This window comes from Roseateles sp. P5_D6 (genome assembly GCF_054049415.1).
The window spans coordinates 171,378-227,642 of record NZ_JBFUMK010000011.1; the positions used below are offsets into that span (position 1 = coordinate 171,378).

Genomic DNA, 56,265 nt, shown 5'->3' on the forward strand with positions numbered 1-56,265 from the left:
GCAACGGCACGTAGTCGATAAGCGCATCGTCGAACTCCCGGCCCAGCCAGGCGCGTGACCAGATCGAACGCACGCTCTGCGCGACCAGGTCAACGAGGCCGCCACTCACCTGCACGGCGAAGTCCAGCCGCGGCAGCTCGGTGACGCCATGGTGCATGTCCAGGCGATCATCGATGACGTTGATGCCGCCGACGAAGGCCTGCTCGCCATCGACAACGCAAAGCTTCTGGTGCAGGCGGCGCAACTGGCCCGGCTGGAACCAGCGCCACCAGCGATCCATGGGCCGGAACACCGCCAGGGCCACGCCGCTGCCGGCAAAGCGCTCGCGCAGCGTCCTGATGCTGGCGTTGCTGCCGAAGCCATCGACGACGAGGCGCACGCGCACGCCACGCTGATCCGCCGCAATCAAGGCATCGGCCAGGGCCAGCGAGGTGGCGTCGTGATGAAAGATATAGGTCGCCAGCCAGACCTCGCGGCTCGCGCCGTGGATGGCTGCATGCATGCGCGGGAAAAGCTGCTCGCCGCCGCGCAGCAGTTCGACCTCATTGCCGCCAACGAAGCCGGGGTCGGCGGCCTGGTGGCGTCGGCGCCGCCTCGACCCCAGGCGCCTCATTCGAGGGCCAGCTCCACGATCAGCGGCAGGTGGTCTGACATGCGCGACCAGCTCGGGCCGCGCGGCACCTGAACGCCGGTGCAGCGCAGGCCACGCATGTAGACGCGGTCCAGCGCGAACACGGGCAGGCGCGATGGAAAGGTGGGGGCCCGAGTCCGCCCGTGCGGTGCCGTCGCGCGACGCAGGCCGTGGGCACGCATGGGCGTGTCCAGACGCTCACCCCAGTCGTTGTAGTCGCCGGCAACAAGGAACGGCGCGCCCTCGGGCACGTTGTCGCGCACAAAGCTGGCGAGGCGGTCAACCTGGCGCATGCGGCTGGAATGAATCAACCCGAAATGCGCGACGACGACGTGCACGACCGTGCCATGCCAGTGCACCGGCACATGCAGCAGGCCGCGTTGCTCCAGGGAGTGGTCCGACACGTCGTGGTGGCCGATGTCGCCCATGGGCCAGCGCGACAGCAGCGCGTTGCCATGCTCGCCGAACTTGGTCGTTGCATTGGTACGGTAGGCCACCTCATAGCCTTCGGGGGCGAGGAACTCGGCCTGGCCCTTCTCGGGCCAGCCGAACCAGGTGCGGTCGAAGTAGGCGGCTTCGCGGTGATGGAAGAGACGCACCTCCTGCAGGCAGACGAGGTCGGCGTCCATGGCCTCCACACCCATCTGCAGGTTGTGGATCTCCAGGCGCTTTGCCGGCCCGAGGCCGCGCACGCCCTTGTGGATGTTGTAGGTGGCCACACGCAGCACTTCGCCGGGCGGATGGGGGGTGGGGCGGGCGACGGATCTCATGGCATCTCAGCGGCGTGCGGCCGCCCGAAGCCGCTGAGCGCCCCCTCGGGGGGCAGCGAACGGAGTGAGCGTGGGGGCTTCATAAGATTGCGGCGCTGAAGCGGGGCAGTTGCAGCACGGCTTCGGCGTTGGATGGTGAGAAGCAGCGGTCGGCAGCCTCATGCCAGGGTAGCCAGAGCCACGATAGATGCTCGCGCGGAGCCAGTACCGGCGTCAACGCCTCAGGCAGTTGTAGGCCGAAGACGTGTTCGGTATTGCGCGTGACGCCCGGGGCGTAGCGATGGCGCCAGTGAGGGTAAATCTCGTAAACATTGGCGAGATGCCAGTCGCGCAGCTCACCGCCCAATGCGGCGATGTCGAAGCCCGTTTCCTCCAGCACCTCTCGGCGTGCGGTCTCCGCGGGCGCCTCGTCGGGAGTGTCCTTGGAGCCCGTGACGCTCTGCCAGTAGCCGGGATGGTCAGCGCGCTCGATGAGCAGAACCTGCAGGTCCGGCGTGTGGATGACGACGAGGACGGACTCGGGGATCTTGAAGGGCTTGGCCGGGGGCATGCGGCCAGCATAGCGCCGGCCAAGCCCATGAAGAATCAGGTCTTCTTGCGCCGCGCCACCTCGGGCGGCAGCTCCTTGGCCTGCAGCTCGCGCACCTGGGCGACGAGCTGGTTGTGGGCGTCCAGGAAGGCCGCAGCGATGACCTTGCCTTCGTTGGAATTGCTCCAGCCCGCGCCGGCCGCGCCACCGAGCTTGCCCAGCACGGCGCCGCCGACGCCCAGGTCGGCCACCTCGACCGAACCGGTGGACGCAGCGACCTGCTCGGTCGTCTCGTTATCGGTCAGCAGCAGGGCTGCCTGGGCCTGCTTGAGCTTGACCTGCTCGGCCGCGCCGACGAGCTTGTTCAGATAGGGAATGGCCTGCAGGATGCCGCCGATCTGGCGGCCCGCGTCCTGCTCGCTGAAGGTGAGGCTGGGTGTCAGGCTGTACTGGGCCTCGTAGCCCTTGCCCTTGCTCACCGTGTTGCCCTGCTGGCGCAGGATGCCGGCTTCCTTGAGTTCCTGCTCGCGCACCGTCGCCTTGAGGCCGGCGGCGCGGTCGACAACCCGGAAGCAGCCGCTCTGCTGGGCCAGCAGGCGAACCAGGGGCACGGGACTGGACGGCAGCTGGTAGCTGCTGGAGTAGGCATAGCCGTTGGGGTTCTCGACCAGGGCCAGCGTCGCCACCGGTGCATCGCACTTGACCAGCTCGCGGCTGGCCTTGTGCGCACCGGCCGGCCCGGCCGAGCCGCTGATGACGGAGCCGCCATCGCCCAGCGTGGTGGACGATTTGCCGCAGCCGACGAGCAGCAGCGCGACAACGGGAAGAGCGAGCAAGGGACGGATGTTCATCGGCGGGAGTCTGCCTTGCCCCTCACGCCGACCCGTCCCAGGAAAGCGGGACGGCCGGACGCCCTCTCCCCCGGGCCTGCGGGGGCGCCATCAAGAAAAAAAGCCTCGCGACCGCGAGGCTTTTGGTGCCGGAGCCGTGCGGGCTTACTGCGCCGCAGCCGCCGAATTGCGCAGGCGGATGTGCAGCTCGCGCAGCTGCTTTTCGTCCACCAGCGACGGCGCGCCGGTCAGCAGGCACTGGGCGCGCTGGGTCTTGGGGAAGGCGATGACGTCGCGGATGGACTCGGCCTTGGTCATCATCGTGACGATGCGGTCCAGGCCGAAAGCCAGGCCGCCGTGCGGGGGCGCACCGTACTGCAGCGCGTCCAGCAGGAAACCGAACTTGATGCGCTGGTCTTCCGCGCTGATGTTGAGCGCCTCGAAGACCTTGGCCTGCACCTCGGCACGGTGGATACGCACCGAGCCGCCGCCCAGCTCCCAGCCGTTGAGCACCATGTCGTAGGCCTTGGCGATGCACTTGCCCGGGTCCGACGTCATCAGGTCCTCGTGGCCGTCCTTGGGTGCCGTGAACGGGTGGTGAACGGCCGCCCAGCGGTTGTTCTCCTCATCGTGCTCGAACATCGGGAAGTCGACGACCCACAGCGGCGCCCAGACGTCGTTGAACAGGCCATTGGCCTTGCCGAACTCGCTGTGGCCGACCTTCAGGCGCAGCGCGCCGATGGCGTCGTTGACGACCTTGGCCTTGTCCGCACCGAAGAACAGCAGGTCGCCGTCCTGGGCGCCGGTGCGCTTCAGGATCTCGGCGACGGCTTCGTCGTGCAGGTTCTTGACGATGGGCGACTGCAGGCCTTCGCGGCCCTTGGCCACTTCGTTGACCTTGACCCAGGCCAGGCCCTTGGCGCCGTAGATCTTGACGAACTCGGTGTAGGCGTCGATCTCGCCGCGGCTCATGGACGCGCCCTTGGGCACGCGCAGCGCGACGACGCGGCCGCCCGGCGTGGTGGCCGGGCCGCTGAACACCTTGAAGTCCACCGTCGTCATGGCGTCGGTCAGCTCGGTGAACTCGAGCTTGACGCGCAGGTCGGGCTTGTCGGAGCCGAAGCGGTGCATGGCTTCCGCGTACTTCATGACCGGGTAGTCACCCAGCTCGACGTTGAGGTTCTTGCGGAAGACGTGGCGGATCATGCCCTCGAACATCGAGCGGATCTCTTCCTCGGTCAGGAAGGAGGTCTCGATATCGATCTGCGTGAACTCGGGCTGGCGGTCGGCGCGCAGGTCCTCGTCACGGAAGCACTTGGTGATCTGGTAGTAGCGGTCGAACCCCGACACCATCAGCAGCTGCTTGAACAGCTGCGGCGACTGCGGCAGCGCGAAGAAGTGGCCGTCATGCACGCGGCTGGGCACGAGGTAATCGCGCGCACCTTCCGGGGTGCTCTTGGTCAGCATCGGCGTCTCGATGTCGACGAAGCCGTGCTCGTCCAGGAACTTGCGGACTTCCATCGCGACGCGGTAGCGCAGCATCAGGTTGTTCTGCATGTAGGGGCGGCGCAGGTCCAGCACGCGGTGCGTGAGGCGGGTCGTCTCGCTGAGGTTGTCCTCGTCGATCTGGAAGGGGATGGGCACCGACGGGTTCAGCACCTCGATCTCGTGGCAGAGCACTTCGATCTTGCCGCTGACGAGGTTGGCGTTCTCGGTGCCGGCCGGGCGGGCGCGCACCTTGCCGACGATCTTGAGGCAGAACTCGCTGCGGACGTCCTCGGCAATCTTGAAGCTGTCGGCGCGGTCGGGGTCGCAGACGATCTGGACCAGCCCTTCGCGGTCGCGCAGGTCGATGAAGATGACGCCGCCATGGTCACGGCGGCGATGGGCCCAGCCCATCAGGGTCACGGTCTGGTCGAGCAGCTTTTCGCTGACTTGGCCGGCATAGCAGGTACGCATGGGATTTCTCCGAATTCTTTTCAGGGAGTGTTCTTGGGGCGCTGGCGAGCTCGCTCGGCTCTCAGGATTGAACGCCTGCCGGGGCGTTCAACCCGGCTGGTTTCGCGCCGCCTCGTCGGCGATGGCGCCGAGGTCCACGGGATGGGGCAGCGGCGCCACGGTGCCCATGGAGATGATGTATTTCAGCGCCTCGTCCACCGTCATGTGCAGGGGCTTCACGTCCGACCTGGGCACGATGAGGAAGAAGCCCGAGGTCGGGTTGGGCGTGGTTGGCACGTAGATGCTGACGTGCTCGTCCTCCAGATGGCAGGCCACCTCGCCGCTGGGCGTGCCGGTCACGAAGGCGATGGTCCAGCTACCGGCACGCGGGTACTGCACGAGGACGGCTTCGCGAAAGGCGTTGCCGCTGCTGGAGAACAGCGTGTCCGACACCTGCTTGACCGAGCTGTAGATGCTCTTGACGATGGGGATGTGGGACATCAGCCGGTCCCATTGCGTCAGCAGCCATTGGCCGAAGATGTTGGCAACGAGGACGCCGGTGGCCAGCAGGCCACCGACCAGGATCACCAGCCCCAGGCCGGGCACATGGCGCAGCTCCAGGATGGCCTCGCGCAGCGAGGCCGGCATGATCAGGGCCAGCGCGGCCAGCATGGACCCGAAGACGCCGTTGACGACGTCCAGCACCTGGGCCAGCACCCAGATGGTGATGGCCAGCGGCAGCCAGACCAGCAGGCCGGCAACGAGGTATTTGCGTAAGGAAGCGCCCACGAAGCTTTTCGGTCAGTGGCAGGCGCAGGAGCCGCCGCAGGAGGTGGAGGAAGACGGCGATGCGGATGCTTCAGCCTTGGCGGCTTCGGGCTTGGCAGCATCGCTGGCGGCCGGGGCCGCGGGGGCGGCGGTCGAGCCACCCTTGAAGTCGGTTGCATACCAACCCGAGCCCTTCAGCTGGAAACCAGCTGCGGTGACCTGCTTGGAAAAGCTCTGCGCCGCGCAGGCGGGGCAGGTGGTCAGCGGCGCGTCGGACAGCTTTTGCAGCACATCCTTGGCGTGACCACAGGCGCTGCAGCGATAGGCGTAGATTGGCATGGTCGGGCTCGAAGAGACGCAAAGCCCGACATTTTAAGGGACACGCTCAGGGATGAGGCTGGAGATGGTGGCTGACGTGCTCGCGACGGTCGGTCAGCACCTGGGGCATCAGCGAGCCGACCACCATGCCCGCCAGCGCCGCCAGCAGGCCGGCCAGTTGCCCCGGGAAGAGCTCGCCCCAGGTCGTCACCTGCGGGAAAAAGGCCACCCAGACGGCGATGCCGGCAAAGATCGAGAACACGGCGCCCTGGGTGGTCGAGCGGCTCCAGTACAGACCAAAGACCAGCGGCACGAAGGCGGCGACCAGGGTGACCTGGTAGGCGGCGCTGACGAGGTCGTAGATGGATGTGCCTTGCAGCGCGATGGCGTAGGCCAGCACGGCGAAGGCGAAGATGACGAGCGTGACGCGCATCGCCACGAGAGACTGCTTGTCGCTCATGCCGGGGCGGATCTGCTTGAGGATGTTCTCGACAAAGCTGGTCGTCGGCGCCAGCAGCGTGGCTGACGAGGTGCTCTTGATGGCCGACAACAGCGCACCGAAGAACAGGATCTGCATGAACAGCGGCATGTGGCCCATGACGAAGCTGGGCAGCACGCGCTGGTAGTCGTTCTGGGCCAGCTCCAGCGCCTTGTCGCCCATGACGGCCACGGCGGCCAGCACGATGAACATGGGCACGAAGGCAAAGGCGATGTAGCTGAAGCCGCCGATCATGGCGCCGCGCTGTGCCGTCTTGGCGTCCTTGGCGGACATGACGCGCTGGAACACGTCCTGCTGCGGGATGGAGCCCAGCATCATGGTCAGGCCCGAGCCGAGGAACATGGCCATCTCGGTGAAGGTCGGGTTGGGCAGGAAGCGGCCCAGGTCGCGGCTCTTGGCCAGGGCCAGCACCTTGTCTGCGCCGCCGGCCAGGTCCGAGGCAAACACCGCGATGACACTCAGGCCAATGACCAGCACGATCATCTGGATGAAGTCCGTCCAGGCCACGGCCAGGAAGCCGCCGATGACGACGTAGACCAGCACCGCCAGCAGGCCGACGACCATGCCGGTCTGCGGGCTCATGGCGCCGTCGGTCAGGATGTTGAACACCAGCCCCAGGGCCGTGACCTGGGCCGCCACCCAGCCGAGGTAGCTGAGGATGATGGCCAGCGAGCAGAACACCTCGACGCCCTTGCCGAAGCGCTGGCGGTAGAAGTCGCCGATGGTCAGCAGGTTCATCCGGTACAGCCGCGCGGCGAAGAAGGCACCCACCAGCACCAGGCAGAAACCGGCGCCGAAGGGGTCCTCAACAACAGCGCCCAGGCCGCCCTGCACGAACTTGGCCGGCAGGCCCATGACGGTTTCGGCGCCGAACCAGGTTGCGAAGGTCGTCGTGACGACCATGATCAGCGGCAGGCTGCGCCCGGCGACGGCGAAGTCGCTGGTGTTCTTGATCCGCGTGCCGGCCCAGACACCGATGCCCAGCGTGCCGAGCAGGTAGAGCACGACGAAAACGATGAGCGTGGTGTTCATGAGCGCAATAAGGGCCGAAAAATTTGGCGCGGATTATGAGGGCGCGGCTGGCGAGCCTTGCTAGGGGCTGATGTCCAGAAAGCGCACGGTCAGCCAGGCCACGGCGACGCCGATGGCAAAGCCCGCGGCGCCCCAGAGCAAACCGGAAAGCAGCCGGTTGGTGCGCCGCAGCTCGCGCACGAGAGCGCGGGTCTCGGCGTCGTCGGCACGCCGGGCCTGGCTCTTGAGGGCGTCGTGCAGCAGGCGCGGCAGCTCGGGGATGAGCTGTGCGAAGCGCGGCGCCTCCTTCATCAACTGCTTGTTGAACGCCGGCCAGCCGACCTGCTCGTTCATCCAGCGCTCCAGGAAGGGCTTGGCCGTGGCCCAGAGGTCGAGTTCGGGATCGAGCTGGCGGCCCAGGCCCTCAACGTTCAACAGCGTCTTCTGCAGCAACACCAGCTGGGGCTGGATCTCGACGTTGAAGCGGCGCGAGGTCTGGAACAGCCGCATCAGCACCTGGCCCAACGAAATGTCCTTCAGCGGCCGGTCGAAATGAGGCTCGCAAACCGCCCGGACCGCGCTTTCGAGCGCATCGACGCGGGTCTCGGGCGGCACCCAACCCGAGGCGATGTGCAGCTCGGCCACGCGCTTGTAGTCGCGCTGGAAGAAGGCGATGAAGTTCTGGGCGAGGTAGTCCTTGTCCACCTCGGTCAACGTGCCCATGATGCCGAAGTCCAGCGCGACGTAGCGGCCGAAGGTCTCGGGCGCCAGGCTCACCTGGATGTTGCCCGGGTGCATGTCGGCGTGAAAGAAGCCGTCGCGGAACACCTGGGTGAAGAAGATGGTCACGCCGTCGCGGGCCAGCTTGGGGATGTCGATGCCGGCCGCCTCCAGCGCCGGGCGGTGCGAGATCGGCACGCCCTTCATGCGCTCCATGACGATGACCTCGGAGCTGCACAGGTCCCAGTGCATCTCGGGCACCATGATCAGATCCAGCTCGGCCATGTTGCGGCGCAGCTGGGCGGCATTGGCGGCCTCGCGCACCAAGTCCAGCTCGTCGTGCAGATAGGTGTCGAACTCGGCAACCACCTCGCGCGGTTTCAGGCGCCGGCCATCGGCGGAGAAGCGCTCGATCCAGACGGCCAGCTGGCGCATCAGCGACAGGTCGTCGTCGATGATGTCCAGCATGCCGGGGCGCAGCACCTTGACGGCGACCTCGCGGCCGTCCTTCAGCGTCGCGAAATGCACTTGGGCGATGCTGGCGCTGGCCACTGGCTCGGCGTCGAAGGTGGCGAACAGTTCCTCCAGCGGCCGGCCGAAGGCGCGCTCGACGATTTCACGCGACAGCGCCGCCGGGAAGGGCGGCACGCGGTCCTGCAGCTTGGCCAGCTCCAGCGCGACATCGAGCGGCAGCAGGTCGCGCCGCGTCGACAGCACCTGGCCGAACTTGACGAAGATGGGGCCGAGGTGCTCCAGCGCCAGCCGCAGGCGCACGCCTCGCGGCTGCTGCCAGCGCCGGCCCAGCCGGGTCAGGCGACGCAGCAGCCTGAAGCGCTTGCGACGCAGGCCCGACAAGGCCAGATCATCGAGACCGAAGCGCCAGACCGTCCACAGAATGACCAGCAGCCGCGAGACAAACCTCATGCGCCGCTACCGGACGTCGTCGTCGCAAAACGCGCGGCCATGCCCGACAACGTGCGCCGCAAGGTGCGGCCGAACTGGGCGAGCTGGCGGGCGGGCAGCGGCCCGACGATGCCGGCCAGATCGTCCTCGATGTCCCAGCGCAGGTTGTCCATCAACCAGTGCATCTCGCCAGCGAAAGCGGCATCGCCCTGCACGCTGACGGTGGGCGCCTCTCCCGTGAATGCACCCAGAGCCAGCTTGGCGGGGTTGGATGCATCGATCTCGATGCGCAGGCCGCCGGCGCCTGCCGGGGCGGCGTCCAGGCGTTCAAAAAGACCCGCTGGTGTGACACCGAGTATCAAATCAGGCGCCGCCGGCAGCAGGCTAGGCCAGCCTGCCAGGTGGACGACGAGCCCACGCCCAGCCAGCGGCCGCAGGCGTTGCGCCGCGATGGGCTCCCGCGACACGACATGGTTGATCAGCAAAACAAGGCGATCCTGCAGGGCCGGCATCAGCAAGGGCGTGATGGACGGCAGCGGAGGCAGGGGCGGCAGGGGCCAGGAAGCAGACATATACAAGATTGTAGGCAGCGGACCATGAACAGGGGACGCCGACGGTTCGGCCGTCAAATTTGTTGGTAGAGAATCCCTGATCCTTTTTCAGCCTCGGGTACACCCTGACTCGAGGACTACCAAACCCACCAAGATGTTTGAGGACCGCAGCTACAAGAGGACGTTCTACAGCGCACCGCAGTCGGTCGAATCCCTGATCGCCGCTTTCCTGGAGCCCGGCATCATCGTTCTGACCTTTCTTGTCGTGAACGGTCACTTCGACGAGCCGGTGCTGCGCCCCACCCTGACGCTGTGCCTGCTCGTCTTCGCCCTCACCTTCCCGGGTCGCAACCGCTTCAGCGACCACCCGGCCAGCGCCCTTGTGGACGTGCTGTCCTCCTGGCTGGTGCTGCTGGGCATCCTGCTGCTGTGCGGCTACGCCACCAACAGCCTGCACTATTTCGAGGACGAGGTGCTGCTGTGGTGGGCCGTCATCACACCTGCCGTCCAGATCGCCGCCATCGAGACGGGCCGGCGCATCCAGCAATGGCGGGCACGCGACCCAGGCGCGCGCCGTACGGCGGTCGTCGTCGGCGCGGGCGTGCTGGGCCACAAGGTGGCGCGAGCGCTGCGCGACTCTCAGGGCGTCGTCTGCCTGGGCTATTTCGACGACCGTGCGCCTGAGCGCCTGCACCCGGAAGCCGGCGCCTCCATCCTGGGCACCCTGCCCCAGCTCAGCGAGTTCGTGCGCGACAAGGGCGTGCGCGAGGTCTACATCACCCTGCCCCTGGGGTCGCAGCCTCGCATCGTCGAGTTGCTGGAACAGGTGCAGGGCACGACGGCCTCGCTGTTCTTCGTGCCCGACGTGTTCGGCATCAGCATCATCCAGGGCCGCCTGCAGGACATCTCGGGCGTGCCGGTGGTCGGCATCTGCGAGACGCCCTTCACCGGCACCAACCAGCTGATCAAGCGCGTCAGCGACGTCGTGCTGGCCACATTGATCCTGATCCTCATCTCGCCCATCCTGCTTGCCCTGGCCATTGGCGTGAAGCTCAGCTCACCGGGCCCTGTCATCTTCAGGCAGAAGCGCAACGGCCTGGATGGCGAGGAGATCATCGTCTACAAGTTCCGCTCCATGCGGACACAGGACAACGGCCCTGTAGTCAAACAGGCAACGAAGGGCGACGCGCGCATCACGCCCTTTGGCGCCTTCATCCGTCGCACTTCACTGGACGAACTGCCTCAATTCATCAACGTGTTGCAGGGCCGCATGAGCATCGTCGGGCCGCGCCCGCACGCCGTGGCCCACAACGAGGAATACCGCAAGATCATCAAGGCCTACATGGTGCGCCACAAGGTCAAGCCGGGCATCACCGGCTGGGCCCAGGTGAATGGCTTGCGTGGCGAGACCGACACCATCGACAAGATGGTGGCACGCGTCGAATACGATTTGGAATACCTGCGCAACTGGTCACTGGCCCTGGATCTGCAGATCATCTTGCGGACCGTGAGGCTGGTGGTGTTTGATCGCCATGCCTATTAAGCCTGCTCGCCATTGCCACCGTTGGACCCGGCTTGCGCTGCTGATCGCCGCGCTTTCAGCGGTCCAGTCCGCGCACGCTCAGACCGATGACACGACGCCCTTTTATGTCGGTGCGTCGTTAGGTGTTGCTCATGTCTCCAATGTGTACCGACAGTCAAGCGCCGCCAACGATGACACAGTGACCAGCGCCGGGGTTCTGGGCGGCATCGACACGAAGCTCGGTCGTCAGCATCTGACGGTGGACGGCTCGCTGCAGAGCAACCGCTATTCAACGATTAGCGAGCTCAACAATCGCTCCTACACCTTGCGCAGTGCGCTCAATTGGCAGACGGTGGGTAATCTGTCGGGAGTGCTGAGCGCCAAATCGGACCGATCCCTCGCTGACTTCAACATCGGTAGCGGCGTCGATCCCATCCTCAAGAAGAACATCGAACGCGAGGACGAATACCAGGCCTTGGTCCGCCTTGGCGTACTGACGCGGTATACGCTGGAAAGTAGTTGGACGCACCGCCGCCGGGACTTCAGCGCCTCGGAGTACGACCGTTTCGACTTCGAGCAGAACACGGGTTCCCTCGGCATCTATGCCACGCCCGGCGGCAATGTCAGGCTGGGCCTGGTGGGGCGACGCACCAAGGGCAAAAACCCGCACTATCCCATTGGCCTTGCCGTTGACCCGCAGACGGCGCAGGTTGTCGTCGTCTCGGTACCTAATGACTACACCCGGGACGACTTCGACTTCACCACCAAGTGGAGCACCGGCGGCCGCAGCACGCTAAACACGCGCATCAGCCGCAGCAAGTCAAAAAACAGCCTCGATGACCGGTTACGCGATTTCAGCGGCACCACCGGTGCCATCGGCTGGAACTGGCAGCCCACAGCCAAGTTGCAATTGAACCTGCAATATGCGCGGGACACCGGGCAGGAAAGTGTCGTCCAGACGGCTGACCTGAACCGGGTCTACACCACCTATCAGCTGGGCGGCACCTACGCCGTGACAGGCAAGGTCAGTCTCAGCGCCAAGGCGAGCCGGAACCGCGCCACACGCACCAGCACGGCAGGTGCCGCCGTTGCCGATGCGCTGGACGACTTCAAGACGTACAACCTGAGCATGCGCTGGGCGTTCACACGCGGCCTCAGCCTGGGCTGCCAGTACGACCGTGCCAGCCGCAGCAGCAGCATTGCCCAGTACGTGTACACCGCCAGCAGCTACGGCTGCACGGGTCAAGCCATCTTCTTCTGATGACCACCATCCTGCTCACGGGTGCGACAGGCTACATCGCGTCGCACACTTGGCTGGCTCTCCAGCAGGCGGGCTATCGCGTCGTCGGCGTGGACAACTTTTCCAACAGCTCGCCCGTCGTGCTGGAAAGGCTGGCGGAACTGGCCAGCACCCCCATCGAGTTCGAACGTGCCGACGTCTGCGACGCCGCGGCAATGGACGAAGTCTTCGGCAGCTACAAGCCGGCCGCCGTCGTTCACTTCGCCGCCTACAAGGCCGTGGGTGAATCGGTCGGCCAGCCTCTGGCCTACTACCGCAACAACGTCGGTGGGCTGGTCAACACCTGCGAGGCCATGAAGCGCCACGGTTGCACGCGCATGGTGTTCAGCTCCAGCGCCACCGTCTACGGCGCTCCGGACAAACTGCCCCTGCGCGAGGACGCACCGACCTCCTCGACCAACCCCTACGGCGCGACCAAGCTGATGGGCGAGCAGATCCTGCACGACCTCGGCATCGCCGATCCAGCCTGGCAGACCGCCTGCCTGCGCTACTTCAACCCAGTCGGCGCCCACGAGAGCGGCCGCATCGGTGAAGACCCGCGCGGCACGCCCAACAACCTGATGCCCTATGTCGCCCAGGTGGCGGTGGGCCGGCGCACCAAGCTGGCCGTCTTCGGCAATGACTACGCAACGCCCGACGGCACTGGCGTGCGCGACTACATCCATGTCAGCGACCTGGCCGAAGGGCACGTCGCTGCACTGCGCTGGCTGCTGGCCAATACCGGCTCGTTGACCGTCAATCTCGGCACCGGCCAGGGCTACAGCGTGCTCGACCTGGTGCGCGCCTACGAAGCCGCCAGCGGCCGCAGCGTGCCCTACGAAATCGTCCCGCGCCGCCCTGGCGACATCGCAGCCTGCTGGGCCGACCCGGCCCTGGCGCGCGAGTTGCTTGGCTGGGAGGCCAAGCTCGATCTCGCCCGCATGTGCCAAGACAGTTGGCGCTGGCAACGACTCAACCCTCACGGTTTCAATCCCGCATGACCCACGTTCAACCCGTCATCATGGCCGGCGGCTCCGGCACCCGGCTCTGGCCCCTGTCGCGCAGCGGCTACCCCAAGCAATTCCTCGTGCTGTCCGGCAACGAGAGCCTGTTCCAGCTCGCCGCGCGCCGCCTGGCCGCGCTGGCCTCGCCCGAGTTCGAGCTCGCCGGTCCCTGCATCGTCGGCAATGAGGAGCACCGCTTCCTCGTACTGGATCAATTGCGCGAGACCCGGCAGGAGCCCAGCAGCGTGCTGCTGGAACCGCTGGGCCGCAACACTGCCCCGGCGCTGACGCTGGCCGCATTGGCCGCACTCGAGGGCGGCAAAGACCCCGTTCTCGTCGTCACGCCGGCCGACCAGACCGTTACCAACCCGGCAGCCTTCACCGCGGCATTGCAGGACGCGGTCCGCATCGCGGCCGAAGGTGCCATCGCCATCCTGGGCATCACGCCAGACCGGCCCGAAACAGGGTATGGCTATATCCGCACCTCGGGCGACGCCGCGGGCCTGGTGGTCGCACAGTTCGTCGAGAAGCCCAACCTGGAGACCGCCCAGCGCTATCTGGCCGAAGGCGACTACTACTGGAACAGCGGCATGTTCGTGCTGCGTGCCAGCGTCTGGATGAAGGCGCTGGAACGATTCCGCCCCGACATCGCCGCTGCCACGCGCGCTGCCTGGGATGCGCGCAAGACCGACGCCAAGTTTGTGCGCCCCGGCAAGGCCGAGTTTGCCGCCGTGCCCAGCGAATCGGTCGACTACGCCGTCATGGAGCGCTGCCCCGGGACGGACATCCCCTTGCGCATGGTCGCGCTGGATGCCGGCTGGAACGACCTCGGCGCCTGGGAAGCGGTCTGGCAGGTCTCCGAGAAGGATGCCGACGGCAACGCCTTCGTCGGCGACGCCTTGATCGCCGACAGCAAGAACACCTTGGTGCACGCCACCAGCCGCTTGGTCGGCGTCGTCGGCCTGACGGACATCATCGTCGTCGAGACGGCCGATGCCGTGCTGGTCAGCGACCGGTCGCGCAGCCAGGAGGTCAAGCAGATCGTCAACCGCCTGGGCGCCGAGCAACGCGGCGAGCATGCCCTGCACCGCAAGGTGCACCGCCCCTGGGGCTGGTATGACAGCATCGACTCGGGCGAGCGCTTCCAGGTCAAGCGCATCATGGTCAAGCCGGGTGCCTCCCTGAGCCTGCAGATGCACCACCATCGCGCGGAGCACTGGATCGTCGTGAGCGGCACGGCCGAGATCGTCAACGGCGACAAGACCATCCTGCTGACCGAGAACCAGTCCACCTACATCCCGCTGGGTCAGACGCATCGCCTGGCCAACCCGGGCAAGGTGCCGCTGGAGATCATCGAAGTGCAGTCTGGCTCCTATCTCGGCGAGGACGACATCGTCCGCTTCGAAGACACCTACGGCAGAACATGACCATCCTCGTCACCGGCGGCGCCGGCTTCATCGGCAGCAACTTCGTGCTGGACTGGCTGCGTGAGAGCGACGAGCCCGTCGTCAATCTCGATGCGTTGACCTACGCTGGCAACCTCGAGAACCTGGCCTCGCTGGACGGTGACGCGCGTCACGTCTTCGTCAAGGGCGACATCTGCGACCGCGGCCTGATCGACAGCTTGCTGGCCAAGCACCGCCCCCGCGCCATCGTCCACTTCGCGGCTGAGAGCCATGTAGACCGCTCCATCCACGGCCCCGGCGCATTCATGAAGACGAATGTCGAGGGCACGTTCACGCTGCTGGAAGCGGCACGCACTTATTGGGGCGGCCTTGAAGGCGAAGCCAAACAAGGCTTTCGCTTCCACCACGTGTCGACCGACGAAGTCTATGGCTCGCTGAAAGCCTCGGATCCGCCCTTCGCCGAAACCAACGCCTACGAGCCCAACAGCCCGTATTCGGCCAGCAAGGCGGCCAGCGACCACCTCGTGCGCGCCTGGCACCACACCTACGGCCTGCCGGTCGTCACCACCAACTGCTCGAACAACTATGGGCCCTATCACTTCCCGGAGAAGCTGATTCCGCTGCTGATCGTCAATGCGCTGGCAGGCAAACCCCTGCCCGTCTATGGCGACGGCCAACAGATCCGCGACTGGCTTTACGTCACCGATCACTGCAGCGGCATCCGTGCCGTGCTGGCCGGCGGCAAGCTGGGTGAGACCTACAACATCGGCGGCTGGAACGAGAAGGCCAACATCGACATCGTCAAGACGGTGTGCGCCTTGCTCGACGAACTCAAACCCTCGGCGGACGGCCCCTACGAGCGCCTCATCACCTATGTGAAGGACCGCCCCGGCCACGACCGCCGCTACGCCATCGACGCACGCAAGATCGAGCGCGAGCTGGGCTGGCGCCCGGCAGAAACCTTCGAGACCGGCATCCGCAAGACGGTGCAGTGGTATCTGGACCATCCAGACTGGGCCGCCCGCGTGCAAAGCGGCGCCTACCGGGACTGGGTTGCCAAGCAATACAGCTGAAGCCATGAAGATTCTTCTTCTCGGCAAGGGTGGCCAGGTCGGCTGGGAACTGCAACGCTCACTGGCTGTGGCAGGCGAAGTCATCGCAATGGACCATGACGACGGCGCGGACTTCACCCAGCCCGAAACGCTGCTTGCCCGCGTCAGAGACATTGCCCCCCACGTCATCGTCAATGCCGCTGCGCATACCGCCGTCGACAAGGCCGAGAGCGAGCCCGAGCTCGCACGCAAGATCAACGCCACCGCCCCTGCCCTGCTGGCCATCGAGGCCAAGCGTACCGGCGCTTTGCTGGTGCACTACTCGACGGACTATGTCTTCGATGGCAGCGGCAGCCATGCTCGCGATGAGGAAGCCCCCGTCGGGGCGCTCAGCGTCTACGGAGCAACCAAGGCCGAAGGCGAGGACGCCATCCGCGCCAGCGGCTGCCAGCATCTGATCCTGCGCACCAGCTGGGTTTATGGCGCCCGCGGCGGCAACTTCGCAAAGACCATGCTGCGCCTCGCCGCCGAACGCGAGCAGCTCAAGGTCATCGCCGACCAGATCGGCGCGCCAACAGGCGCCGACCTGCTGGCCGACCTGACCGTCCACATGCTGCGCGCCGCGCGCGTGAACCCTGCGCTGACCGGCACCTATCACGCGGTCGCTGGCGGCGAGACGAGCTGGCACGAGTACGCCCGCTTTGTCATCGAGTTCGCACGTGCACAGGGCAAGGTCATCAAGGTCGCGCCGGACCAGATCCTCGCCATCCCGACAAGCGACTACCCCACACCCGCGAAGCGCCCGCTGAACTCGCGCCTGGCCACGGCCAAGCTGCAGCAGTGCTTCGGCCTCGTCCTGCCGCCTTGGCAGCAAGGCGTGGAACGCATGCTGAACGAAATTCTTTAAGGGCTCCGATGAATAACCGCAAGGGCATCATCCTCGCTGGCGGCTCCGGCACGCGGCTGCACCCGGCCACGCTGGCCATGAGCAAGCAACTGCTGCCGGTCTACGACAAGCCCATGGTCTATTACCCGCTGAGCACGCTGATGCTCGCGGGCATCCGCGACATCCTGCTCATCAGCACGCCACAGGACACGCCTCGCTTCGAAGCCCTGCTTGGTGACGGTTCGCGCTGGGGCCTGAACATCAGCTACTGCGTGCAGCCTAGCCCTGACGGCCTGGCACAGGCCTTCATCCTCGGCCGCGAATTCGTCAATGGCTCGCCGAGCGCCCTCGTGCTGGGGGACAACATCTTCTATGGCCATGACTTCGCCGGCCTGCTGGGCAGCGCCACGGGTCGCGACGGCGGCGCCAGCGTCTTCGCCTATCACGTGACCGACCCCGAACGCTACGGCGTGGTCGACTTTGATGCCCAGCAACGTGCGCTGTCCATCGAAGAGAAGCCGAAGAGCCCGAAGAGCAACTACGCGGTGACGGGCCTGTATTTCTACGACGAGCAGGTCTGCGACATCGCGGCAGCCATCAAGCCCAGCGCCCGCGGTGAACTCGAGATCACCGACGTCAATGCCCAATACCTGCGCCAGGGCCAGCTCAATGTCGAGATCATGGGCCGTGGCTATGCATGGCTGGACACCGGCACCCACGACAGCCTGCTCGAAGCGGGCCAGTTCATTGCCACGCTGGAAAAGCGCCAGGGGCTGAAGGTGGCCTGCCCGGAAGAGATCGCCTACCGTGCAGGCTGGATCGATGCTGCACAGCTTGAAACCCTCGCCAAGCCCCTTGCCAAGAATGGCTACGGCCAATACCTGCTCAAGCTGCTGACCGACAAGGCCTTCTGAACACGATGCAAGTCACGCCAACCGCCCTTCCCGAAGTCCTGCTCATCCAGCCCAAGGTCTTCGGCGACGCCCGCGGCTTTTTCATGGAGAGCTGGAACGAGGAGCGCTTCAACCAGGCCCTGGGCTACGACGTGCACTTCGTGCAGGACAACCACTCGCGCTCCGCGCGCGGCGTGCTGCGCGGCCTGCACTACCAGCTCGACCCACATGCTCAGGGCAAGCTCGTGCGCTGTGTCTCCGGTGCAGTGTTCGACGTGGCCGTCGACATGCGCCGGTCCAGCCCCAATTTCGGGCGCTGGGTCGGCTTCGAACTGTCGGCCGAGAACCAGCGGCAAGTCTGGATCCCGCCTGGCTTCGCCCATGGCTTCGTCGTCGTCAGCGAAACCGCGGACTTCCTCTACAAGACCAGTGGCCGCTACGCACCCGAGTGCGAGGGCGCAGTGCGCTGGGATGACCCGACCATTGGCATCGAATGGCCGCTGGACGGACTCATACCGCAACTGTCGGCAAAGGACGTCAGCGCACCACTGCTGGTTGAGGCCAAGACCTTCACCTGAGTCGATTGGCCCGCAGCTCAGGCGCGCGCGTCACCCCAACGCAGCGGCGTCACCTCGTCGCCGACATAGCTGGTGTGCCCGGTGCGATCCACGCAGTACTGCGGCGAGATGATCATCTCGCGCACCGTCATGCCTTCACCGATGCGCGTGTGCTCAATGAGCACGGCCCGCTCAACGACCGAACCGGCGCGCAGGTGAGATCCGTGACCGATCCAGGTAGGTCCGATCACCCGAGCACCTGACTCGATACGCACGTTGGAGCCGATATACACCGGGCCCTCGATGTGGACCTTGTCCCAGTCCACTGAAGTGTTCAGCCCCACCCACACCTGCGGCCGCACCTCGCGCCCAGGGATGTCCATTTGCGCGACGCCGCCGGCCATGACCTGCTGGGTGACGGCCCAATAATCGGTCACGCGGCCGATGTCGATCCAGTTGAACGGCCGTTTCTGCGCAAAGAAGGGCAGGCCCTTCTCCACCAGCAGCGGAAACAGCTGGCTGCCGATGTCGAACTCGACGCCCGACGGGATCAGGTCGAGCACTTCGGGCTCGAAGATGTAGATGCCGGTCGACGCCAGGTTGCTCCTCGCCTCCTCGGGCTTGGGCTTTTCCTGGAAGGAAGTCACCCGGCCCTCGGCGTCAGCGACAACAATGCCGTAGTTTTTGGTCTGGTCGCGAGGCACTTCGAGAGTAACGACGCTTGCGATGGCTCCCTTGGACTTGTGCTCGGCAAGCGCCGCGGCGATGTCCAGATCGATGACGGCATCGCCGCACAGCACGAGGAAGGTTTCATCGAAGAAACCGCCGAAGTCCTGGATCTTGCGCATGCCTCCTGCCGAGCCGACCGGCTTGCAGATCACCTCGCCTTGCTCGCGAACGCCTTCGTAGGAGTAACCGAGCTCAACGCCCCACCGATGACCCGAGCCGAAGTAGTTCTCTATCTTCCAGTGCATGAAGGCCACGTTGACCATGACCTGCTTGACGCCATGGCGCGCCAGATGCTCGACCAGATACTCCATGACCGGCTTGCCCAGGATGGGCACCATCGGCTTGGGCGTGTGCTTCGTCAACGGGCGCACCCGCGTTCCCTGGCCCGCGGCCAGGATCATTGCTTTGGCCATGCCGGCCTCCTAACGTAGTGACGGTTGCACCAAAGCAAGCAAGCGGCGGGCCTGCCGCACACAGCTAGGGGGTCAGCCCCGGCCGATACCTCGATAGTCGATGCCCAGTGCCTTCATCAGCTTGGGGTCGTAGAGGTTGCGGCCGTCGAAGACAACAGGTGCCTTGAGCTTCGACTTGATGGCGTCGAAATCCGGCGTGCGGAATTCCTTCCACTCCGTCACGATCAGCAGTGCGTCCGCGCCCTGCAGCGCCGCCTCGGCGCGCTCGACCAGCGTCACGTCGTCACGCGGGCCAATCACGCGAGCCGTTTCCGGCATCGACACCGGGTCGTAGGCTGCGACCGTTGCACCGCGCCGGGTCAGCTCATCGATGATGACCAACGATGGTGCCTCGCGCATGTCGTCGGTGTTCGGCTTGAATGCCAAGCCCCAGATGGCGAAGCGGCGGCCCTTGAGGTCGTCGCCGAAACGCGCCACGACCTTGTCGACCAGCACGCGCTTCTGGCGTTCATTGGCTTCTTCCACGGCGGTCAGCACCTTCAGCGGAATACCGTTGTCGGCGGCGGTCTTCACCAGCGCCTTGACATCCTTCGGGAAGCAGGAACCGCCATAACCGGCGCCAGCGTAAAGGAACTGATAGCCAATGCGCGGATCAGAGCCGATGCCGCGCCGAACCAGCTCGATGTCGGCGCCCACGCGCTCCGCCAGCAGCGCCAGCTCGTTCATGAAACTGATGCGTGTGGCCAGCATCGCATTGGCGGCGTACTTGGTGAACTCGGCGCTCTTCACGTCCATGACCAGCATGCGGTCCTGCGTGCGGTTGAACGGCGCATACAGGGCGCGCATCAACAGCGTGGCCTGCTCGTCGTCGGAGCCAATGACGACGCGATCAGGCTTCATGAAGTCGTCGACCGCCGCACCTTCCTTCAGGAACTCAGGATTGGAGACGACGGCATATGCCATGTCTCCGAGGCCACGCTTTTCGAGCTCTTCCTTGACCGCAGCGCGGACCTTGTCGGCCGTGCCGACCGGCACCGTGCTCTTGTCGACGATGACCTTGTAGTCCGTCATGCGCTGGCCGATGGAGCGGGCCGCGGCCACCACGTACTGAAGGTCGGCCGAGCCGTCTTCGTCAGGCGGCGTGCCCACGCCGATGAAGAGCAGCGTGCCGTGCTGTACGGCCATGTCCACATCGGTGGTGAACTGCAGGCGGCCGGCCGCCACATTGCGGCGCACCACTTCGAGCAGGCCGGGTTCGTGAATAGGGATCTCGCCGTCGTTGAGGACGCGGATCTTTTCGGGATTCACGTCCAGACAAACCACGTGGTTGCCCATTTCGGCCAAGCAGGCTCCGGTGACCAGGCCCACGTAGCCGGTGCCGATGGCGGTGACTTTCATTCTCAATCCTCGTGCAAAAAACGGTTAACCCGTTTGTAACGCAGTCACGTGACGGTCCAGTGCCATTCAGACCTTGTAGTAGTCCCGATACCAGGCGACAAACCGCTGGATTCCTTCAGGTACAGGCATCGCCGGACGGAAACCCGTCCACTCGGCCAGCTCCTCGACATCAGCATGCGTAGCCGGCACATCACCATCCTGCATGGGCATGAAGTTCTTGACAGCCTCGCGGCCCGCGGCCTGCTCGATGGCCTCGATGAAGCTCATCAGCTGGATGGGTGCGTGGTTGCCGATGTTGAAGACGCGGTAGGGGGCGCTGGAGCGCGCCGGATCGGCCTTGTTGGGGTTGTAGTTGGGGTCGGCGGTAGCCGTGCGGTCCAGGACGCGCACGACGCCCTCGGCGATGTCATCGATGTAGGTGAAGTCGCGGACCATCTTGCCGTGATTGAACACGTTGATGGGCCGCCCTTCGATGATGGCCTTGGTGAACAGGAAGAGCGCCATGTCCGGCCGGCCCCACGGGCCATACACCGTAAAGAAGCGCAGGCCCGTCGTTGGCAGCCCAAAGAGGTGTGAATAGGTGTGGGCCATCAGCTCATTGGCCTTTTTCGTCGCGGCATAGAGGCTGATGGGGTGGTCGACGCTGTGGTGCTCCGAGAACGGCATCAGCGTGTTGCCACCGTAGACGCTGGAGCTGGACGCATAGGCCAGGTGCTGCACACCACCGTGGCGACAGCCTTCCAGGATGTTGGTGAAGCCAACGATGTTGCTGTCGATGTAGGCGTGGGGGTTTTCGATTGAGTAGCGCACGCCGGCCTGCGCCGCCAGGTGCACCACGCGTTCGAAGCGCTCATCGGCAAACAGCTTGGCCATGCCGGCGCGGTCGGCCACATCCATTTGCACGAAGCTGAAGCCCGGGTTGGGCGTCAGGCGGGCCAGGCGATCGTGCTTGAGCTGCGGGCTGTAGTAGTCGTTGAGGTTGTCCAAGCCCACGACCTGGTCACCACGTGCCAGAAGGATCTGGCAGACATGCATGCCGATGAAGCCGGCAGCGCCGGTGACGAGAACTTTCAAGACCAATCCTCCAAAAAAGCCAACGCCGATTGTCGTGCAGCGCACAGCAGGGCGCGATCATTGCCCCACCCCCGAGACAAGGTCGCTCGAGTTGGCCCGGGCCTTGCCAGCGAGCGCCCGCGCGACCGAAGAGGGACGCTCCCGGTTCAGTGGCGCCGGAACAGACCGGCGACTCCCGGCTTGGTGAGCAGCGGCACGCGATAGTTGCTCATGAATGTCTTCAGGCTCTTCAGGTGCATACGCGCCGAGCGGCTGAAGACGTCTACGCTGGCTCGCTGATGATCGTGCACCAGCACCGCGCCGGCGCAGCAAACCACCTGATGACCCGACTTCCAGACGCGGGCACACAGATCCACGTCCTCCATGTACAGGAAGTAGCTTTCGTCCATGCCACCGATGGAACGGAAAAGATCTGTACGAATGACGAAGCCCGTACCCATCACCCAGTCGGCGTGAAAGGGCGCGCCGCTGGCCCAGGCGTCCATCATCATGTGCGAGGCGACCGACTTGCGAATGAAGGGCAGGTTCCCCAGACGGGATCGCCGGCCGATGATGTCCATCAGGCTGTAGAAGCGCCGCGCGGAAAACTGCCTCGACCGATCGGGGTTCACCAGGTCCAAGCCGATCAGCCCGACCTTGGGCTGCGTGTCCAGGAGCTCCAGCGCCTTCTGGATCGACTGGTCGACGAAATAGGTGTCGGGGTTCAGCACCAGCAGGTATTCAGAATCAACCTCGGCCAATCCGGTGTTGATGCCCGCCGAGAACCCGCCATTGCGGTCGGAAGCGATGAAGCGGACACCAGGCGGCAGCTGGGCGCGGAGCACCGACACGGAATCGTCCGGGGACGCGTTGTCCACCACGATCACGTCGGCATCCCGCTCGATGACACCGTATTGCTGCATCGAGGCGACGCACTTCAGCACCAGGCGGGGCGTCGCGTAATTGACGATCAAGGCAGACAACTTCGACAAGGCATCTTCTCCAACTCAGGTTCTGAACTCAACGACGCTGCTTGAGCTGCAGCGTGGCATCGACGTACAGCAAGGCCGACTGCAACGCCTCGGCCGAGCGTTCCCACGTGAACGTCTCGAGGATGGCTGCTGCCGCGCGCTTGCGTGCTGCACCAGCACATGCATCTTTTAGACCCGCAAAGGCCGCCTGCCACGATGCCGAAGATCCCAGCTGCACGAACTGGGCCGCATCGCCCAGCACCTCGCGAAGCACCGGGATGTCAGCCGCGATGACGTGGGTGCCGCTGGCAAGGGCCTCCAGGGGCGGGATGCCAAATCCCTCCCAAAAGGACGGATAGAGCAAAGCGGCAGCACCTTGATACAGCTGGCGCAGCCGGGCGTCATCCACGTAGTCCAGGAACTCGATGCGGTCCCGCAGGCCGAGGCTTTCGGCCTGAGATTCGAGCGCCTTGCGGTAGTCGCCACCGCAGGACGCCACCACCAGCCTGTACTCGTCGGACCACGCGGCGCACTCGGAGAGCACCTCCTGCACGTTCTTGTGCGGATACCGTGCACCAACCATCAGCAAATACGGCGGGGCAGCAGCTGGCAAGACGTCAGACGATGCTGGCGCGAACCGCGCCGCATCGACTCCGTTGGGCACCACATGGATGCGTTCCAGTGGGAACTTGTAGTGCTCGGCAATGTCGCGGCGGGTGGTCTCGGACACCGTGAACACCGCCGCGCACTGCTTCAAGACCCGCGGCAGCAGGTGCCGGAAGTACCAATACTGCATCCGATGCTGCTGGGGAAAGCGCAGGCAGATGAGGTCGTGAATCGTGATCACTTGGCGCGCCGCCCGAGGCAGTGCGTGGTGCGTCGGCGAGTACAACAGCCGGGCGCCGGGCAACTCCACCGAGCGCGCCCACAGTGCGCGCTTGATGGCCGCCCCGCGGCTTGCGCCGATCGCCACGCTGGCGGGAGCCGAAACCAGCCGCGGCGCATCCGGGACAAAACCATGCCCCGCCACCACCGAGATCTCAAACCGCTCCGACAGCGCCTTCGCACAGCGTTCGGCATAGACACCGAGCCCCGTCGGGCGCGCGCCCAGCATCGACAGATTCACAACCAGCATCTACTCCATCCTTTATAGGGCTCGCATCTCCGAAATCACGAACGCCGTCTTGTCGGTCGCCGTCCCGCCTCCGCCAGCAAAGCCGATCGACATCTGCGCCACCGAACCAGCGGCCAACGCGCTCTTCTTGACTGTCGACCAGTCCGCCAACCGCGCCGTCGCGAACAGCGCCGTGTGCTGGACTACGCCGCTCGCCAGTTTCTCGGTTGCCAGTGGCAGCAACCAGATTGCACCGTCCTTGTCCACGGCCTGCATCATCAGCGGCTTGAGCGGATAGGCCACGCCGGCAAGCGGGGCTGCCTTGAACGAAACCCCGTTCAAGGTGGATGCGACGGTCGCCGGCACATCGGCAATCGGGAACACCCAGCCGTCACCCGCGATGTTCAACGTCGAACGCGAGATGAAACCATCCATGCAGGAGTTGCCGGTCGAGGACTTCGCCTCCAGCGTCATCGAGACAATGGGCGCGGACCGGGTACGCCAGGTCAGGCAAACCGGCGCCGATAACTTCGCGCCCAAGGCCGCTGCGCTGGTGTCGGGCACCGACACCGTGCGCACGACCAGCGCGTCCGTGACGCCGCCGCTGGACACCGAGGCGCGCATGAAGCCGCGCACGCCTGCCGTCGAGCCGGCCTTGAATTCACAGGCAAACGGCGTCGACGTATTGGGCCGTACGCCAACCGCCACCTGCCTCTGCACCGGCACCATGTCGCTGCTGCCCGAGCAATCCACGTTCAGCGTCTGTGCCACTATGGAAGAGTTCGCCAGCACGGCACCGCTGACGCGAACGGTGCTACCTGCCACCGTGGCCGCTTCGAGCGCATGAGCACCCACGACCTCCTTGCCAACGGTCCCCGGCGCCTCGATGTCGCCGACGATACGCAGCGTCGCACGCGCCGCGACTGACGCGGCCGCCGCGGGCAGCTTGGTGATGCCGACCAGGCTGGTTGAAGTCGTGGCGACGAGCACGGGCTCACTGCCGCCCAACTCGCTGCGGTTCAGCGGGCGGCCGAACATGTCCCAGAACTTCGCATCGGCGGGCCACTTGGCCGAGGCCGCCTCGTCACCCCAGGCCACCGCGACGACACCGGAAGTACCGTCACCGAAGAACACGGCGGACGAAGCGGAATTCGCCACGTGGCGATAGCCCGCCAACGGCTTGCCGTTCACGTGCCGCACCAATGCCGCCAGAGCCGCATAGGACGGGCGCGGTGAAAAGTCGGCATTCAACACGCCCCAGTTGGCGCGGCCCTGCTCGACGAGTTCCCGGAAAAAGAAGAAGAAGACGCGCTCGTAGCCCGCAGCGAACCCGGATGCATAGGTCTTCACGAGGAAAGCCGCTTGCGCCCGTTCGGTCGCGGCCGTGATGGGACCCGCGGTGCCCGTCGGACCCTGCACGCCCAGGCCGGTCTCGGTGATCCAGCCCGGCTGACCCGTGGCGCCGCCGGCGGCGTCGATTGGAGCGACGCTGGCCGCAACGAACTCCAGCGTCTGGTCGGGATTGGCGTAGTAATGCTGGTTGCGCAGATCCAGCGACGCCACGCCGCTGTTCTCGTAGGTCGCCTTGAAAAACTCGTCGAGCCCGCGGGACGGCGCTCCACCCAGCACCTTCAATTGCGGCCGAGCCGACTTCACACCTGCATAGAACGCCTTCAACTGCGAGGCATATTGCCAGGGCGTACCGAGGTAGAAATCGGTGTTCTGCTCATTCCAATATTCGACCCCGTCAAAGTACGGACCCATGTCGCGCGCAAACGCCGCGCMGAAAGCCTGCAGCGCCGCAAGGTCGCGTGGCGGCTTGCGGTCGCCCGACGTCACCGTGTCGCTGCTGTAGCGAGTAAAGGCCGGTGAATCGTGGAACGACGTCACTTGCGAGAAACCTGCAAGGGACAGCCTGCGGGCCACGTTGAGGAATCGCCCCCACAACGGCGGGTTCACCGCGGCGGTGAGCTGCACCTGGGACCAGCGCAGTCGGTCACGCACGGAGCCGACACCGGCCGCCGACAAGGCATCGATGGCCTTGCCTATCGACTGATCATCGCCGCCGTACCAGCTCAGACCCGCGTCCATGCCGAAACGCTTGTCCAGCTTTGGGCGAGTGGCCGGGATGACCACAAAGGAGACCGGCTTGACCGCAACCTCTTCGGGCACCTGGACGGTGAGCCTGTAGAAGCCCGGCGTGAGTGCAGGCAGCGTCAGCAGGTTGCTCGACGCATTGAGCACGAAATTGTCGGCGCGGTAGGCGAATTGGCCGTCGACATCGCGGACGGTGACCGATGCGGTGCCTTTTGTCCCCCGCACGATGAGCCATTGGCTTGGCAGCGTATCGACGATGAAACTGCCATTCACGGGCGTCGGATCCGCGGTCGCCGCGGACACGATGACGGAAAAGGCAACTCCGCTGGCGAAGATACCCAAGCGACGCATAAACTTGATGCTAAACATATATTCCCCTTTCAGGGTTTAATTTGCCCCTATTTATGTGGTCTTCTTGGGGTAAAAAATCCATTCCAAAACAGCATATTTTCGAATTGCGAAATCAAGAGCAAGCGGCACTATCAACCCACATGAAAATCCAACCATCGCACCACCGAACCCATCTATGCGAGTGCTAATCCTGCTTTGCACATAGTAGTGAAACAGGAAAATCACCAGCGATCGTTGCCCTATGTACTCCAATGCCGAACCCGCCTTGCCGCGGATCAGAACGCATAGTCCTGACACGACCAAGACGCAAACAACAGCGAAGGGCAATGTGCCAACGCCCTCAATGAGCCGATGATTCAAATCGAGAACCATTAAGCCTAGACCTGAAGCGTACCAACCGATGGCAGCCACCAAGGCGGCCAACACTAAGATCCATACGGGGTGATGAGCTGAACTTCCTACGAGATGTAAATAACGTCGCCTAACTGTAATTCCGAACGCAAAAAACGCTAAACCTACGGGCACAAGATCTAAGGACCAAGGGAGTGCCCGATAGGTGACGGTATCACGGTCGATTTCAATACCCGGCATGGCATAACGGGACGTCTGTGCGAAAATTAGCAGAACAAGCAAAATAACAAGTAAACGCGGCGTGCGCATTTCACTTGTGTTGCGAAGCGTCACAAGTTGAGCGATGCCGACCAGGAAGAGACATGGAAGAAACCAAATGTGTGGCTGCGGCATGAGGTCGCCTACGCCGGCAATCACGCCGATCAAGTTCGCAACAAGCGCTCGCCAATCCAATTTCGCAGCTATTAAAGAAAATAATACACCACAAACCAAATATGGGACCAACAATGCCCGAAGACGGCTGCGAAGATACCTTGTGAGCGGAACCTCTTTGTGCACTAGGCCAGCCGCATAAAAGAACAACGGCATGTGGAACAAATAAATCGCAGCGTGGAGCTGATGATTCTTCAGCCACGGATTGTGCCCAAGAACAACCAGGACGATACCGATCCCTCTCAGCCTGTCAATCCAATCAAGACGCTCAGCGGGCATATCTGGGCAAAAGGAATTTGCCGGTTTCTTGAGCAGGCAATGTAGCGACGAGCAATACAGCGACCATAAAGGGCTCATAATAAAGCCCAAACACGCTCATCATCAGCCACGCGCAATAGAACGATGCCAGCGGCACAGCCAAAGCACCTCCACCCGCGCCGGCCATTCGATTAATTACCACCCAAATACGCCACGAAAGGTACAGCCAAAAGGACATTCCCGCCAGACCACAACTGACCACTATTCCAAGAAACCCATTGTCAATTGGCACGCCCGCTTTGATGTTCGAGTTGAACACCCAACCCAAACCGAAGAGCCATGCCAATGGGCCCTCGACATTCAAGTAGTGGAGGTAATAGTTGACACCATAGAGTCGAGCGTCGAGCGACTTGGCCGACACCAAATACCTAAAATCCCTGAGTGCATCGACGTTCATGATGAACGCTTCGATCACATACCGCAGGAAGAACACGCCAACTCCAGCCACCATTAAAACAATGGGCAGCCACACCGGAAACAACGATGCACGGTTGACCTTTGACCGCAAGTATCCCCATATTGTGAGAAGCGAAACCGCTACCGCGGTCAGATAGACCGCTCTGGTTAGCGTGGCGATGCAGCCAGCGAGAAGAACGAGCCCGACAAGTCGCCAAGCAAGCCGTTTGGAGAATGCCGGCGCGAGAAGTGATCTGTAAAGACAGATCACCAGGGGAATACACAAAAATATACCCAGGTCGTCTGCATGCGAGAAAAATGCGGAGCCCCTGACGCGCCCTCCCGTCGTCGCATTAATGGAATTGACGGAAGCAGTGATGTAATAGCCGAACGAGAAAAGATTTTTAGTAACTGCCTGCGCCACCCCAATTGCTGCCATAACGACACCAAAAGCGACCAAATACATCGTCAGTGGTCCCGATTTCACCGAGCCCGAAACTATGGGCGAGACCGCGAAAAACATCAGATAGAAGAAATACACGTGAAAGGACAGGAGTATCCCCACCACGGGCAATGACTGCGTGTTTGCGTTCACCATTGCTGCCAGCAATAGAAAAGCGGCGAACAGCCACGTGGCCGCAATAATGTCTGGCGCGCCGATCGCCATCTCGCGACCGCGATTCAGCAGGCGCAGCGAGAACATCGCCAGCACCAGCAGCGTGAGCAGCGTGACGGAGGGCGTCGGTGCATGCAGCCGCTTGAAGAGATAGTCCCAGGCGCCGCCCATCAGTGTCACGGTCCAGATGCCAACGAAGAGGATCCCTCCGACGCTCAGGAAGAGGTTGCCGGTGGACGCTGGCTGACGCGTGGAAGCGCCCGGCGTTTTCAGCGAAGCTGCAATGAAACCCATAGGTCCTTACCCCCGGTGCTGCACGGTTTCGTACAGGTCGATGTACTCGCTGACCACGCGCTCTGGCCTGAAGGTGGCCGCCAGCGCCAGAGCCGTCCTGCTGATCGCCTCGTAGCGGTCAGCGTCGTCGTAGGCGGCCTGGAGCTGAACAGCCAGGCCATCCGCTGCATGGATGTCGAACAACCAGCCCGTTTCTCCGGGCTTGACGAGCTCACCGCTGCCGCCGGTTGCGGAGGCGATGACGGGTACGCCGTGGGCGAAAGCCTCGAACAGAACCCGCGACAAGGGCTCGGCCCACAACGATGGCACCACACAAACATCGACCTGCTTGAAGAACTCAGGCTGCGGCACGACACCCAGGAACTTGACCGGCAAGCCCTCAGCCAAGGCCCTTAGATGAGCGGTGTAGCTCGGTTCTCCTTCTCCGGCAATCACCAGTTCGACGGCATGGCCCTGCCAAGGGCCGCGAACGAGGCCGGCAAAGGTCTTGAGCAGCATCTCGACGCCTTTGTGCGCCGTCAAGGTGCCAATGAAGCCCACCACGAAGGGGCGCCCGTCGCGCCTGGGATGGCGCCGCGCATCGATGGGCTGATCGGTGCGGTAGCCGTTGTAGATGACGGAGTGCCGCGCCTGCGGGAACGCGCCTTCCTCGAGGTGACGGTCCAGCGTGTAGCGGCTGTTGCCCACGACGGCCGTCACCTGCCGGGTCGCGGCAATCTTGTTGGCCGAAAGCAGCTTGCACTGGAAGCAGCGATCAGTGCCGCAGGGTTGGCCGCCGCGAAAGAAGCCGTAGTTGGCGCAAAGGAGGGCGTAGTCCCTCAGCGTGTGCACGATGGGAATGCGCCTGCGTGACGCGGCGCCCCAGACCGATACCGACAGCCAGGCGAGGTTGTTGGTGTGGACGACGTCGGGGCGGAATGCGTCAAGTGCCTCGTCGGCATGGCGCAAGCTGCCCGCGGTGTAGGTGTTGTGGAGGTGGAAGGCGGCTTTGCGCAAGCCCGATGGCAGGCTGGCGGGCAGCCGCCGCGCAATGTTGGCCGAGGGGCGGCGGAAAACGCGCACCTGCCCCACGCGTTCGGTCTCGGCCGCCGGTTCGCCCGTGGCCAGCACGGCCACTTCATGCCCGTCGGCGGTCAAGGCATCCGCCAGGATCTTCAGCGACCGCTCGGCGCCGCCGACCTGGTCAGGGAAGTAAAAGGAATTCACCATCAACACACGCACGTCAGCCCCTCCTACAAATCGGCATAAGTGAGGTCAGCGCACCGTTGCCAGCTGAACTCGCGGGCGCGCGCCACGCAGGCGCCGGCAAGCTGGCCGGCGGCGTTGGCGTCGAGCATGGCGAGCAGCTGTGCTGCGATGTCGGCGGTGTCGCCGGGTTTCGCGAGGAAACCGGTGACGCGGTCCTGAACGACTTCGGGCACCGCATGGGCGGCGGTGCTGACGGTGGGCAGGCCCTGGAACGCCGCCTCCAGAAACACGAGGCCGAAGCCTTCGACGCGCTCTTGATCCGGCTCTGCGGCCAACAGGAAGGCGCGGCTCTCGGCATACGCGGCCCGCACGATGGCGTCGGGCTGCGCGCCCGCGAAGGTCGCGCGAACGCCCAGGCGCTTGGCCTCGGACTGCAGATGCGTCGCGTAAACGGGGTCGACGGGCCGTCCGATGGCCAGGTAGCAGATTGTCTGGCGCTGGCCTGGCGGCAGTTGGGCGATAGCCTGCAGCGCCCGGAGATGGCCCTTGCGCGGGTCGAGCCGCGCCACGGTCAGGACGATGCGGTCTCCCTCGGTCGCCCCGCACAGCCGCCTGACTTGCGCGCGCTCTTCGGCGCTGGCCGGCTCAGCCCAGTACTCCGCCACGCCGAGGGGCGTAACCCGGCGCTCGACGGATGCGGGCGGCGCGAGTTCCCGCTCGACGAGCGAGAGCGTGAACGCACTGTTGGCGCACACGCGGTCCAGGCGATGGACGGCCTGGCGAGCCCTCAACCATCTCGCCGAACGAGACCGCCCGAGGACGATGGCGTCCGTGCCGTGGAAGGTCATGACGGTCTTCACCGCACGGGGCACGCCGCTCCACGGCAACGCCAGCAGCAGGGGCCAGTCGGCGACGTGGACGACGTCATAAGTCCGCTGCCTCAGTTGCCGCCGCAATGCACGAATGACGGTGAGCAGCGTCCGGTTCGAATACACGTCGCCAGGAAATCTGAACACCCCAGCGTCGTCCTGCGACGGCGCTGTAGCACTTCTCGCAAAATCAGGCGCCAGTACATCGACGCGGTGCCCGCGGGCCAATGCGGCGCTTCGCACCTCGGCACAATACCGACCAATACCTCCGGGGTACGGCGGATATTCATGCGTGGCGATCAGGATATTCAACGCGACTCCTTCTGGCGACGGTAAAGGGTGATAACGAGGGCGGCGATGATGACCGCGAGCAACAGTTCGCTCGCCAGGCATGTGAGGGCGGCACCCGGCGCCCTGAATTGCGGTATCACGACCAATGCCGTCGCAAGATAGAAAACGACGACGACAAACTGGGCCACCATCCGGTAGCGCTGGTACCCCGCGCCGGACAAGGCGTCAGACAAGGTGTAGTGAACAGCCTGGATCACAGGCAGCACCGCCAGCCATTTGATCAAGGGGATGGCCTTTGCATAGCCCGCGCCAAAAACAAGAGGCAAATAATCAGCGCCCAGGACCAACACGGCGGCGACTCCCAACGAGTAAGGCAAAGCGAACGTGAGCACCCGCCGCGACAAGGCCAGCGCCTGTGCAATTCCGCCTTGCCCTTGCCGGAAGAACCTGCCCGCCGCCGCGTCGAGCATGGCGCGCACCGGCATGAACGACATCGCCGCGACCCGGTAGGCCGCCGCATAGGTTCCCACGTCGGCGGCGGTGCCGAAACGCGCCAGAACGAGTTTGTCCGCATCGGTGTAGATGGCCTTGGCCAGCGTGCCGAGCGAGAAATCGGTGCCATGCCCGAGGTCTTTGCCGATCGCCTTCCACTCGACGGACAGGCCGCCCGCCGCGCGGGCCATGAACCAGATCAGCGCCGCGGCGAACATGATCGAGAACGCCAGGAACAACGAGGCCCACACCAGTGCCGTGACGCGGTCGGAAACGATGATCGCGACGAGAACGCTGGCCACGCGCGCACAGGATGTCGCCACGTTGATCACGGAGGCGCGCCCCTGCTGCTCCAGGGCACTGAACAATTGAGCCGCTGTGACAGCGGTTCGCATGAAAACCAGTTCGCCCAGCAGGACGATCAGGGCAACGCCGAAGGCGACCGGCGTGGACGAGATCATCACCACCGCAGCAGCCCCAATGGCCGCGCCTGCAGACCCGGTGACCAGTTGGACGCTCAACGCATTGCCGAGCGCAACCGGTGCGTGTTGCGCTTCCCGCGCGACGCGCATCAGCATCACGGAGCCATAACCCAACCCCGCCAGCGGCAACAACAGCGAGGCGGCGGAATTGATGGTGGCCAATGTGCCGTACTCAGCAGCACCCAGGCTGCGCGCCAGCAGCGCGAAGTTGATCGCCTGCAGCACGACCACAGCCAGGCTGCCGCCCAGCATCTTGCTGGCGGCACGTTGGAGGCTGGTTTTGGTGTCGCTCGACATGAGTGGTGATCAAAAGTTTGGCGCAGGGCTACATCAACACCGCCCGAAGCCGGCGAGCAAGATTCAGACCTGTGATTGCCGTTCGACGCCGCTACGCGTTGAACGCGACACTGCCGAGCAACACCGATCGGTGCTGTTTCGGAATGCCTCTCAAGAGGGCGTTGACGAAAATGTCCTGCAGCTGGTACGCCGCGCTCGTGTCGCCTGAAATCATGGACACCCTGAACAGCAGACCGTCGGGGATCTTCCCGTTCAACCCGTAGGCCAGGCGGGCCCGGTTCTGCTCGAACCAGCCCCTGACCACGTCATCCCCGATGCGCATCCAGTAGGTGATCGGTTCGACGCGGCTGCCGAGCTGGCCAATCAGTCGCATCACGGGCAGCGACGAATCCCCCACATGCATGACGTCGGGATGCAATTGGCTGACCCTGAATCCCTGGGCCGCATAACAAACCTCTGGCTTGTGGAGCTGCAATGCGCGCGACTGGTTGGCTCCATAGGCCAGCGACAACATGATCCGTTCGCCAGCACGGTTGACGTAGGTGCGCGAGAGGATCTTGTCGTAGATCGCATTGAGCGTGTTGGCGACGTCCGCCGCCACCTCCAGCGGCACGATGCTTCGATCCAGCGTCCAGCCCTCAAAAGCTTGCGGGATGATCCGGTCAAGATCCGGCATCTGATCGGGCCGCGTGATCGTCGGCTTGGGCTGGAGCAGCTCGCCCGCCACGGCGGCGCCGGTCATGAGCCCCGCCGCCAGCACTGCCCGGCGGCGCAAAGGGAGAGGGGATCGCTGGTTCATGAGCTCAACCCAATTCAGTGTGCGCCCGGGTGGCCGGCACGAATTTCCCGATCAGCTTGTCGACGACCAGCATCAGGAAGAGTGCCACCATGAAGAGGACCATCCCCGCGAAACCGTGGACAAACCCCTGGCCCGCTTCATCCCCGAAATGGTAGGTGATCAACACCAGGATGATGACCCGAACGATATTCGCGCAGAACGACACCGGAATGAGGACCGACGCGAGCAAGACGTTCCGAAGCGGTGACGTGTAGCCCATCAGATTCATGTACAGCAGCCCCAGCGCTTCGAGCGTGAACATGGAATTCAAACCGGCACAGGCATCGGCCACCAGCAGTTGATAAGGGCCGACCGACAAGATCACGCCACTGCGCGCGATCGGGTAGCCGGCCATGTGCATGATGGATTCCGCGACATAGGAAACTGCCGCCTTGAGAGGCGTGGTGACCACCTGCACGAGCACGCTGGGCAAGGGCACCATGAACAGCATGAACAACAGCGGAAACGCCAATACTCGCAGGCCTGCCGACCCTTTCATCAAGTGACAGACCGCGGCGAGCACGAAGATCTGAGACAACACTTCGAAGCTATCGAGCTGCTGCGTGCGGCCGAGCAGGTAGAGCGGCATGCCGACGGCGAACAGCAGGCCGGCGACGAGGAAGCTGCCCTTGTTGTCGGGCAGCGCAGCAACCTGCTCACGCCGCCGCCAAGCCAACCAGAACGATATGGCCAGGATGATCGGGCCGTGGCCTTGTTCCGCCGATGCCCAAACGGTCTGCGAGAGGCCGACATAGGTCGGCACGTACATGAGCGCAAAGGCAACGAGCAGGGGCAACCACACCGTCCAATAGTTGCTCCACGGGACGCTTCGAGCCGTCGGACTAGATACCGAAACCTTCAACATGTCCCGTGGAACCAATTCTCAAACGTTAGACGGATTGCCCAGCACGCTGGCCGGAGTTGCTCAAAATTCGTTGACCACCACACCTGCCACGACGGCCGGCGTTTCCGCCAAGTTGCCGACGAGATCCTGTAGCGCCGAGATACGCCCGTGATCCTTGCGGGCAAGAACCAGCGCCGCGCCACATCGCGCAGCGATCACCACGCTGTCGCTGCCATAGCAAGCGGCCGGGCTGTCCACCACGACATGATCGAACTTCGTGGCCAGCTCGCGCATGAGCAGGCCAAATGCGGGCCGTTCAACCAGTTCCAGCGGGTTCGGGGGCGTGGTGCCCACGGGCAGGACGAACAGGCTTTGCACGTTAGGCACCTGCTGGATGACCTTGGCCTCCGCGCGGCCGCTCAAGATGCCGGAAAGGCCGGCATCGTTACTCACGCCAAACACTTCGTGCTGACGCGGATGCCTCATGTCGGCATCGACCAACAAGGTACGCCCGCCAAGCTGGGCCAGAACCACGGCGAGGTTCGCCGCAAAGTAGGTCTTTCCGTCGCCACTGTCGGGGCTCACCACGGCAATCGCTCTGCGCTGCTGACCCTCGTTGTAGAGCCGCATCATGATCTGGCTGCGCACCGCGCGGAAGCTTTCGGCCTGCACACCGAACGGCTGGTTCAGGGCGACGAGCTCGGGATTGGCCTTGCGCCGCTCATCGTCCGCTGCCAGCGGATAGTGGAACTGTTGGGCCAGGGCGAACATGACGTCGTCATTGCTCGCGAACCCGAGTGCGACCGCTGCCTCGCCAAAGCGCAGGCCCTCACTTCGCTGCTGTTGGACGATTTTTTCGACTTGATCGGCAGACAGCAGCCGCAGGTCCTTGAGGATGCTCCCTATGGAGCGGTCAGCCACGTTTTCGTAAGACGTCATCAAATGCTCCGGCCGGAGTCAGGGGCGCTGAGCGCCGGTGCGCCAGGCGAATGGAGCATCGGACGTGCGGGGTTGAACCGTTTTGCCGTTGGCTTGGGAAGCGTGCCCAGCACCGGAAGACCCAATGCCGTCACCACATCCTCCAGCGCGCGAATGCGGCGGTCGTTCAATTCGAGGATGAGCGCGACGCCCACCGCCAGCAAACCGCCCAGCAAGATACCGACTGCCGTATTCAGCAAGAGTTTCGGGCTGCTGTGTTCCGCGGGCGGCAGCGCGACGGTCAGCATGCTGGCATAGCTCTGCGTGTTCTGCGCCTCGAGTCCGGTCTGGCTCAGGCGGGCGGCCAAACCATCGTAGATGCGCTGCGCATTCTCGACCTCCCGCTGCAGGACGGTGACCTCGTCCCGCGAAGACTTCAGTTCAAGAACCTTCATGCGCTGAGCATCCAGCGAGGCCCGGACCTGCCCCTCACGAGATTTGTTGATCGTGTTGCTGACCGAGACGCCGCCCGAAATCCGCGTCGTTTCGCTGTCGATCTTGCGCTTCAGTTCGGCAATATTGGCCTTCGTTTCGCCCACCTGCGGATTCGCGTCTCCCAGGCGCTGCGACAGTTCCTGCAGCCGTGCTTCCGCGCGGCTCAAGTCGAGCTTCAGGCCCCCAATCACCGGGTTGTTGATCACCTCTTGGAGCCGATCAGTCTGGTTGCCCTGGGCCTGGGTCTGGCGGCTCGAGCTTTCCGCGGAGATGGCCTGCAGCTGCGTCAGCTGACTGCTGAGTTCGTTCAATCTCGCGTTCTCGACGTCGAGCCGTTCGTCCGTGGCGATGATTCCCTTTTCACGCTGAAAGGCCGACAGCTTGGCCTGGGCTCTTTCAAGCGCTTCGCGGGCGTCATGGGTTTGCGTATCGAAGAACTTCCTGAAATTCTGCGCAGGGTCCGCGCGCAGTTCCAACGTGGTGGCGATATAAGCCTTTGCGTATGCATTCGCCAGCGCGGCGGCGAAGGTGGGATCCTGGCTCTTGAACGAAATATTGATGACGTTGCTTTCCCGACTCGGCTTGACGTCAAGATAGTTTTGCAGAAAGAGAATCACGTACTGCTCGATGGTTCCCTTCCCTTCACCATCGTCCTGCCACTGCTCCCGAATACCCGGAACTTCCGTCAATTTGAGATCGCGAATGACGCGCAGCGCAACGCGATCGCTCATCAGGATATCCAGCTGCGTCGCCATGAAGCTGGGCATGATCGCCGAAGGATTGACGAACGCGGTGATCGGGTCGGGCTTGACGTCGATCACCACGCTGGCTTCGCCCTTGTACTTCTTGGGCAGCACCAGGCTGATCACGACGATCGCCGTGACAACAAACGCGAAAACACCAAGCGCCGCCCACTTTCTGGCGCGCAAGACAGCGATGAATTGAGCAAAAGTCATTGTTCCCGTCCTGGCTCAGAGCTCTTAGAAGAGGCTTTCACGCACGTAAACGACGTCCCCGTCCTGGACCTTCTCGTCCATCGCGGGCGTGACGACCTGGACGCGCCCATCGGCAGACTTTCGGTGCACACGGACGCCCCGCTCGGTACCGCGCTGGGTCAGGCCACCCCCAACCGCGAGCACCTGCATCAGGGTCATGCCGCGCTCCAGGCGCATCGGCCCGGGGCGCTGCACCTCGCCATAGATATAGACCAGCGGAGCACGGTCCACCCAGAGCACGTCGCCGTTCTGGATCAGCACATCGTTGACTCGGCCCTGCTCCGCGGCGGGACCGAAGACGGTGGGCAGGTCGATTTCCGTGCGGAAGGGCTTGCCGTTGCGCATGCCGGTCAGCACGAGTTGGTCACCGCCCGTCGTCGCAACGCCACCCGCATTGGCCAGCAGGTCGGTCATGCGCATGTCAGCGGTTTCGATCGGGAAGCGGCCGGGGCGGTTGACCTGGCCCAGCACGCTGGCCTGGTTGCCCTTGATCTGCATCAGGACAAGCGTGACCTGTGGCGACTTGACGAAGTTGCCGCTCTTCAAGCCTTCGGCGATGAGCTTTTCGGCGGCGCTGACGCCCAAGCCGCCAATGCGGATGTTGCCGAGCAACGGGTAGCTGATGACGCCTGTTTCTGACACCCGAGTTTCGAGTGTCAGGTCCGGGTTCTGATACACGACCACACGGACGACGTCGCCAGCGCCCAGATGATATTCAGCCATGGCGGGAGCAGCCGCCTTGGCAGGGGCAGGAGCCTGAGCCTGCACGCACGCGGCCGCCAAACCGAAAGTGGCGGCAAGAAGCAGTTGGTGAAAACGAATCTTCATCATTTCAGACCCATACCCTTGGAGATCGAAGCCGAATCAAGACCGCTGGCCGCCGGGGCAGCAGCGGGAGCAGGAGCAGGCGCCTCAGAGGTGACCGGCGCCACGGGCGCAGGCGCAACAGGCGTCACACCGCCAGCCGCCGAAGCCGCCTGCGCGAACTTGCCGACGTATTCGATCTTGGAACTGTCACGCAGCGCCTTGATGTCCCTCTGCACGACTTCGGCCTTGCGCTGGTTCATCAGGAAAGCTTCGATGGCAGGGCGGGCGCGGACTTCATCCACGGGCTGGCTGCGCGAGCCGACGAGGAAGAGCACCGTCATCCCGTTGGGGCTGGGGCTGACCATGGAGTCGCCATCCTTCATCTTGGCAATGGCGTCCAGGCCGGCCAGGGGCAGTTGCTCAGCGGCGCGCACGGCCTGGTTGCCGTTGAAGCGGATGTCGGCGGACTTCAGGTATTCAGCGAACTCGTTGAGGTTCTTGGCCGCCGCGAGCTTGGCGCGGATGGTCTCGAACTGCTCCGGCTTGGCCTCGATCTGCAGTTCCTGCAGGCTGTAGATGCGGCGGTCCTTGAACAGGGCCGGCTTGTCGTTGTAGTACTTGGCGATCTCTTCGTTGTTGGGCTTGGCAACGCTTTCGCCAACGCGCTCGGCGTAAGCCCGGGCGATGATCTCGCGCTTGGCGGCTTCGATCTGCTGCACGACGCGCGGGTCGCGGTCGAGCTTTTGCTCCTGCGCCTTCTGGACCGCCAGTTCCTGGTCGATCAGGCGCTCCAGCACCTGACGGCTGGCGGCCTCGGCCTGCTCCGGCTTGAGGCCCTGCTGGCGCTGCAGCACGAAATTGATCTGGTGGACGGTGATCTCTTCCTTGTTGACCTTGGCCGCCGTCTGGGATGCCTTGTCGCCCTTGTCACCACCGCAGGCCGTCAGCAGCGCCGCAACGGCGACGACTGCCAAGAGCAGGTGGGCACGGTGCTTGTTCTGTCGGTTTGCCATCTGATGAAGGTCCTTGTTATGCAGAGAAAGGGCACCCGCCCCAAAGAGCGAACGAGTGTAGCGGCGCGATATGTCGCTTCTGCGGGGCCCACGAAGCCATAACTGGGTTCGTCGGCGACCGGCAGTTAGAGCAAATACAAGCGGGAAGTTCCCAAGATCCCACGTTCTTGGGGGGTGGTCGCTTGCGATTGAGGATGACGCCTTCCGGCGTCATTCGATACGCAATATTCGGTATTCGACTTTCGGGCCGAGCGACGGGCCGCTCCCTAGCCGGCCCGCTCAGGCGATGCTTGCCGCTCAATGCGGCAAGCATCGCCATCCCCCCGGGGGCTGAGGCCGGACATGGTGAGTCCAGTGGACTCGCCGTGCCTGCCGCAGAGCAGCGGGCTTGACCGCTGCGCGGCCTGCAAGGCCGATCAGGCTGCCCGCGTCCAGCAGGGCAAGACTGAGCGAGGGGTCAACATTTGATCCCGGCGTGCAGGGCGACGATGCCGGCACTGAGGTTGTGCACGTCCACGTGGCCGAATCCGGCCGTCTTCATCATGGCCTTGAGCGTGGCCTGGTCGGGATGCATGCGAATGGACTCGGCCAGGTATTTGTAGCTCTCGGCGTCGCCAGCGAACAGCGAACCCAGCTTGGGCAGGATGTTGAAGGAGTACCAGTCGTACGGCTTCTTCAGCGGCTCGGCGATGCGCGAGAACTCCAGCACCAGCAGCCGCCCGCCCGGCTTGAGCACGCGGCACATCTCGGCCAGGGCCTGCTCCTTGTGCGTCATGTTGCGCAGGCCGAAAGCGACACTGACGAGGTCGAAGCTCTCGCTCTTGAAGGGCAGCTTTTCGGCGTCGGCCAGGCTGGTGGGCAGGATCAGGCCTTCGTCCAGCAAGCGGTTGCGGCCCTGGCGTAGCATGGCCTCGTTGATGTCGGTGTGCACGACGAGCCCGGTCTCGCCGACCTTGCGGGCGAAGGCGCGCGACAGGTCACCGGTGCCGCCGGCAATGTCCAGGGCTCGCTCGCCCGGCTTCAGGTTGGCAACCTGCACGGTGTAGGCCTTCCAGGCCCGGTGCATGCCGGCCGACATGACGTCATTCATCAGGTCGTACTTGGAAGCGACCGAGTCGAAGACGCCACGGACCTTGGTGGCCTTCTCGTTCTCGTCGACCTGCTGGAAACCGAAATGCGTTTGGGTCATGGATTCAGTGCCGGGATTCAATGCGAATGGCAGCTGCCGCCACCTTTGACGGGCATGGCGTCGTCGCGGCTCTTGCCAGCGGCGGCAAGGCGGGCCTCGTAGTCGCGCCAGAGAGCGTCCTGCTGGCTGCCCAGCTTGTAGAGATAGTCCCAGGTGAACAGGCCGCTGGCGTGGCCGTCCGAGAACTCGGGCCGCACGGCGTAGTGGCCGACCGGCTCCAGGCCGGTGATGCCCACGTCGCGCTTGCCCGTCTGCAGCACTTCCTGGCCCGGGCCATGGCCCATGACCTCGGCCGAGGGGCTGTAGACGCGCATCAGCTCGAAGGGGATGCGAAAACGCGCGCCGTCGTCGAAGGCGATCTCCAGGACGCGAGAGTGCTGGTGGACGGTGAGTTCCGTGGGAGCGGCCATCCGCAGAGTTTCGCTCAGAACGACTGGTAGGCCGGCAACTGGCCGTCTTTGGGCCGCACCTGCGTGAAGCGCGCTGCCAGGCGGGACTGCACGCTGATGGGCAGCGGCGCGAAGCCGGTGCCGCGGGTCAGGTCGTCGCCATGCATGAAGCACCAGTAGAGGAACTTCAGCGCGCCCTGTGTCCTGGTGGCCGTGGCGGGTTCGGCATCCACCAGCACGAAGCTGGTCAAGGTGATCGGCCAGGCGTCGTTGCCCGAGCGGTCCAGCAGCGTGGCGAGGTCGTCGCCCTGGCGGTGCATGTCGCTCTCCAGGACGGCGGCACGAAAGCCCTGCTCGGTCGGCAGCACGAAGCGGCCGGCCGCGTTGCGCAGCTTCACGGCGGCCAGCTTGTCGCGCAGCACACGGTCGTAGGAGACATAGGCGATGGCACCCGGCGTGGCGCGCAGCGTCTGCACCATGCCGTCATTGCCCTCGGCCTTCAGCGGGTCGCTCGGCCAGGCGGGCAGTTGGCCGATGCCGACGTCGGTCTTGAACGCGGCCGAAGCGCCCGCGAGATAGCGGCTGAAGCCCTCGGTGGTGCCCGATTTCTCGGCACGCACGACGCGCTTGATCGCCAGGCCCGGCAGGCCGACACCCGGGTTCAGCGCCGCGATGCGGGCATCGTTCCAGACCTTGATGCGGCCCTGGAAGATGTCGGCCAGCACCTCGCCGTCGAGCTGTAGCGGCGCGGCCAGCGGCAGATGGACGACCGGCACGACGCCACCGATCAGCATCGGGATCTGCACCAGCTTCTGCTTGGCCAGCTCGGACGGCGGCAGCGGCGCGTCGGTGCCGCCGAAATCCACCTTGCGGGCACCGATCTGCTTGATGCCGTCGCCCGAGCCCGTGCCCTTGTAAGCAACGGCGCCGCCGCCGGCCTTCTCGAAGGCGCGCGCCCAGGTCTCGTAGACCTTGGATGGAAAGGTGGCGCCCTGCCCTTGCACGGGTTGGGCAAGGGCCGCTGAGGACAGCAGAAGTGAGGCAGCGAGGGCCAGCATCGGGCGCAGGAAAACGGGCATGACCAGGAGCAAGTGACTTGGTGAAAACCCGTAATCATGCCTTGTGTCTTCCGGCCCGCGATGGCGGTGGCCGCTCTAATCTCCCGGTTTCACGGCTTCCAGCTCGTCACCTCCATGCCCCGATTCGCCCGCCATTGCCTGGCCGCTGCCACCGCCCTGCTCGGACTGGCCGCCACCGCCCAGGCCCTCGACCTGAGCGGCCTGTCCAAGGACGTCAGCCCCTGCGACGACTTCTACGCCTTCGTCAATGGCAACTGGGAGGCCGCCACCGAGGTGCCTGCCAGCCGTGGCCGCATTGGCAACTTCGATCAGCTGCGCCAGAACAACGACGCGGTGCTGGACAAGGCACTGAAGGAATTGGCCGACAAGCCGGCGCTGCAGAACACACCGGGCCTGAAGCTCATTGCGGCCTATTTCTCAAGCGGCATGGACGAGGCCGCCGTCGAGGCGCGCGGCATCAGTTCGATCACGCCGCTGCTGAACCGGATTGACGGCCTGCAACGCCGCGAAGACCTGCCCACCCTGCTGGCGCTGCTGAACCGCAGCGGCATCCACGCGCCCCTGAACTTCAGCGTGCAGGCCGACCGCAAGGACACGCGCCGCAACGTGCTGGCGCTTTCGCAGTCGGGCCTGGGCCTGCCGGACCGTGACGACTACTTCCGCAGCGACGAGCGCACCCGCACCGTCAGCGCGGCCTACCGCAGCTTCGCCCAGACCCTGCTCGCCGCCGCCGGCCGCCCGGCCAGCGACGCCGAGCTGGACGCGCTGGTCGGCTTCGAGGCCCAACTGGCCGAGGCCACCCGCGAGCGCGCCAGGCTTCGCGATCCGAACGCCAACTACAACCCGATGAGCCCGGCGGAACTGGCCGCCGCCGCACCGGGGCTGGACTGGAGCGCCTACCTGGCCGTGCTGACCGCGGGCGCCAAACCGCCGCAGCGCTTTCTCCTGGGCCAGCCGGAATTCGCCACCCGCGTGGCCAAGCTGGCCGCCGATGCGCCGCTGGACCTGTGGCGCCGCTACCTGGCGGTGCGCGTGCTGGACACCTTGTCGCCCCGCCTGCCCAAGGCCTACGCCACGGCCTCGTTCGAGTACCGCGGCAAGACCATCACCGGCTTGCAAGCCCCCCCGCCGCGCAGCGAGGACGTCATCTTGCAGATCGGCGGGCGCACCGGCGGCGAGCCGATGGGCCTGGCGCTGGGTGAAGTGTTCGTCACACGCGCCTTCTCGCCCGAGGCGCAAAAGCGCGCGGGGCTGCTCGTGGAAGACGTGCGCGCCAGCATGAAGGAGCGCATCGAGAAGCTCGAATGGATGACGCCTGGCACCAAGGCCAAGGCGCTGGAGAAACTGGCCAATATGCAGGCCAAGATCGGCGCGCCTGAGAAGTGGCCGCAATACGAGGGCCTGCAGCTCGGCGCCAACGACTATGCCGGCAACTGGCTCAGGGTCTCGCTGTGGCACAGCGGCCAGCAGGTCAAGGACCTGGATTCGCCGGTGGAGCGCGGCCGCTGGCGCATGGCGCCGCACATCGTCAATGCGCAGGCGGGCGGCCTCAACGAGATCACCCTTCCGGCCGGCATCCTGCAGCCGCCGTTTTTCGACGCCAAGGCCGACGACGCGACCAATTACGGCGCCATCGGCACGGTCATCGGCCACGAGATCACCCACCATTTCGACGACAGCGGCCGCAACTTCGATGCCATCGGCTCATTGACCGACTGGTGGACAACGGCCGATGCCGCCGGCTACAAGGCCCGCGCCGACAAGGTGGCCGACCGCTACGCGGCGATCTCGCCGCTGCCCGGCTACAACATCAACGGCCGGCTCACGCTGGGCGAGAACATCTCCGACATGTCGGGTTTGCCCATCGCCTACGAAGGCCTGCAGCGCGCGCTCAAGCGCAGCGGTGGCGCGGACCGGAAGATCGAAGGCTACACGCCGGCACAACGCTTCTTCATCAGCAACGCGCTGGTCTGGCGATCCAAGGTGCGCACCGAGTTCCTCATCAACCAGGTGCGAACCGACCCGCACTCGCCGGCCAAGTTCCGCGTGCTGACGCCGATGAGCAATTCGGCTTACTTCGCGCAGGCGTTCTCGTGCAAGGCGGGGAGTGCGATGGTGGCGAGTGATCCGCTGACGGTGTGGTGAGTCGGGTTGTTGATTGAACTGAGACGGGGCTTCGGCCCCGTTTTCTTTTTTGGTCGCTCTTGCCGCGGTCCTCATGACCCGTGTGCAGTGCCGCGGGAATCCGCCCCGCGATGGCGGGTAACTTTTCTCTGACGCGCTGCCAGAGAAAAGTCACCAAAGGAGGAGCGCTCAATGCAATCCGCACTCGAGCGGGATCAGGCGCTCGCGTTGCTCGAATCGGGCCGCGCCCCGAAGCGAGCCGCTGCGCTCTCGCCCACCACTTGTGCAGAGCACCAGCTATCGGACCTTCCAGCCGCTTAAGTCGCGGCTGCACGCCGACGCCCGACAAATACCGAACAGCCGCGTCGCTCGGGCGACGCTGCATTTGGTTTTCTGATGAGCACGGCGTGCAGCCGCGCGTCGGACGGCCCACGGATCCGATGGATGGCGCTCGTGACAAGTCAGACGCGAGAGCGCAGCGGCTCGCTTCTTGTCGCAGCGCCAGTGGATGTTTTCGCGCGCCGCTCATGGCGGCGCCGCGATGGTGTGCGGTTCAGCGCCTCTTCTTTGGTGACTTTCTTCTGGCGCCGTGTATAGACCGGAGACATGGGTAACACCCGTGCCAGGACATGGGTAACACCTTCTCAAGTGTCCAACGTCGGCTCGCGCAGGTCGAACTGCGTGAACCGCTGATGGCAGAAGTACACGTCATGCAGGCCATCGCACTCCAGGCTCGGGCGGATGCCGATGGGCAGTCCCTGCAGTGCGCTGGACACGTGCAGCTTGCGCCGCTGGAAGTGGAAGAAGCCGTTCCAGCCGACGGTGACCACGCAATCCGTGTCGGGGTACTCGATGGGGCGCAGCACCTCGTTGTAGCCGACGGCGCTGGGCCGGTAGCGCTGCATGGGCGCTTGCAAGCCCAGTGCCTCGTGCGGACGCTGGCAGTTGTAGCTCGGGCGCCAGGCATCGAACGCGCACTGCACAGCAGCGATGTCTGTGAAGTGCCGCCCGGCCAGCACCTCCACGTCCAGCGTGCGGTGGAACCGCTCCAGTTTGCCGTTGGTCTGCGGATGGTGAGGAGCGCTGAAGCTCACTCGCACGCCCTGGCGGATCAGCCAGACCGCCAACTCGCTGAGGCTGTGCCCGCTGGCCTTGGGCGTGCCCCAGGGCGAGCCGTTGTCGGCGTTGATGCGCAGCGGCAGCCCGTAGCGCTGGAACGCCTGGATGAGTTGATCGCGCACAGCGGGCGTGTCGGTGCGCGTCAGCGCGTGCAGGCAAAGGTTGAAGCGCGAGTGGTCGTCCAGCAGCGTGAGCGCATGGCAACGCCCGGCCAGCGTGGGGAAGTGGCCCTTGAAGTCGATCTGCCACAGACAGTTCGGAGCTTCGTGCTCGAAGCGCTGCCAGGGCCGGGCGGTGTCGCTGGCCGCGGGGCTGATCAGGTCGTGCCGATGCAGGATGCGCGTGACGGTGCTGGGCGCCACGCAAGCCTGGCCAAGGTCCGCCAGGCGCCGGGCGATCTTGCGGCCGCCCCAGGCGGGGTGCTCGCGACGAACGGCCAGCACGGCCTGCTCGATGGCATCGCAACTGCGAGCGGGGCTGCTCAGCGGGCGGCGACTGCGGTCATGCAGCACCTGGACATCGCCCTGAGCGAGTTCAAAGCGGCCGAGCCACTTGTAGCCGGTCTTGGGGCTGATGCCGAACTGGCGACACAACGCGCGCACGTTGGCGCCGTCCTGGCAGGCCAGGTGCACGAATTCTTCACGCAGGGACACGGTGCTCTTCTCCGTCCAGACCATGGGCTTCTTCCGGGGCTTCTAAACCCCGAAAGCGTTACCCATGTCCTGGCACACCCGTTACCTATGTCCCCGGTCTATACAGCGCGCCGCTGACCGTCATCTCAAGCGCCGCTGACCGTCATCTGGGTCACACCGATGCGCGCCCTCAGCCACGATACGCTGCTGGCCCTGCAAGACGCCGCCGCCACGCTCGCCCCGGACTGGACACTGGCCGCCCGCACCGGCGACACATCCAGCAGCGAGCGCGCCTCACAGCAACGCCGTTGGCCGACCGCGCTCGTCACCACACCCGAGTCCCTGAGCCTGATGCTGTCCCGCGCCGACGCCCCGGACATCCTGAAGCGCGTGCGCCTGGTCGTCGTCGATGAATGGCATGAATTGCTGGGCACGAAGCGCGGCGTGCAACTGCAGCTGGCGCTGGCGCGGCTGCGGCGCTGGAACCCGGCGCTGATGACCTGGGGCTTGTCGGCCACGCTGGCCAATCTCGACGAGGCGCGTGACGTGCTGGCGCCAGAGGCCGTGCTGGTGCGCGGCGCTCAGGACAAGAAGATCGACATCGCCACCCTGCTGCCCAAGCGCATCGAGCGCTTCGCCTGGGGCGGCCACATGGGCCTGACCATGCTGCCGGCCGTCGTCGAGCTGATCGACAAGGCGGCCAGCACCCTGGTGTTCACCAACACGCGCTCCCAGAGCGAGCGCTGGTTCCAGGCGCTGCTGGACGCGCGGCCGGACTGGGCCGGCGCCATCGCACTGCACCACGGCTCCATCGATGCCGAGCTGCGTCGCTGGGTGGAGGCGGCCATGAAGGCGGGCCAGCTCAAGGCGGTGGTCTGCACGGCCAGCCTGGACCTGGGCGTGGATTTCCTGCCGGTGGACCAGGTGCTGCAGATCGGCTCGGCCAAGGGCGTGGCCCGCTTGCTGCAGCGTGCCGGCCGCAGCGGCCATGCGCCGGGGCGGCGCTCACGCGTGACCATGGTGCCGACACACAGTCTGGAAATCGTCGAGGCCTCGGCCCTGCGCGCCGCGGTGGAGGCCGGCCGCATCGAGCCGCGCCATGCGCCGGCGGCGCCGCTGGACGTGCTGGTGCAGCACCTCGTCACCGTCGCGCTGGGCGGCGGCTTCCGGCCCGCGGAGCTGCTCGCCGAGGTGCGCACGGCACCGAGCTATCGGCATCTGAGCGACGAGGCCTGGCAATGGGCGCTGGCCTTTGTACGCCACGGCGGCGAGAGCCTGCGCGCCTACCCGGACTTCCAACGCGTGGTGCCCGACGACGAAGGCCTGTGGCGCGTGCCGGACGTGAGGCTGGCGCGGCGCCACCGCAGCAACATCGGCACCATCGTGTCGGACGCGATGATGAACGTGCAGTTCCTGACCGGCGGGCGCATCGCGACGGTGGAGGAGAGCTTCATCGCGCGGCTCAAGCCCGGTGATGTCTTCCTGCTGGGCGGCCGGGCGCTGGAGCTGGTGCGCGTCGAAGGGCTGACCGCCTATGTGCGCATCGGCAAGCCGGGCCGCGCGCTGCTGCCGCGCTGGAACGGCGGGCAGTTCCCGATCTCCGACACGCTGGCCGATGCGATGCTGGAGCGCTTCGATGAAGCGGCGCAGGGTCGCTATCTGGACAAGGAGATGCGCTTCGTCGCACCGCTGCTGAAGCTGCAGGCCGAGTGGTCGGCCCTGCCCGGGCCGCAGCGGCTGCTGGCCGAGGTGCAGACCTCGTCGGACGGCCACCACCTCTTCCTCTACCCCTTTGCCGGCCGCACGGTGCACCTGGGCCTGGCTTGGCTGCTGGCCTGGCGCGTGGGGCGCGACACGCCGGCCACCTTCACCGTCGCCATCAACGAATACGGCATGGAGCTGCTCAGCGCCACCGACGTCGACTGGGCCACGCGCCTGCCGCAGCTGCTTGCGACCGTCGATCGCCACACGCTGCGCCAGGAGGTGCTGGCCAGCATCAACGCCAGCGAGCTGGCGCGGCGGCGCTTCCGGCAGATCGCGCGCATCTCGGGGCTGATCTTCCAGAGCCATCCCGGCGAGGTGCGCAGCCAACGCCAGCTACAGGCATCGAGCTCGCTGTACTTCGATGTCTTTCGCCAGCACGACCCGGGCAACCGCCTGCTGCGCCAGGCCGAGGAGGAGCTGCTGTCGGCCGAGCTGGATGAGGACTCGCTGGCGCGCACGCTGGACCAGCTGGCCGCAATGCCGCTGGACTTGCAGCGGCCAAAGCAGACCTCGCCGCTGGCCTTTCCGCTGCTGGTGGAGATGCTGCGAGAACGGGTGACGACCGAGTCACTGGCACAGCGGTTGACGCGCATGCTGGCGGAGCTGGAGGCGGCGGCGGGCGGCGGTGCGATGCCGCAGGATGTGGGTGAGCGGCTGGCCTTCGCGCAGGAGAGCGACAAGACCGCTAAACGCAGTGGTGCGCGGCGGAGGCGGCGGTGAGCCTCAGTATCGAAGCTGCCGGCGAGACCTTGTGGCTGCTGCCGGACGGTGCAGCTTGGTGGCCCACCGCGCGCACGCTGTTCGCCGCCGACCTGCACCTGGGCAAGGGCGCTGCCTTTCGCGCGCAGGGGCAGGCGGTGCCGGCTGGCAGCAGCGCGCGCACACTGGCGCGGCTGGAAGCGCTGGTAGCGACGCACCGTGCGACTCAACTCGTCGTGCTGGGTGATTTCTGGCACGGCGCCGAGGCGCTGACGCCGGCCCTGCTCGAATCGGTCGACGGCTTTGCGCGACGCGTACCGACCGTGCTCGTACTCGGCAACCACGACCGGCGCATTCATCCGCCTGGCTTGCCGATGGAGGTTGTCAGCACGGCATGGGCGTTAGGCCCTTTGACAGCCGCGCATGAGCCACCGCCACCCGGCGCAGCGGGCTTCACGCTTGCAGGGCATTGGCACCCCGCCGTCGTCATCGCCAGCCGTGCGGGGGACCGACTGCGCCGGCCTTGCTTCGTGCGCTACCCGCACGCCCTGGTGCTGCCGGCCTTCGGCGGCCTCACCGGTGCGCTGACGCTGCGGCGCGCGGACCTTGCCCGGCACAGCGCGCAAGTGGCGGTGCTTGGCGACGGCGATCTGCACTGGCTGCCTTTGCGCCGGTAACGCGGCTGGTCAGATCTTGTGCTGAGGCGGGCCCTGGGGTGCTTCACGCGCCGTGCCGTCTTTCTGGCGCGCCGGCGCCTTGGCCTGCTTGGTCAGCGTCTGCCCTTGGGTGGCCTTGGTTGTGGCGAATTCGCTGGCGGTGTGCGTCACTGGGCCGGACTGGGCGTTGTGGCTGCGGCCAAGATGGGACTTGCTCATGGTGCGCCTCACTGCCAGTTGAAGCCGTAGTGGGTATAGACGCTGCGGCCGTAGTCCTCGGTGTAGGCCGGCGCTGCGTCCTTGGCGTACCGCGGCGCATCGGTCAGCAGGTCGCGATCCAGGTTGACGACATAGCCATCCTTGCTGGTGTCGTACTTCAGCATGTCCCAGGGCAGCGGGTAGCGGTCGGTACCCAGGCCGAGAAAGCCGCCGAATTCCAGTGCGGCATAACGCACATGGCCGGTGCGCTTGTCGATGACGAGGTCGTCGATGGCGCCGAGCTTGTCGCCGGCGAGGTCGTAGACCGCGGTGCCCTCGACCTTGGCCGAGGAGATGGTGGGGTGGAGGCTCATGGCGGGCTCCTGCGAAGTGGAAGCGGCGTTCCACTGTGCACGCGCCGGGGCCGCGGTGTCGTCAGGCTGGGTTTGCCTTGCGCGTAGGAGGGGGCCGACGCCGCGAGCGCCCATGAAAAAGCCCGCACGAGGCGGGCTTCATGGATCAGCGCGGGCTGAACTTATTCGACGGCTTCGCCAGCGGTCTCGCCTTCGGCGCGATCCACCAGCTCAACGAAAGCCATGGGCGCGTTGTCGCCGACGCGGAAGCCCATCTTCAGGATGCGGGTGTAGCCGCCCGGACGAGCCGCGAAGCGCGGGCCCAGCACGTTGAACAGCTTGCTGACGATGTCGCGGTCGCGCAGGCGGTCGAAAGCCAGGCGGCGGTTGGCCAGCGTAGGTTCCTTGGCGAGCGTGATGAGGGGCTCAACAACGCGGCGCAGTTCCTTGGCCTTGGGGACCGTGGTCTTGATGGCTTCGTGCTCGAGCAGAGACACGCACATATTGCGCAGCATGGCAGCGCGGTGGGCGCTGGTGCGGTTGAGTTTACGGAGGCCGTTACGGTGACGCATGGTGCTATTCCTTTTTCACTTTGTTAATGCCAGCAGCCGGATCAGGTACTGCTGGTTGCACGATCAAACGCACCAAAGTGCGTTTGTCATCCGATGACGGCCTTCAGGCCGTCTTTTCTGTTCGAGCGAAGCGGATTACCGCTTGTCCAGGCCTTGCGGGGGCCAGTTTTCCAGGCGGGCGCCGAGGGTGAGGCCGCGGGAAGCCAGGACTTCCTTGATCTCGTTGAGCGACTTGCGACCCAGGTTGGGGGTCTTCAGCAGCTCGGTCTCGGTGCGCTGGATCAGATCGCCGATGTAGTAGATGTTTTCGGCCTTCAGGCAGTTGGCCGAACGCACGGTGAGCTCGAGTTCGTCGACCGGGCGCAGCAGGATCGGGTCGAAGCTGCTGGAGCGCTGGGCCGGCTGGTCGAAGGCGTCGACCAGGTCGGTGCCTTGCAGCTGGGCGAAGACGGCCAGTTGCTCAACCAGGATCTTGGCCGAAGCACGGATCGCTTCCTCGGGCGAGATGGCGCCGTTGGTTTCGATTTCCATGACCAGCTTGTCCAGGTCGGTACGCTGCTCGACGCGGGCGTTTTCGACGGCGTAGCTGACGCGCTTGACGGGCGAGAACGAGGCGTCCAGGACGATGCGGCCGATGCTCTTGGTCGGCTCGTCGCCGWAGCGGCGCATCGTGCCGGGCACATAGCCACGGCCCTTCTCGACCTTGATCTGCATGTCGAGCTTGCCGCCCTGCGACAGGTGGGCAATGACGTGCTCGGGATTGATGATCTCGACGTCGTGCGGGGTCTGGATGTCGGCCGCGGTGACGGGGCCTTCGCCTTCCTTGCGCAGGACCAGGGTCACTTCTTCACGGTTGTGCAGGCGGAAGACGACGCCCTTGAGGTTCAGCATGATGTGAACCACGTCCTCTTGCACGCCGTCGATGGCCGAGTACTCGTGGAGCACGCCGGCAATCGTCACTTCCGTCGGCGCATACCCCACCATCGACGAGAGCAGCACACGGCGCAGGGCGTTGCCCAGGGTGTGACCGTAGCCGCGTTCGAACGGCTCCAGGGTGACCTTGGCGCGATGACCGCCCAGGGGCTCCACGTTGATGGACTTGGGTTTGAGCAAGTTGGTTTGCATGAGGTCTTTCTTTCAATACCCTCGGTTCGTTACACCGATAAGGCTGAGGACCAGCCGGGCAGAGCCTACGAAGGGCAAAAGCCCGGACGAGGAAACGCCGACCGCGCCCAAAGCAGGCGTGGTCGGCGGGGGAAATCATTAACGCGAGTACAACTCGACGATCAGCGATTCGTTGATCTCGGCGCCGAACTCATCGCGGTCCGGAGCCTTCTTGAACACGCCTTCGAGCTTGGTGCCGTCGACGCTGACCCAGGCCGGCAGGCCGATGGAATCAGCGAGCTTGAACGACTCGGTGACGCGCAATTGCTTCTTGGCCTTGTCGCGCACGGCGACGGTGTCACCGGCCTTGACCAGGTAGGAAGCGATGTTGACGACCTCGCCGTTCACCGTGACGCCCTTGTGCGAAACCAGCTGGCGGGCTTCTGCGCGGGTGGAGCCGAAGCCCATGCGGTAGACGACGTTGTCCAGACGCGATTCCAGCAGCTGCAGCAGGTTCACGCCGGTCGAGCCCTTGCGGCGCTCGGCTTCGGCGAAGTAGCGGCGGAACTGGCGCTCCAGCACGCCGTACATGCGCTTGACCTTCTGCTTCTCGCGCAGCTGCAGGCCGAAGTCGGACGTGCGCTGGCCGGAGGTGCGGCCGTGCTGGCCGGGCTTGGAGTCGAACTTGRCCTTGTCGCTGATGGCGCGGCGKGCRCTCTTCAGGTAGAGGTCGGTGCCTTCGCGGCGGGAAAGTTTGCCCTTGGGGCCGAGGTAACGTGCCACTTTGCGTGTCCTTGTTCAATCTGACGCCAAGCCTCAAATCCGAGGTTGTTGACGCGAGTCCAGCCGGTGTTTTTATGGGCTTGGACGGTGGGCTTATGAGCCGTCTCGAAAATGAGATCGACTCAAGACTGAAGCCGGCGCGGCACAAAGTGCCCGCCGGCTCCGGGAAAACGCGCGATTATCGCACCGCCATCCGAATCTGCAATGTCCCTGTCACCTAGAGGTGAATGGGATCAGATACGGCGACGCTTCTGCGGACGGCAGCCGTTGTGCGGCACGGGCGTCACGTCAGAGATCGAGTTGATGCGAATGCCCAGCGCTGCCAGGGCGCGAACCGACGACTCACGACCCGGGCCGGGGCCCTTGATCTTGACGTCGAGGTTCTTGATGCCCTGCTCTTGTGCAGCGCGGCCAGCCACTTCAGCTGCCACCTGGGCTGCAAAGGGGGTCGACTTGCGCGAGCCCTTGAAGCCTTGTCCACCCGACGAAGCCCACGACAGGGCGCCGCCTTGACGGTCAGTGATGGTGATGATGGTGTTGTTGAACGAGGCGTGGACGTGCGCGATGCCGTCTGCAACGTTCTTGCGGACCTTCTTGCGAACCCGCTGGGCAGCCGAATTGTTGGGTGCTTTTGCCATGATGAGCTTCTTTCAGTTCGGGCAGCTTACTTCTTGCCGGTCGCAGCCGACTTGCGCGGACCCTTGCGGGTACGGGCATTCGTACGGGTGCGTTGACCACGCATCGGCAGGCCACGGCGGTGACGGAAGCCGCGGTAGCAACCGAGGTCCATCAGACGCTTGATGTTGATGGACTGCTCACGGCGCAGGTCACCTTCGATGGTCAACTTGTTGACCTCGTCACGGATCTTTTCGAGATCGCCGTCGTTCAGGTCCTTGACCTTCTTGTCGAACGGAATGCCGCAGTTCGTGCAGATCTGCTGAGCGGTCGTACGGCCAATGCCGTAGATCGAGGTCAGACCGATCTCAGTGTGCTTTTGCGGCGGAATGTTGATACCAGCAATACGTGCCATGGTTGTCCTCTAGTCCTGTCGTGCGAGCTGGGGCTCAGCCCTGGCGCTGCTTGTGGCGCGGGTCGGTGCAGATCACACGCACCACGCCCTTGCGGCGGATGATCTTGCAATTGCGGCACATCTGCTTAACGGATGCCGAAACTTTCATGGTCTGCTCCTTGGCCTAACTTCTTTGCGCTCACACGCGTCCGGGGGTTCAAACAGCTCACTTCGCCCGGAACACGATGCGAGCACGACTCAAATCGTAGGGTGTCAGCTCTACGGTCACTTTGTCGCCAGGCAGGATGCGGATGTAGTGCATCCGCATCTTGCCGGAGATGTGACCGAGAACGACATGCCCGTTCTCCAACTTGACTCTGAACGTGGCGTTGGGGAGGTTCTCAAGAATCTCGCCCTGCATTTGAATGACGTCGTCTTTCGCCATGCCGTACGTTCAGGATTGTTGTTGGAATCAATCTTGGTTAACGATCAGCTCCGCGCCCTCAGGGCTTGAAGCTGGCCTTCTTCAGCAGYGACTCGTACTGCTGRCTCATSAYRTAGCTCTGCACCTGGGCCCAGAAGTCCATCGTCACGACGACGATGATCARAAGSGAAGTRCCACCRAAGTAGAACGGCACGTTGTACTTCAGCGGCAGGAAYTCGGGCAGCAGGCAGACCAGCGTGATGTAGATCGCACCAGCCAGCGTCAGCCGCGAAAGGATCTTGTCGATGTGCTTGGCGGTCTGCTCACCCGGACGAATCCCCGGAATGAATGCGCCACTCTTCTTCAGGTTGTCTGCGGTCTCACGGCTGTTGAACACCAGCGCCGTGTAGAAGAAGCAGAAGAACACGATGGCAGCCGAATACAGCAGCACATAGATCGGCTGACCCGGGCTGACCATGCCGGCCAGGTCCTTCAACCAGCGCAGACCATCACCCGTCGCGAACCAGCTCACCACCGTTGTCGGCAGCAGGATGATCGACGAAGCAAAGATCGGCGGGATCACGCCGGACATGTTCAGCTTCAGCGGCAGGTGCGACGACTGGCCGCCGTAGACCTTGTTGCCGACCTGGCGCTTCGCATAGTTCACGAGGATCTTGCGTTGGCCACGTTCGACGAAGACCACGGCGAAGGTCACCAGCACGACCAGCGAGATCACGATCAGCGCCGAGCCGTAACCCATCGCGCCGGTACGCACCAGCTCGAACAGGCCACCGATCGCACCCGGCAGACCCGCGGCGATACCGCCGAAGATCAGGATCGAGATGCCATTGCCCAGACCGCGCTCGGTGATCTGCTCACCCAGCCACATCAGGAACATCGTGCCGGCCACCAGGCTGGACACTGCGGTCAGGCGGAAGCCGAAACCAGGGTTCAGCACCAGGCCAGCAGAGCCTTCCAGCGCCAATGCGATCGACAGGCTCTGGAACAGAGCCAGACCCAGCGTCGCATAACGCGTGTACTGGGTGATCTTGCGACGCCCGGCTTCGCCTTCCTTCTTCAGCTGTTCCAGCGTCGGCACGACGTAGGTCATCAGCTGTAAAACGATGGACGCCGAGATGTAAGGCGTAATGCCCAACGCGAACACGGTGAAGCGCGACAGCGCGCCGCCCGAGAACATGTTGAACAGGCTCAGGATGCCACCGGCCTGGCCCTTGAAGAATTGGGCCAGCTGGTTCGGGTCGATACCGGGCACGGGGATATGCGCCCCGATGCGGTAGACGACCAGAGCCAGCAGCAGGAACACAAGCCGACGACGCAGGTCGCCGAACTTGCCGCTCTTGGCCAGCTGATTCGCGTTGGTAGCCACGCTGGATCAGTTCCTTGTGCGCTGTGAATTAAGCGACCGAGCCGCCGGCCGCCTCGATGGCCGCCTTGGCGCCCTTCGTGGCGTTCACGCCCTTCAGCGTGACCTTGCGCTCGATGGCGCCGGACAGGATGACCTTGACTGACTTAGCCAGTTGGGGCACCAGGCCGACCGCCTTCAGCGTCGACACGTCGATCTCTTCGCCGGCCAGACCTTGCAGGTCCGACAGGTTGATCTCGACGCTGTACTTCAGCGTCAGCGACTTGAAGCCACGCTTGGGCAGGCGACGTTGCAGCGGCATCTGGCCGCCTTCGAAGCCGACCTTGTGGTAGCCACCAGCGCGGGACTTCTGGCCCTTGTGGCCACGACCTGCGGTCTTGCCCAGGCCCGAGCCGATGCCGCGGCCGACACGGCGCTTGGCATGCTTGGAGCCCTCAGCGGGCTTGATCGTGTTGAGTTCCATCGTCTTGTCCTCTTGTGTGCCGCGCTTAGAGCACTTGCACCAGATAAGCGATCTTGTTGATCATGCCGCGCACTGCGGGCGTGTCTTCCAGGGTGCTCTGGCTGTTCAGCCGACGCAGACCCAGGCCGACCACGGTGGCACGGTGCGAGGCGCGGCAGCCGATGGGGCTAYGCACCAGCTTGACCGTCACGGTTTTCTTGTCAGACATCTTGTGCTCCGCTTGGGCGATCAGTTGAAGATTTCTTCAACAGTCTTGCCGCGCTTGGCTGCGACAGAGGCCGGCGTGGTTGAACGCTTCAGAGCGTCCAGCGTGGCGCGGACCATGTTGTAAGGGTTGGTCGAACCGTGGCTCTTGGTCACGATGTCGGTCACGCCCATCACTTCGAAGACGGCGCGCATCGGGCCGCCGGCGATGACGCCGGTACCGGCAGGAGCCGGGGCCATGATGACGTGTGCAGCACCGTGCTCGCCCACCACGTTGTGGTGGATGGTGCCGTTCTTCAGGCTGACCTTGACCATGTTGCGGCGAGCCGACTCCATGGCCTTCTGCACGGCGACCGGCACTTCCTTGGCCTTGCCCTTGCCCATGCCGATGCGGCCATCGCCATCACCGACCACGGTCAGAGCGGCGAAGGACAGCGTACGGCCACCCTTCACAACCTTGGTCACGCGGTTGACCGCGATCATCTTTTCCTTCAGGCCGTCGTCGTTGCCTTCAGCCTGAGCGCCGCGGGGTTGAAACTTTGCCATTTCTTATTCCTTGATGCGTCAGAACTGCAGGCCGGCTTCGCGGGCTGCTTCGGCCAGGGCCTTGACACGGCCGTGGTAGGCAAAACCGGAGCGGTCGAAGGCAACCTTCTCGACGCCAGCGGCCTTGGCCTTCTCGGCGATCAGCTTGCCCACCAGCGTGGCAGCGGCGACGTTGCCGCCGTTGCTGCTCAGCTGTTCGCGGACCGACTTCTCGGCAGTGGAGGCTGCAGCCAACACCTTGGCGCCGTCTTCCGAGACGACTTGGGCGTAGATATGCAGGTTGGAGCGGAACACCGTCAGACGGGCCACGCGCTGGATCGCAATGCGAGCGCGGGTCTGGCGCGAACGACGCAGGCGTTGTTCTTTCTTGGTCATCATGGCGCTGCTCCTTACTTCTTCTTGGTCTCTTTGAGGGAGACCTTCTCATCCGAATAACGGATGCCCTTGCCCTTGTAGGGCTCAGGCGGACGGAAGGCGCGCACCTCGGCGGCGATCTGGCCGACGACCTGACGGTCAGCGCCCTTGATGACGATTTCCGTCTGGGTCGGGCACTCGACCTTGATACCAGCCGGCATGTCCTTCACCACGGGGTGAGAGAAGCCGATCTGCAGGTTGAGCTTCTGACCCTGGGCCTGGGCGCGAAAGCCCACGCCCACCAGGTTCAGCTTGCGCTCGAAACCCTTGCTGACGCCGCTGACCATGTTGGCCACCAGGGCGCGCATGGTGCCGCTCATCGCATCGGCTTCGGCCGACTCGTTGGCGGGAGCGAAGCTCAGCTTGCCGGCTTCGTTCTTGACGGTGACGAGCTTGTTCGACTGACGCACCAGCGTGCCCAGCGAGCCCTTGACGCTGATCGAATCAGCACCGACGGTCACATCCACGCCTTGCGGGAGGTTGACCGGCATTTTTCCAACGCGGGACATTGTTTCTACTCCTTCGCTTAGGCGACGTAGCAGAGGACTTCGCCGCCGATACCGGCAGCGCGAGCCTTGCGGTCCGTCATGACGCCTTGCGGAGTCGTGACGATCGCCACGCCCAGGCCATTCATGACCTGAGGAATGTCGTGGCGGCCCTTGTAGATGCGCAGGCCGGGGCGGCTGACGCGCTCGATACGCTCGATGACCGGACGGCCAGCGTAGTACTTCAGCGCGATTTCCAGCTCGGGGCGGGCAGCTTCGCCGCGGACGGCGAAGTCATCGATATAGCCTTCGTCCTTCAGGACTTTGGCAATCGCCACCTTCAGCTTGGACGACGGCATGGCAACGCTCGTCTTTTCGACGATCTGCGCGTTACGAATGCGGGTCAGCATATCGGCGATGGGATCACTCATGCTCATTTGCGAATACTCCTATCGGCCGATTACCAGCTGGCCTTGACGACACCGGGGATGTCGCCCTTGAAGGCCAGTTCACGAATCTTGTTACGGGCCAGGCCGAACTTGCGGA

At 64.6% G+C, this 56,265-nt stretch carries 57 protein-coding genes and 2 pseudogenes (2 of these 59 running past the window's edge); 11 read left to right on the forward strand and 48 right to left on the reverse strand.

The features are described from left to right. The 10 genes and pseudogenes from clsB to ACXJKM_RS16675 all read right to left on the reverse strand — a co-directional run. Positions 1-613 carry the 5' end (the start) of a cardiolipin synthase ClsB gene (clsB, locus tag ACXJKM_RS16630; protein WP_056204043.1) on the reverse strand. Its footprint begins 650 nt before the window's first position, so 613 of the gene's 1,263 nt are visible here — the first part of the coding sequence; it begins with the start codon at positions 611-613; its stop codon lies off the left edge, out of view. After that, on the reverse strand, positions 610-1,401 hold the full coding sequence (locus ACXJKM_RS16635) for an endonuclease/exonuclease/phosphatase family protein (RefSeq protein WP_056204046.1): 792 nt from the start codon (positions 1,399-1,401) through the stop codon (positions 610-612). Before ACXJKM_RS16635 ends, clsB begins: the two co-directional genes overlap by 4 nt. A gap of 79 nt (positions 1,402-1,480) precedes the next feature. After that, entirely contained in the window at positions 1,481-1,951 is a 471-nt protein-coding gene (gene nudB, locus ACXJKM_RS16640) for a dihydroneopterin triphosphate diphosphatase (protein WP_457321861.1), read from the reverse strand. A gap of 35 nt (positions 1,952-1,986) precedes the next feature. Further along, on the reverse strand, positions 1,987-2,781 hold the full coding sequence (locus tag ACXJKM_RS16645; RefSeq protein ID WP_457321859.1) for a CsgG/HfaB family protein: 795 nt from the start codon (positions 2,779-2,781) through the stop codon (positions 1,987-1,989). A gap of 144 nt (positions 2,782-2,925) precedes the next feature. Next, positions 2,926-4,719 (reverse strand): aspartate--tRNA ligase, encoded by a 1,794-nt coding sequence (aspS, locus tag ACXJKM_RS16650; protein ID WP_056204055.1) that lies wholly within the window; start codon positions 4,717-4,719, stop codon positions 2,926-2,928. A gap of 87 nt (positions 4,720-4,806) precedes the next feature. Next, positions 4,807-5,487: a DUF502 domain-containing protein gene (locus ACXJKM_RS16655; RefSeq protein WP_056204058.1), complete on the reverse strand. Its 681-nt coding sequence runs from the start codon at positions 5,485-5,487 to the stop codon at positions 4,807-4,809. 12 nt (positions 5,488-5,499) lie between these two features. Beyond that, positions 5,500-5,805, reverse strand: a complete 306-nt coding sequence (locus ACXJKM_RS16660) for an FmdB family zinc ribbon protein (RefSeq protein ID WP_056204061.1) — start codon at positions 5,803-5,805, stop codon at positions 5,500-5,502. A 46-nt stretch (positions 5,806-5,851) separates the two neighbouring features. Then, positions 5,852-7,315, reverse strand: a complete 1,464-nt coding sequence (locus ACXJKM_RS16665) for a sodium:solute symporter family protein (protein ID WP_056204064.1) — start codon at positions 7,313-7,315, stop codon at positions 5,852-5,854. A 159-nt stretch (positions 7,316-7,474) separates the two neighbouring features. After that, a pseudogene (gene ubiB, locus ACXJKM_RS16670) lies at positions 7,475-8,938 on the reverse strand (ubiquinone biosynthesis regulatory protein kinase UbiB); the annotation flags it as partial. Continuing rightward, on the reverse strand, positions 8,935-9,489 hold the full coding sequence (locus ACXJKM_RS16675) for a hypothetical protein (RefSeq protein ID WP_056204072.1): 555 nt from the start codon (positions 9,487-9,489) through the stop codon (positions 8,935-8,937). The pseudogene ubiB and the gene ACXJKM_RS16675, both read right to left, overlap by 4 nt. A gap of 133 nt (positions 9,490-9,622) precedes the next feature. Here ACXJKM_RS16675 and ACXJKM_RS16680 point away from each other — a divergent pair, with 133 nt between their 5' ends. The 8 genes from ACXJKM_RS16680 to rfbC are packed head-to-tail and all read left to right on the forward strand — an operon-like array spanning position 9,623 to position 18,088. Beyond that, complete coding sequence (locus ACXJKM_RS16680) at positions 9,623-11,011, forward strand: undecaprenyl-phosphate glucose phosphotransferase (protein WP_157282104.1); 1,389 nt, start codon at positions 9,623-9,625, stop codon at positions 11,009-11,011. Continuing rightward, entirely contained in the window at positions 10,992-12,251 is a 1,260-nt protein-coding gene (locus ACXJKM_RS16685) for a hypothetical protein (protein ID WP_457353797.1), read from the forward strand. Before ACXJKM_RS16680 ends, ACXJKM_RS16685 begins: the two co-directional genes overlap by 20 nt. After that, positions 12,251-13,270: a UDP-glucose 4-epimerase GalE gene (gene galE / locus ACXJKM_RS16690; protein WP_457353799.1), complete on the forward strand. Its 1,020-nt coding sequence runs from the start codon at positions 12,251-12,253 to the stop codon at positions 13,268-13,270. The genes ACXJKM_RS16685 and galE overlap by 1 nt, the downstream gene beginning before the upstream one ends. Beyond that, positions 13,267-14,700, forward strand: a complete 1,434-nt coding sequence (locus ACXJKM_RS16695) for a mannose-1-phosphate guanylyltransferase/mannose-6-phosphate isomerase (RefSeq protein WP_235532102.1) — start codon at positions 13,267-13,269, stop codon at positions 14,698-14,700. Before galE ends, ACXJKM_RS16695 begins: the two co-directional genes overlap by 4 nt. Next, positions 14,697-15,752 (forward strand): dTDP-glucose 4,6-dehydratase, encoded by a 1,056-nt coding sequence (rfbB, locus tag ACXJKM_RS16700; RefSeq protein WP_457323100.1) that lies wholly within the window; start codon positions 14,697-14,699, stop codon positions 15,750-15,752. The genes ACXJKM_RS16695 and rfbB overlap by 4 nt, the downstream gene beginning before the upstream one ends. Before the next feature lie 4 nt (positions 15,753-15,756). Continuing rightward, the gene (rfbD, locus tag ACXJKM_RS16705) at positions 15,757-16,638 is read left to right on the forward strand and encodes a dTDP-4-dehydrorhamnose reductase (protein ID WP_457353801.1); all 882 of its coding nucleotides are present in this window, start codon (positions 15,757-15,759) and stop codon (positions 16,636-16,638) included. Between the two features lie 8 nt (positions 16,639-16,646). Continuing rightward, positions 16,647-17,531, forward strand: coding sequence for a glucose-1-phosphate thymidylyltransferase RfbA (gene rfbA / locus ACXJKM_RS16710; protein WP_457353803.1), 885 nt, complete (start codon positions 16,647-16,649; stop codon positions 17,529-17,531). Between the two features lie 5 nt (positions 17,532-17,536). Beyond that, the gene (gene rfbC / locus ACXJKM_RS16715; protein WP_056204089.1) at positions 17,537-18,088 is read left to right on the forward strand and encodes a dTDP-4-dehydrorhamnose 3,5-epimerase; all 552 of its coding nucleotides are present in this window, start codon (positions 17,537-17,539) and stop codon (positions 18,086-18,088) included. A gap of 17 nt (positions 18,089-18,105) precedes the next feature. Here the strand turns inward: rfbC and ACXJKM_RS16720 are convergent, their stop codons facing one another. The 20 genes from ACXJKM_RS16720 to pstS all read right to left on the reverse strand — a co-directional run bounded on the left by ACXJKM_RS16720 (position 18,106) and on the right by pstS (position 40,786). Next, entirely contained in the window at positions 18,106-19,197 is a 1,092-nt protein-coding gene (locus ACXJKM_RS16720; protein ID WP_457323103.1) for a sugar phosphate nucleotidyltransferase, read from the reverse strand. Positions 19,198-19,281: 84 nt separating this feature from the next. Next, the gene (locus tag ACXJKM_RS16725; RefSeq protein WP_056204096.1) at positions 19,282-20,607 is read right to left on the reverse strand and encodes a UDP-glucose dehydrogenase family protein; all 1,326 of its coding nucleotides are present in this window, start codon (positions 20,605-20,607) and stop codon (positions 19,282-19,284) included. 66 nt (positions 20,608-20,673) lie between these two features. Next, positions 20,674-21,681 carry an NAD-dependent epimerase gene (locus ACXJKM_RS16730; RefSeq protein ID WP_056204523.1) on the reverse strand — a complete coding sequence of 336 codons (1,008 nt, stop codon included), beginning with the start codon at positions 21,679-21,681 and terminating at the stop codon, positions 20,674-20,676. 146 nt (positions 21,682-21,827) lie between these two features. Next, on the reverse strand, positions 21,828-22,652 hold the full coding sequence (locus ACXJKM_RS16735; RefSeq protein WP_056204099.1) for a glycosyltransferase family 2 protein: 825 nt from the start codon (positions 22,650-22,652) through the stop codon (positions 21,828-21,830). A gap of 28 nt (positions 22,653-22,680) precedes the next feature. After that, positions 22,681-23,766, reverse strand: coding sequence for a glycosyltransferase family 4 protein (locus ACXJKM_RS16740; RefSeq protein WP_056204101.1), 1,086 nt, complete (start codon positions 23,764-23,766; stop codon positions 22,681-22,683). 12 nt (positions 23,767-23,778) lie between these two features. After that, entirely contained in the window at positions 23,779-26,211 is a 2,433-nt protein-coding gene (locus tag ACXJKM_RS16745; protein ID WP_457353806.1) for a hypothetical protein, read from the reverse strand. Positions 26,212-26,244: 33 nt separating this feature from the next. Continuing rightward, entirely contained in the window at positions 26,245-27,255 is a 1,011-nt protein-coding gene (locus tag ACXJKM_RS16750; protein WP_457353808.1) for an acyltransferase family protein, read from the reverse strand. Further along, positions 27,245-28,600 (reverse strand): hypothetical protein, encoded by a 1,356-nt coding sequence (locus tag ACXJKM_RS16755; RefSeq protein ID WP_056204108.1) that lies wholly within the window; start codon positions 28,598-28,600, stop codon positions 27,245-27,247. Before ACXJKM_RS16755 ends, ACXJKM_RS16750 begins: the two co-directional genes overlap by 11 nt. A gap of 6 nt (positions 28,601-28,606) precedes the next feature. Continuing rightward, positions 28,607-29,821, reverse strand: a complete 1,215-nt coding sequence (locus ACXJKM_RS16760; protein ID WP_157282113.1) for a glycosyltransferase family 4 protein — start codon at positions 29,819-29,821, stop codon at positions 28,607-28,609. A gap of 11 nt (positions 29,822-29,832) precedes the next feature. Next, entirely contained in the window at positions 29,833-30,969 is a 1,137-nt protein-coding gene (locus tag ACXJKM_RS16765; RefSeq protein ID WP_162247866.1) for a glycosyltransferase family 4 protein, read from the reverse strand. After that, on the reverse strand, positions 30,966-32,219 hold the full coding sequence (locus ACXJKM_RS16770; protein WP_457353811.1) for a lipopolysaccharide biosynthesis protein: 1,254 nt from the start codon (positions 32,217-32,219) through the stop codon (positions 30,966-30,968). The genes ACXJKM_RS16765 and ACXJKM_RS16770 overlap by 4 nt, the downstream gene beginning before the upstream one ends. A gap of 91 nt (positions 32,220-32,310) precedes the next feature. Beyond that, complete coding sequence (epsI, locus tag ACXJKM_RS16775; protein ID WP_082533011.1) at positions 32,311-33,018, reverse strand: exosortase-associated protein EpsI, B-type; 708 nt, start codon at positions 33,016-33,018, stop codon at positions 32,311-32,313. A 4-nt stretch (positions 33,019-33,022) separates the two neighbouring features. Further along, positions 33,023-33,922 carry an exosortase B gene (gene xrtB / locus ACXJKM_RS16780; RefSeq protein ID WP_457353813.1) on the reverse strand — a complete coding sequence of 300 codons (900 nt, stop codon included), beginning with the start codon at positions 33,920-33,922 and terminating at the stop codon, positions 33,023-33,025. Between the two features lie 60 nt (positions 33,923-33,982). After that, positions 33,983-34,840, reverse strand: a complete 858-nt coding sequence (locus ACXJKM_RS16785) for a CpsD/CapB family tyrosine-protein kinase (RefSeq protein WP_056204125.1) — start codon at positions 34,838-34,840, stop codon at positions 33,983-33,985. Then, positions 34,840-36,270: a chain length determinant protein EpsF gene (gene epsF / locus ACXJKM_RS16790; RefSeq protein WP_457353815.1), complete on the reverse strand. Its 1,431-nt coding sequence runs from the start codon at positions 36,268-36,270 to the stop codon at positions 34,840-34,842. The genes ACXJKM_RS16785 and epsF overlap by 1 nt, the downstream gene beginning before the upstream one ends. A 24-nt stretch (positions 36,271-36,294) precedes the next feature. Then, the gene (epsE, locus tag ACXJKM_RS16795; protein ID WP_235532104.1) at positions 36,295-37,032 is read right to left on the reverse strand and encodes a polysaccharide export protein EpsE; all 738 of its coding nucleotides are present in this window, start codon (positions 37,030-37,032) and stop codon (positions 36,295-36,297) included. A 104-nt stretch (positions 37,033-37,136) separates the two neighbouring features. After that, positions 37,137-38,129 (reverse strand): EpsD family peptidyl-prolyl cis-trans isomerase, encoded by a 993-nt coding sequence (locus ACXJKM_RS16800; protein WP_056204130.1) that lies wholly within the window; start codon positions 38,127-38,129, stop codon positions 37,137-37,139. Positions 38,130-38,586: 457 nt separating this feature from the next. Then, positions 38,587-39,318, reverse strand: a complete 732-nt coding sequence (ubiE, locus tag ACXJKM_RS16805; RefSeq protein WP_457353817.1) for a bifunctional demethylmenaquinone methyltransferase/2-methoxy-6-polyprenyl-1,4-benzoquinol methylase UbiE — start codon at positions 39,316-39,318, stop codon at positions 38,587-38,589. A gap of 17 nt (positions 39,319-39,335) precedes the next feature. Further along, complete coding sequence (locus ACXJKM_RS16810) at positions 39,336-39,728, reverse strand: gamma-butyrobetaine hydroxylase-like domain-containing protein (RefSeq protein ID WP_056204136.1); 393 nt, start codon at positions 39,726-39,728, stop codon at positions 39,336-39,338. Positions 39,729-39,742: 14 nt separating this feature from the next. Then, the gene (pstS, locus tag ACXJKM_RS16815) at positions 39,743-40,786 is read right to left on the reverse strand and encodes a phosphate ABC transporter substrate-binding protein PstS (protein ID WP_457353819.1); all 1,044 of its coding nucleotides are present in this window, start codon (positions 40,784-40,786) and stop codon (positions 39,743-39,745) included. Positions 40,787-40,900: 114 nt separating this feature from the next. Here pstS and ACXJKM_RS16820 point away from each other — a divergent pair, with 114 nt between their 5' ends. Next, on the forward strand, positions 40,901-42,931 hold the full coding sequence (locus tag ACXJKM_RS16820) for a M13 family metallopeptidase (RefSeq protein WP_457353821.1): 2,031 nt from the start codon (positions 40,901-40,903) through the stop codon (positions 42,929-42,931). Positions 42,932-43,554: 623 nt separating this feature from the next. On the opposite strand, the gene ACXJKM_RS16825 is transcribed toward ACXJKM_RS16820, so the two are convergent. Further along, positions 43,555-44,706, reverse strand: a complete 1,152-nt coding sequence (locus ACXJKM_RS16825; RefSeq protein ID WP_457353823.1) for an IS481 family transposase — start codon at positions 44,704-44,706, stop codon at positions 43,555-43,557. 108 nt (positions 44,707-44,814) lie between these two features. On the opposite strand from ACXJKM_RS16825, the pseudogene ACXJKM_RS16830 reads away from it, so the two are divergent. Next, positions 44,815-47,145 (forward strand): annotated as a pseudogene (locus ACXJKM_RS16830) (ligase-associated DNA damage response DEXH box helicase); the annotation flags it as partial. Next, positions 47,142-47,801 (forward strand): ligase-associated DNA damage response endonuclease PdeM, encoded by a 660-nt coding sequence (pdeM, locus tag ACXJKM_RS16835; protein WP_457353825.1) that lies wholly within the window; start codon positions 47,142-47,144, stop codon positions 47,799-47,801. The pseudogene ACXJKM_RS16830 and the gene pdeM, both read left to right, overlap by 4 nt. 9 nt (positions 47,802-47,810) lie before the next feature. On the opposite strand, the gene ACXJKM_RS16840 is transcribed toward pdeM, so the two are convergent. The 17 genes from ACXJKM_RS16840 to rpsN form a co-directional block, all read right to left on the reverse strand. Continuing rightward, the gene (locus tag ACXJKM_RS16840) at positions 47,811-47,999 is read right to left on the reverse strand and encodes a hypothetical protein (protein ID WP_457324253.1); all 189 of its coding nucleotides are present in this window, start codon (positions 47,997-47,999) and stop codon (positions 47,811-47,813) included. 8 nt (positions 48,000-48,007) lie between these two features. Then, positions 48,008-48,352, reverse strand: coding sequence for a PRC-barrel domain-containing protein (locus ACXJKM_RS16845; RefSeq protein ID WP_457324254.1), 345 nt, complete (start codon positions 48,350-48,352; stop codon positions 48,008-48,010). Positions 48,353-48,513: 161 nt separating this feature from the next. After that, positions 48,514-48,903 carry a 50S ribosomal protein L17 gene (gene rplQ, locus ACXJKM_RS16850; protein WP_056194184.1) on the reverse strand — a complete coding sequence of 130 codons (390 nt, stop codon included), beginning with the start codon at positions 48,901-48,903 and terminating at the stop codon, positions 48,514-48,516. A gap of 135 nt (positions 48,904-49,038) precedes the next feature. Further along, positions 49,039-50,028, reverse strand: coding sequence for a DNA-directed RNA polymerase subunit alpha (locus ACXJKM_RS16855; RefSeq protein ID WP_457353827.1), 990 nt, complete (start codon positions 50,026-50,028; stop codon positions 49,039-49,041). Between the two features lie 138 nt (positions 50,029-50,166). Further along, positions 50,167-50,790 carry a 30S ribosomal protein S4 gene (gene rpsD, locus ACXJKM_RS16860; RefSeq protein ID WP_457353829.1) on the reverse strand — a complete coding sequence of 208 codons (624 nt, stop codon included), beginning with the start codon at positions 50,788-50,790 and terminating at the stop codon, positions 50,167-50,169. Positions 50,791-51,023: 233 nt separating this feature from the next. Then, on the reverse strand, positions 51,024-51,428 hold the full coding sequence (gene rpsK, locus ACXJKM_RS16865) for a 30S ribosomal protein S11 (RefSeq protein WP_056194196.1): 405 nt from the start codon (positions 51,426-51,428) through the stop codon (positions 51,024-51,026). Positions 51,429-51,454: 26 nt separating this feature from the next. Continuing rightward, positions 51,455-51,820, reverse strand: coding sequence for a 30S ribosomal protein S13 (gene rpsM, locus ACXJKM_RS16870; RefSeq protein ID WP_056194199.1), 366 nt, complete (start codon positions 51,818-51,820; stop codon positions 51,455-51,457). Between the two features lie 34 nt (positions 51,821-51,854). Then, positions 51,855-51,968, reverse strand: coding sequence for a 50S ribosomal protein L36 (gene rpmJ / locus ACXJKM_RS16875; protein WP_056194202.1), 114 nt, complete (start codon positions 51,966-51,968; stop codon positions 51,855-51,857). Between the two features lie 57 nt (positions 51,969-52,025). After that, positions 52,026-52,244 (reverse strand): translation initiation factor IF-1, encoded by a 219-nt coding sequence (gene infA, locus ACXJKM_RS16880; protein ID WP_009855680.1) that lies wholly within the window; start codon positions 52,242-52,244, stop codon positions 52,026-52,028. A 58-nt stretch (positions 52,245-52,302) separates the two neighbouring features. Next, the gene (gene secY / locus ACXJKM_RS16885; protein ID WP_457353831.1) at positions 52,303-53,610 is read right to left on the reverse strand and encodes a preprotein translocase subunit SecY; all 1,308 of its coding nucleotides are present in this window, start codon (positions 53,608-53,610) and stop codon (positions 52,303-52,305) included. Positions 53,611-53,638: 28 nt separating this feature from the next. Beyond that, positions 53,639-54,070, reverse strand: coding sequence for a 50S ribosomal protein L15 (gene rplO, locus ACXJKM_RS16890; protein ID WP_056194207.1), 432 nt, complete (start codon positions 54,068-54,070; stop codon positions 53,639-53,641). 25 nt (positions 54,071-54,095) lie between these two features. Beyond that, a complete protein-coding gene (gene rpmD, locus ACXJKM_RS16895) occupies positions 54,096-54,278 on the reverse strand; it encodes a 50S ribosomal protein L30 (protein ID WP_457353833.1) in 183 nt (60 codons plus the stop codon). A 20-nt stretch (positions 54,279-54,298) separates the two neighbouring features. Further along, positions 54,299-54,820 (reverse strand): 30S ribosomal protein S5, encoded by a 522-nt coding sequence (rpsE, locus tag ACXJKM_RS16900; RefSeq protein ID WP_056194212.1) that lies wholly within the window; start codon positions 54,818-54,820, stop codon positions 54,299-54,301. An 18-nt stretch (positions 54,821-54,838) separates the two neighbouring features. Next, the gene (rplR, locus tag ACXJKM_RS16905) at positions 54,839-55,198 is read right to left on the reverse strand and encodes a 50S ribosomal protein L18 (RefSeq protein ID WP_056194215.1); all 360 of its coding nucleotides are present in this window, start codon (positions 55,196-55,198) and stop codon (positions 54,839-54,841) included. An 11-nt stretch (positions 55,199-55,209) separates the two neighbouring features. Then, the gene (rplF, locus tag ACXJKM_RS16910; RefSeq protein ID WP_057297235.1) at positions 55,210-55,743 is read right to left on the reverse strand and encodes a 50S ribosomal protein L6; all 534 of its coding nucleotides are present in this window, start codon (positions 55,741-55,743) and stop codon (positions 55,210-55,212) included. 17 nt (positions 55,744-55,760) lie between these two features. After that, positions 55,761-56,156, reverse strand: coding sequence for a 30S ribosomal protein S8 (rpsH, locus tag ACXJKM_RS16915; RefSeq protein ID WP_056194221.1), 396 nt, complete (start codon positions 56,154-56,156; stop codon positions 55,761-55,763). Between the two features lie 23 nt (positions 56,157-56,179). Further along, on the reverse strand, positions 56,180-56,265 hold the end of the coding sequence (gene rpsN / locus ACXJKM_RS16920) for a 30S ribosomal protein S14 (protein WP_056194224.1). The gene runs 220 nt beyond the window's last position; the window shows 86 of its 306 coding nt (coding positions 221-306); its start codon lies off the right edge, out of view; its stop codon occupies positions 56,180-56,182.

Bases quoted from the DNA above. Each gene is read 5' to 3' on its own strand.
- ACXJKM_RS16635 (WP_056204046.1), bottom strand. From the start codon at position 1,401: ATGAGATCCGTCGCCCGCCCCACCCCCCATCCGCCCGGCGAAGTGCTG.
- nudB (WP_457321861.1), bottom strand. From the start codon at position 1,951: ATGCCCCCGGCCAAGCCCTTCAAGATCCCCGAGTCCGTCCTCGTCGTC.
- ACXJKM_RS16645 (WP_457321859.1), bottom strand. From the start codon at position 2,781: ATGAACATCCGTCCCTTGCTCGCTCTTCCCGTTGTCGCGCTGCTGCTC.
- aspS (WP_056204055.1), bottom strand. From the start codon at position 4,719: ATGCGTACCTGCTATGCCGGCCAAGTCAGCGAAAAGCTGCTCGACCAG.
- ACXJKM_RS16660 (WP_056204061.1), bottom strand. From the start codon at position 5,805: ATGCCAATCTACGCCTATCGCTGCAGCGCCTGTGGTCACGCCAAGGAT.
- ACXJKM_RS16665 (WP_056204064.1), bottom strand. From the start codon at position 7,315: ATGAACACCACGCTCATCGTTTTCGTCGTGCTCTACCTGCTCGGCACG.
- ACXJKM_RS16675 (WP_056204072.1), bottom strand. From the start codon at position 9,489: ATGTCTGCTTCCTGGCCCCTGCCGCCCCTGCCTCCGCTGCCGTCCATC.
- ACXJKM_RS16680 (WP_157282104.1), top strand. From the start codon at position 9,623: ATGTTTGAGGACCGCAGCTACAAGAGGACGTTCTACAGCGCACCGCAG.
- galE (WP_457353799.1), top strand. From the start codon at position 12,251: ATGACCACCATCCTGCTCACGGGTGCGACAGGCTACATCGCGTCGCAC.
- ACXJKM_RS16695 (WP_235532102.1), top strand. From the start codon at position 13,267: ATGACCCACGTTCAACCCGTCATCATGGCCGGCGGCTCCGGCACCCGG.
- rfbB (WP_457323100.1), top strand. From the start codon at position 14,697: ATGACCATCCTCGTCACCGGCGGCGCCGGCTTCATCGGCAGCAACTTC.
- rfbD (WP_457353801.1), top strand. From the start codon at position 15,757: ATGAAGATTCTTCTTCTCGGCAAGGGTGGCCAGGTCGGCTGGGAACTG.
- rfbA (WP_457353803.1), top strand. From the start codon at position 16,647: ATGAATAACCGCAAGGGCATCATCCTCGCTGGCGGCTCCGGCACGCGG.
- rfbC (WP_056204089.1), top strand. From the start codon at position 17,537: ATGCAAGTCACGCCAACCGCCCTTCCCGAAGTCCTGCTCATCCAGCCC.
- ACXJKM_RS16720 (WP_457323103.1), bottom strand. From the start codon at position 19,197: ATGATCCTGGCCGCGGGCCAGGGAACGCGGGTGCGCCCGTTGACGAAG.
- ACXJKM_RS16725 (WP_056204096.1), bottom strand. From the start codon at position 20,607: ATGAAAGTCACCGCCATCGGCACCGGCTACGTGGGCCTGGTCACCGGA.
- ACXJKM_RS16740 (WP_056204101.1), bottom strand. From the start codon at position 23,766: ATGCTGGTTGTGAATCTGTCGATGCTGGGCGCGCGCCCGACGGGGCTC.
- ACXJKM_RS16750 (WP_457353808.1), bottom strand. From the start codon at position 27,255: ATGCCCGCTGAGCGTCTTGATTGGATTGACAGGCTGAGAGGGATCGGT.
- ACXJKM_RS16755 (WP_056204108.1), bottom strand. From the start codon at position 28,600: ATGGGTTTCATTGCAGCTTCGCTGAAAACGCCGGGCGCTTCCACGCGT.
- ACXJKM_RS16770 (WP_457353811.1), bottom strand. From the start codon at position 32,219: ATGTCGAGCGACACCAAAACCAGCCTCCAACGTGCCGCCAGCAAGATG.
- epsI (WP_082533011.1), bottom strand. From the start codon at position 33,018: ATGAACCAGCGATCCCCTCTCCCTTTGCGCCGCCGGGCAGTGCTGGCG.
- xrtB (WP_457353813.1), bottom strand. From the start codon at position 33,922: ATGTTGAAGGTTTCGGTATCTAGTCCGACGGCTCGAAGCGTCCCGTGG.
- ACXJKM_RS16785 (WP_056204125.1), bottom strand. From the start codon at position 34,840: ATGACGTCTTACGAAAACGTGGCTGACCGCTCCATAGGGAGCATCCTC.
- epsF (WP_457353815.1), bottom strand. From the start codon at position 36,270: ATGACTTTTGCTCAATTCATCGCTGTCTTGCGCGCCAGAAAGTGGGCG.
- epsE (WP_235532104.1), bottom strand. From the start codon at position 37,032: ATGGCTGAATATCATCTGGGCGCTGGCGACGTCGTCCGTGTGGTCGTG.
- ACXJKM_RS16800 (WP_056204130.1), bottom strand. From the start codon at position 38,129: ATGGCAAACCGACAGAACAAGCACCGTGCCCACCTGCTCTTGGCAGTC.
- ubiE (WP_457353817.1), bottom strand. From the start codon at position 39,318: ATGACCCAAACGCATTTCGGTTTCCAGCAGGTCGACGAGAACGAGAAG.
- ACXJKM_RS16810 (WP_056204136.1), bottom strand. From the start codon at position 39,728: ATGGCCGCTCCCACGGAACTCACCGTCCACCAGCACTCTCGCGTCCTG.
- pstS (WP_457353819.1), bottom strand. From the start codon at position 40,786: ATGCCCGTTTTCCTGCGCCCGATGCTGGCCCTCGCTGCCTCACTTCTG.
- ACXJKM_RS16820 (WP_457353821.1), top strand. From the start codon at position 40,901: ATGCCCCGATTCGCCCGCCATTGCCTGGCCGCTGCCACCGCCCTGCTC.
- ACXJKM_RS16825 (WP_457353823.1), bottom strand. From the start codon at position 44,706: ATGGTCTGGACGGAGAAGAGCACCGTGTCCCTGCGTGAAGAATTCGTG.
- ACXJKM_RS16840 (WP_457324253.1), bottom strand. From the start codon at position 47,999: ATGAGCAAGTCCCATCTTGGCCGCAGCCACAACGCCCAGTCCGGCCCA.
- ACXJKM_RS16845 (WP_457324254.1), bottom strand. From the start codon at position 48,352: ATGAGCCTCCACCCCACCATCTCCTCGGCCAAGGTCGAGGGCACCGCG.
- rplQ (WP_056194184.1), bottom strand. From the start codon at position 48,903: ATGCGTCACCGTAACGGCCTCCGTAAACTCAACCGCACCAGCGCCCAC.
- rpsK (WP_056194196.1), bottom strand. From the start codon at position 51,428: ATGGCAAAAGCACCCAACAATTCGGCTGCCCAGCGGGTTCGCAAGAAG.
- rpsM (WP_056194199.1), bottom strand. From the start codon at position 51,820: ATGGCACGTATTGCTGGTATCAACATTCCGCCGCAAAAGCACACTGAG.
- rpmJ (WP_056194202.1), bottom strand. From the start codon at position 51,968: ATGAAAGTTTCGGCATCCGTTAAGCAGATGTGCCGCAATTGCAAGATC.
- infA (WP_009855680.1), bottom strand. From the start codon at position 52,244: ATGGCGAAAGACGACGTCATTCAAATGCAGGGCGAGATTCTTGAGAAC.
- rplO (WP_056194207.1), bottom strand. From the start codon at position 54,070: ATGGAACTCAACACGATCAAGCCCGCTGAGGGCTCCAAGCATGCCAAG.
- rpsE (WP_056194212.1), bottom strand. From the start codon at position 54,820: ATGGCAAAGTTTCAACCCCGCGGCGCTCAGGCTGAAGGCAACGACGAC.
- rplR (WP_056194215.1), bottom strand. From the start codon at position 55,198: ATGATGACCAAGAAAGAACAACGCCTGCGTCGTTCGCGCCAGACCCGC.
- rplF (WP_057297235.1), bottom strand. From the start codon at position 55,743: ATGTCCCGCGTTGGAAAAATGCCGGTCAACCTCCCGCAAGGCGTGGAT.
- rpsH (WP_056194221.1), bottom strand. From the start codon at position 56,156: ATGAGCATGAGTGATCCCATCGCCGATATGCTGACCCGCATTCGTAAC.